This window comes from Nonomuraea sp. SBT364, from assembly GCF_001083785.1.
Taxonomy (GTDB): Bacteria; Actinomycetota; Actinomycetes; order Streptosporangiales; family Streptosporangiaceae; genus Nonomuraea.
Genome location: NZ_LAVL01000031.1, coordinates 1 through 53,993 on the forward strand (window position 1 = coordinate 1; position 53,993 = coordinate 53,993).

Below are 53,993 nucleotides of genomic sequence, written 5' to 3' on the forward strand. Positions count from 1 at the left end.
GAAGAGCTGGAAGATTCTTCGGAAGCTACGGTGCTGTCCTTCCAAGGCCGGGCACCTGTGCAAGGCCATCGCCGTCCTCCAGAACCACCGCGTTGCGCAGGCGGCATGAGGATGAAAAGCGTTCAGTGTATGACCGCGGTGAGAATGCTGCTTGAAACGTTCGTCCGCCAGGGCTGGGATGAAGCTATCCAGTTCGTCGAACGCCTAGAGGACATGTTTCGCTGAAGCGGTAACCGTCCCAGCATGCATCTCACTTACGTCGGCATGTCGCTGGCAAGTGGGGCGGTCGTCGCCGTCGGCCTGCTCGCGCCGCGACGTCGCTGAAGTCCCTGGCCTAGGTAATCCTGTCCGACCGACGCTATACGCAAGGAACTGCGACGTCAGACGAACCACAATGCCGATGTCGGCGAGTCCCATCAGGATCCTGAGCAGCGAGGTACTTCGGGCAGAAACTTTGCTTTGAGGCGTGCACCAACGCGCCGCGCCACGGCTAGCCGTCTTGCTAACGCGGATGCTAACAACCGCCCTGGACAACCCTGGATGCTCCTGGAGCGAGAACGCTCCAGGAGAGGCTCTAAGTAGGCGTCCATGATGGCGATGGACGTCGGTGGACAATCTCGAAGTCCCTTGTAAACAGAAGGTCAGGGGTTCGATTCCCCTCGTCGGCTCTGCAACCAGAAGGCCCCTGAACAGGCGTTATGCCGTCAGGGGCCTTTGGGTTTTCGATCTTCAAGCGGTGCCTTCGGCGTCTTTGGGAGCCACCGGGGGAGCCACCGGGGGCTGTTTCCCCAGGAGAGCGCTGGAGATGGCTTCGGTCGCTGCGCGGCGGTCGCCTTCCAGCAGGTGTCCGTAGACGTCCTTGGTGATCGCGATGCCGGCATGGCCAAGGACCTCGGACACCACATGCAGGGGAGTGCCCTGGGCGAGCATGAGCGACGCACCGGAGTGGCGTAGCTCGTGCGGGTGCCAGTGGCCGAGGCCGGCCTTTCTGGCCAGCCGGGAGAACGGAACGCGTGTACGCGGAGCATCTCGCTGCACCAGGAGGCGCGGCTGCGATGGTGTTCGCTGAGAGAACCAGATCATGCATATGCGGAGTCTGGCAGTCCCCTGTGACAACTGGTGGCCGAGAGTCGATACGTGGATCTCCACGGGAACAGGGTGGCGTCTCAATGGCTGCCCCGTGACACCTGCTCTTCTGCCGCCTCCAGCCAACGCCGATACCAACGCCCGACCCCGAGCGGATTTCCATCGTCGTCGCAGAGCGGCCAGAATCCACAGTCGCCGGCGGTGTCGTCAGCCCACATCCCGAAATCGGCGTTGACGTTTTCCGGCGGGAAGCCCCGGGCGCCACAAGGAGGCCACAATCAACCGATCTTGCTAACGGCGATGCTGACAAGGTCCATGGACTCCGACGCACACCCCTGAAAGGGGATCAAACTCGGGAAGGCGCGTCAGGGCTCGGTGATGGAGAAGGCGTTGCCGTCGGGGTCGCGGAAGGCGAACATCGGCGGCACGCCCGGCCATGCGAGGATCTCGTCCGTGTCGACGCCGGCGGCCGTGAGGGCGGTGTGCGCCGCCGCCGCGTCATCGGCGGTGAACCGGATCATGATGTGGCCGCGCGTGACGTCCGAGGTGACGTGGTCCAGCGTGACGACCACGTCGTCGCTGCCGGGTGCGAGCTCGATCCACCGCCCGGCCGGGATCGGACCGTCGCGTACGACGGTGAAGCCGAGCGTGTCGACGTAGAACCGCAGCGCCTGCTCCTGGTCGGTGACGGGCACGCTGACGGTGCGGATGCCGGTGATGACCTTTGCCGGCGCGGTCATCGTGCGATCCGGTCGTCGAGGGTGACGGTGACGGTGTCGCCGGCCTGCTTGCCGATGCGGGCGCGGGTGCCGGCGGTGAACGCGAGCTTGTGCGTGCCGTCGCCGAGCGCCATGAACGAGCCCCGGAACGGCTCGCCGTCGACGCGGCCCTGCACCTTCACCAGGCCGCGGGTGCCGAAGAACTCGGCCGAGCCGGGCATCACGACATAGGTCCAGCCGCCCTTGTTCGGGCTCTTGCGCAGCGTCGCGGTGAACGTCTTGTCCAGTTTCGCGCCGGGGGTGGTGTGTCGTGCGGTCATGATGGTTCTCCTCCGTACATGAGTGAGCCGGGGGTGGTGAGTTCCGTGCCGGTCTCCAGCCAGGTCTTGAGCCCGGAAAGGACCATCGGCCAGCCGCCGTAGAGGTGCTCGTCGGCGTCGACGGCGAGTTGGTCGTGCCTGACGACGAGCCGGCAACTGTCGCCGACCTGCTCGATCTGCCACGTCACCCGGCTGGTGCCCTGGGCGGCGATGTCGTCGTCCCAAATGGCGTGGTAGGTCTGCACGAGCCGCCAGGGCGGGTCGACCTCGAGGTTCTCGCCCTCGACCAAGCCGCCGGCCCTGTCGTGGGCGATCCGGTAGGCGGAGCCGGTGGTCCAGTCCGATTCCACGCGCGCGCCGAACTGGAACCGTGCCCGCGTCTTCGGATCGGTGATCGCCTGCCACAGCCGCTGCGGCGTGGTGCGGATGAAGATCTCGAACACCTTCTCCACGCGTGCCTCCAGATCTCGCTTCAGGTCGACGAGGCCGGCAGCCCACGTCTCGGTGTACTTGCTTACCCAGCGGTCGTGGATGAGGCGGATCGGCACGGGGTTCAGGAAGTGCAGCTTCTCCCTGCCCCGCCGCTCCGGCACGACCAGGCCGGCCTCCTCGAGCAGACGCAGGTGCTTGGCCACGGCGACCCTCGTCATCGCGAACCGGCTCGCCAACGCGTTGAGCGACTGCCCGTCCCGCCGGAACAGCTCGTCGAGCAGCTCCCGGCGGGTCGGATCGGCCAACGCCTTGAACGCCAGTTCCATGCGGCCAATATAGGAAACCATTTGGTTTCATGTCAACCGCTCCGGGACGGACGGCCAGGGGCCACGACCGGTCGCTCGCAGAAGGATCCGAGAGGGCAACCCGCGGTTCGCGGTCGTCCCGGCTCACGGCCGGGCGGCGGTCGAGGCTCGTGCGGCACAGCGCGTGGCAATGGCTCCGGTAGAGGAAATCGGCCTGTTGATCGATGGTGCGGAGATTCTGAGGAGTGCCCAGGCCGAGGTGGCCGTGGGCGCGGGGAGCTATGGGCAGGTCGTCCAGGTTCCGGAGGAGCGGTGGGGGATCCATGAGGGCGTCGCCGAGCTGGTGGACGGTGAGTTCGCCCGGCAGCTCGCCGAGCAGGAGGAATGGCCCGAGGTCACCGACTGCGACAGGCTGACGGCCGCCTTCCGCGACCTCGACGTGGCGGGCGTCAAGGGACGTGAGCAGCACCAGCCGCGCTGACGAAACGCGAAACCACCTGCACGTGGACGATTCGCGAACGGCTCGGGCAGACGGACGGGGTCCTGAGGAGAGGCAATCTCTGCAACCCGGCGATGGCCCAGCCCGGGGGCGTCGTCTCCCGTTGCGGTGAGCTGCGCGTCCGCGTCGACGACTTCGGCAGCCGCGACCGCCGCCGGGAGAGGAAGACCGTGTTCGCAGCTCGGGCCGAACGCTTCGCCGAGGACGGGCCCGTTCACCGCCTCACGGGCATCGGGACCGGGCGTTCGCGTTCGGCGACCAGGTGCACGTCCTGGCCGGCGGCTACATCGTCCTCCTCAGCTACGACGGCGCGAACATCGGCGGTGGCGTCCGCGACGCCCCCGGTTGTCAGGTGCCGGACCGGGACGAAGCCGCGCTGCGTAAGTCTCTCGTCCAGATCGCCGGGACTTTCGTGCCGGGCCTTTCCGTCGGTGATTGAAGTACCGACGCAGAAATTCATCGGCCCGCGTCGGCGGATGGAATGTCGGTGGGGGCGGATATCGTCACGCGGCATGAGTGTCCAATACGGATGGTCCGGCCTCTTCCCGCCTGAGGTAACGGCGGAGGAATGGCCTGATCACCCGCAGTTGGGTCCGGAGTACGGTCTCCACCCGCCGGCGAGTGAGGCGGCGGTCGGCCGGCTCGAAGAGCGGCTGGGCATGAGCCTGCCGCCGAGTTATCGCAGCTTCCTCCTGTTCGCCGACGGCTGGGGCGTCGACGAGTATTCACTGCGGCCGGTCGCGGAAGTCGGCCGGCTCCGTGACCTCGAACCCTGGATCGTGGAGTGCTGGTCAGCAGATGCGGGCTGGAGCGTGCCTGATGACCTCTACTTCGTCTATGGGAAGGAACAGGACTGCGTTCATCTGAGGGTTGAGTATCTGCCAGCCACCCTGCTGATCGGGCACTGGGACGACGGGGTATTCCTGCTCAACCCCGAGGTCATGACACCTGACGGCGAGTGGGAGGCCTGGTATCTCGCGCCTTGGCTGGCCGGTGCCGATCGCCACCGGTCCTTCTGGGAACTGATGAAAAGTCAGTTGAGTTAGCTCACGCTGACTGAGTTGGGCCGCGACGAGGACGTACGGCGTTGTTCTGAGAAAGGTGGAATACGATCAGGCCTCATTGTGCGCTTATATCGTTCGGCGGCTGCCGCCTCCTTCGTCATCACGCTCGGTGCGATCATTCTCAGCCTTGTGATCGGCACCGCGACACCCGCGTGGCTGGTCACCATGTGGTACCCGCCGAACGAGGTCGTCGGCGCGTCTCCGCTGGTGCCGGTGCTGGGCGGGCTGCTGCTGGTCGGGCTGGTGAACTCGTGGATGCTGTGGCAGGTGTTGCGTGGACCCGCGACCACGGACGTGCCGATGCGCCGGGCGGCCTCGTGGCTGCGGCTGGTGCTGTACGCCGACGTGGTGTGGCTGCTGATCCCCTCGTTCCTCCCCGGCCCGGTCGAGACGGTCGTCGGGCTGGCGCTCTGGGCGTCCGCGCTCGTTCTGCTCACGGTGGTGCTCACCGGGCCGGGCCGGCCCTTCCGGCTGGCGCTGCTCCTGCTCGGGCTGGCGGAACCGGTCAGGTCGCTGGTGACCGACCTGACGGATGGTTCGCAAATCCTGCGCTTCGTGGTGAGTCCGACCTACCAGGCGACCGCCGTGGCCGCGAGCGTGGCCGCGTCCGTCGCGATGGTGATGCTCCTGCTCGCCCAGCGGCGCGACGGACGCTGGAGCCGGGTGACGCTGCTCATCGGTGCGGGCACGTTCGCGAGCGCGTTCCTGGTGGAGCTGGTGGACAGCCTGACGCGAGGCAGCACGATCGAGTCCATCGCCGAGGCGATGGACGTGCTCCACTTCGTCTGGCTCGCGCGCACCGCGCACGAACTGAACCGTGAGCCGAGGCGGAAGACGCCGCTGCGGGTGCCCACTGCGGTCACCGCCGGGGCGGCGACGGTCCTTCTGCTGATCGTCGTCGGGCCCGACAACCCTCCACATCTCACCTACACCTGGCGGACGGATGCGTTCACGGGCTGTTTCGCGTGGTCGGCCCCGCCGCGCGTCGCGGACATCGCGGTTCATGAGCGCGATCGGGCCTATCTGTGCAGCGTGAACAAGTCGGATCACGAGATTTCGGACCAGGAACTGCTCGGCAAGGGCAATGTGGCGTGCGCCAGGTTCGCAGCCGGGAAGCCGGTCGGGGCTCGGCCGGCGCTGCTCGCGCTGCTCTGCCCGGAGGTCATTGGGCGGAAACATCCGGATCTGTTGGTGTCGTCCGCTCAGATAGCGCAGCAGGAGAAGGAGAAGGAGGACCTCGCGCGCGAACAGCGGGCTCGCGAGGCGCGGGAAGAGGACGCCCTGTGCCGCGACCCGTGGCCCGCGCTGCGTACGCGAGCCCAGGCGACCGCCTCCTACTACGACTGGGACACCCAGCCCTACGGCATCTACGACGCGGAAGCCGACACCTCGGCGGACGCGGAGACCATCTGGGATCTGAGATCGATCGACTCCCTCGAAGTCAGCGGCCAGCTGGCCCTGATCTTCACCCCCAGCCAGGACTGGGCGACCTGCGTCACGGTGAAGGCGCTGCGCTCGACCCCGCCACCTCTGCGACGCAAGGGCTGGGACGAGGTGGTCGAGGCGGACATCGTCAGCGAATCGGGCCGGCTGGTGATGCAGACGCTGTCGGCGAGCAGGGTGCGATTCCCCGATCTCGCGCGCAGCGGCCCCGGCCGTTACCGGCTGCGGCTGTATACGCGGCCGGGCGTGGATCTCATCCTCGTTTATCCGGCCAGGAGGGCCACGTAGTCAGTTCGCGCTGGTCGAGTGCCACCTCGCCTGGTGGCGGGACAGGAGGGCCCGGATGGCGGTGCGGATCGGCTCCGTGGGGGATTCGGGGACGCCGGTGGTCAGGGCGGTGAACATGATGCCCAGCACGCTCATTTCGAGCAGCAGGGCGTCGTCCTGGCTGAACTCGATCCCGGCGGCGTGGCCTTGACGGACGATGAGCCGGCACCGGTCACGCAGGGCGTCGGTCAGCAGCCGCCGCAGCCGTGGGTTGCGGCTGCTCTCCAGGTGCAGTTCGAACAGTGCCAGCGGATCGTGGCGGTCGTCGGCCAGCATCGTCGTCATGACCCCGACCAGCGCTTCTTCCAGGTCGGCCGGTGAGATCGGCCGGATGGTGTAGCCGTCCACGCGTTCGCCGAGCCGGCGGGTGATGCGTTCGACGACCCCGTTGAGCAGTGCGTCGCGGGTGCGGAAGTAGCGCGAGGTGGTGCCGGCCGGCACGGCGGCCGCGGTGTCGACCGCCCGGTGGGTCAGCCCGTGTGACCCCTGCTCGGCCAGCACGGCGATGGCCGCGTCCGCGAGGTGGTCGCGGCGCTGCGGATTAGGCGGTGGCATGGCGCCCCTCCGGGTCGGTGCGATGTGCCGGGCCACACCATTTCACCAGAGCCTGTTCGATGCCGTCGCGGTCACCGGCCCAGGCCACGTACCCGTCCGGGCGGATCAGCGCCGCCTCGGGGCCGGTGGCGCGAAGCGGTCTGGCCGGCCGTACCCGGTTCCGCCGGGAAAGGGGCACCTCCTGGTCGGACAGCAGGACGAACGTGCCCGCGCGCAGCACCTCGTACAGGCGGCCCCGATCCGTCGGGCCGTCCGCGGCGCGACGGCCGGTCAGCGGGTGGGCGCCCGGTCCGGCGGGCGGGTAGGCGAACTCCAGGCCCGACAGGCTGCCGAGGATGCGGCGGCGTCCCGGGCCGGTGTGCAGCAGGGCCGCCATGAAGCGCCGGTTGACCTCCAGGCGCAGGCGGGAGCCGCTCAGCACCAGCCCGGTGAGGTGGTCGGTCATGGCCAGGACGGCGGAGCCGACGGGGTGCCGTTCGGCGTGGTAGGTGTCGAGCAGCCAGGGCGGGGCCCAGCCGCGCAGGTCGGCGGCGAGCTTCCAGCCCAGGTTGACGGCGTCCTGGATGCCGGTGTTCATGCCCTGGCCGCCGATGGGCGAGTTCACGTGGGCGGCGTCGCCGACCAGGAAGACCCGTCCCGATCGGTAGCTGCGGGCCTGGCGGCGTTCGGCGGTGAAGCGGGAGAACCAGCGCGGCTCGCTCATGCCGTAGTCGGTGCCGGCGATCCGCCGGAACGCCTCGCGAATCCGGGCGAACTCCGCGTCGTCCCGCTCTTCGCGCAGCCACGCGCCCACCCGGAACCAGCCGTCACCGAACGGCAGCGTCACCACCACGCCCTCCGTGCCGACCTGGGTGATGGGTGGCGGCTCGGAGGCCGGGATGCGGACGTCGGCCAGGAGCATGGGCAGGCTGTACGCGTCACCGGCGAAGCCCACGTCCACCAGGTCGCGGACGGTGCTGTGGGCGCCGTCGGCGCCGACGACGTACTGGGCGGCCAGCTCCGTACCGTCTTCGAGCCTGAGGCGCACGGATTCGGCGTCCTGCGTGAGGTCGACGACGCGGGCGTGGTGGCGGATGTCCACGCCCAGGTCGGTGGCGCGTCGCCGGAGGAGCTTCTCGGTGCCGTTCTGGGGCACGAGGAGCAGCATCGGGTAGCGCGTGTCGAGCCGGCCGAAGTCCACCCGTGAGGCGTAGGCGGGATACACCGTTCTGAGAGGGTTGCCCCGGGCGACCAGTTCGTCGGCCATGCCCCTGGCGTCGAGCACCTCCAGGGCCCGGGCGTGCAGGCCGAAGGCTCGGGTGACGGTGGATTCGCCGCCGCGCCTGTCGACGACGGTGCAGGAGATTCCGGCCAACGCCAGCTCGCAGGCGGTCATGAGGCCGGCGGGGCCGGCTCCCACGATGATCACGTCGTTCATCGGCATACTCCGTTCGCTACATCTGTATCGCTACGTTTATAGCGTACGTGGCGCGGCCGAGGAGAAGGGGGACGCGATGCCGGGGATCAGCGCAGGTCTGGAAGGTAGGGGCTGAAGTGGTCGGCGACGATCTCCGCCATCGCGGCGGCGTCCCGCGAGCCGTCGACCTCGATCACGCGGATGCCGAGCCGGCGGGCGGCGCGGGAGGCGTCCTCCGCGACGAGGCGGTCCCGGGCGAGGCGGTTGGCCTGGGCGCGGGACGGATCGCTGAGGTGGTGCCCGAACGAGGAGGCTCGGGGCAGTTCCCGGACCTGGTGCAGGCGGAACTCCGGCGTGGGCACCATGACGACCATCCGGCGCGGTGAGTCGATGACGGGGGCGACGAGCTCGGGGCGCAGCCCCCAGCCCTCGGCGATGATCGGGTGGCCGGAGACGAGCGCGCGCAGGTCGTCCAGGGCCCATTCGAACCGGTGCGGGAATCCTGCCAGGGTCTCGGCGGCCATCTCTTCCGGGGGCGTGTGGACCCACACACTGTCCGGGTCGGGCTCGGTGGCGGGTTCGCCGAGGCCGACGCGGCGGGCGATCCGGCGATCGTTGTGACCGCGCGCGTCGTGGTAGTCGTAGTGATAGACGGTGACGCGGTATTGGACGGCCAGGAGCCGGGCCACGGTCGACTTCCCGGCCCACTGGCCGCCGCCGATCCACAGTGCGCGGTGCAACGTGCCGAAGGGATCCCAGACTTCGCTGGTCAACTTGCGTCCTCCTGCGATGAGATGCGGGCGGTCGTTGTACGGTGCGATGAAGGAGGCGACGCTCTATGGCGGACGAGCAGATCACGACCATCGGCGGATGTCACATGTGCAAGCGCACCTTCAGCTTCACCCCGGCGACGGTCATGACGTTCAGGATGGACCCCGAGACCAACCTCCCGCTGGGCATGACGGTGTCCGGCGCCTTCCGTGAGCCGACCCCGGAGGCCAGGGCCAGATCGGTCGAGCGACACCTCTGCCCTGACTGCGTGGACAGGGTCAAGCAGCTCAAACACTTCATGGATCAGCAGTCCACGACGAACTTCGACACCTGGCAACGGGGCGACTCCTAACCCGGGTCGCTGAGCGTGGCGGCGAGGGTGGCGCCGAGTTCCCAGCAGGATTCCAGGTCGTCCTTGCCCGGAGCGCCGATGACCGTCACCGGGCGGTGCGCCCGTTCCCAGCCGAGCCCGGTGGTGATCGACTCCACCGCGCGGACCGCTCCGGCCGTGTCGTTGTTGCCGTGCACGTACAGCGCGTACGGCAGGCGCCGGGTCTCCTCCAGGCAGGGGTAGTAGATCGTGTCGAAGAAGTGCTTGAGCGCTCCGCTCATGTAGCCGATGTTGACCGGTGTGCCGAGGACGATGCCGTCCGACCGGAACACGTCGACGGCGGTGGCGTGCAGCGCGGCGCGGGTGACCACCTCGACGCCCTCGATCTCGTCGGTGGTGGCGCCGCGCCGCACCGCCTCGAAGAGCTCCTGCAGCGCGGGCGAGGCGGTGTGGTGCACGATCAGCAGACGCCGGGCGGTTTGTGACACCCTGCCGATACTTTCATGAGGTCAGGGCCGGATGTTCTCGTTCAGGTGGAACACGTTGTCCGGGTCGTACGTGCGCTTCAGCTCCCTCAGCCGCGCCAGCTTCGCCGGCGTGTAGGCGCGGTGCACGCCCGAGGCTCCCTCGTCGGACAGCGCGTTCACGTACGCGCCGCTCGCGAAGGGCTCGACGCCCGCGGCGTACTTGCGGGCGGCGGTCATCCGCGCGTGGTCGTCGGCGGGGTCCGTCCAGCCCGCCGACGTGTTGAACTCGATCTGCGCGTCGCGGTGGCTGTACGCCGTGTCCTCGTCCGGCACGTCGCCGATCGCGCCGCCGTTCAGGGTCAGCCGCGCCGCCGGGTACGTGCCGTCGCCCCGGTCCAGGAACGCCTCGATCGCCTCGTCGGTCAGCCGGCGGAGGTAGTGGCCCTTCCAGTAGCGGCGGAAGGCATGGCCCTCGGCGTCGTCGCCGGCCGTCTGGAGGGCGAGGTAACTCAGCTCCCGTACGTGTTCCGCGACCGGCCTGCCGATCGACCTGTACGCGGAAAGCAGCTTCCGGCCTTCGGCGGGATCGCCCACCCAGACGAACCCGATCGTCGCCACCGGGCGGTTGTCGCGTTCGGTGACCCGCGCGACGGGTGTCGCCAGGCGGGGCGCCTCGGCCAGGAGGTCGCGCCAGCCGCGCAGCGCCTCGGCCGCGTCGTCGAGTTCGTGCACGAACTCGACCTCCAGCGCCCGGGTCCCCACCGGGTGCAGGCGGAACTCGAACTCGGTGACGACGCCGAAGTTCCCGCCGCCGCCGCACAGGCCCCAGAACAGCTCGGGGTGCTCGGTCCGGTCGGCCCTGACCAGCTCACCGGTGGCCGTGACGACCTCGTACGAGATGACGTTGTCGCAGGTCAGGCCGTATGCGCGGGCCAGCCAGCCGACGCCGCCGCCGAGTGTCAGGCCGCCGACGCCGGTGTGCGAGACGTTGCCCGCGGTGGTGGTCAGGCCGTAGCGCTGGGCCGCGACGTCGAGCGCGCCGAGCAGGGCGCCGCCGCCGACGCGCGCCCGGCGGGTTTCCGGGTCGACGCGGGCCGCGCCCATGGGCGCCAGGTCGATCAGCAGCCCGCCGTCGGTGACCGGCAGGCCGAGCACGCTGTGCCCGCCGCAGCGCACGCCGATCTCCAGCCCGGCGTCGCGCCCGTGCCGGATCGCCTCGATCACGTGCGCGGCCGTGGCGCATCGGATGATCAGGGCTGGTTTGCGGTCGACCATCGCGTTCCACACCATGCGTGCGGCGTCGTACCCGGGATCGCCTGGGCGAAGACTGCGTGTCATGATCACCTGCTTCTGTTCAGGGTCGTGAGGAAGCGTTCTTCGAAGGCGGCGGTGTCGGCGGCGACACCGTACCGGAGCAGGCGTCCGGCGGGCGACAGGATCGTGCGGCCGGCCGAAGGCCCGTCAGGCACCACGTCGACGCGGCCCGTGGCGAAGCGGACGTGACCCGGGTGGATGGCGCTCATCGCGGCGAGCGGGTCCCACCAGTAGAGCAGCCCGGCCGCGATCAGCGGCGCGACCTCGGGATGGGTGGCGATCTCCAGGACGGTGGCGGCCGCCGGGGTGCGGTGGTCGGCGCGCAGCCGGTCGAGGAAGGCGTCGGTGATGAGCACCGCGTTGGCGGCGTCCAGCGACACCATGCGCACGCCGCCCCGGCTGCGGGTGAGCGCGTGCCGCGCGGCGGCGGGGTCGAGCCAGTAGTTGAACTCCTGCGTCCCGTCGAACTCCGGCGGCGTGCCGCAGCACAGGTTCCCCGGCACGCGGACGGCGCCGCCCATCGTGGTCAGCCGGGAGGCGGAGGCGGGCAGGGCGGCGGCCACGTTGCCGAGCGGACCGGTGGCGATGATCTGGGTCGACGGGTCGGCGCGCAGCGTCTTCCTGATGAGCTGGGAGGCGCTCAGCCTGGCCGGGCTCTCGTCGCCGGCGCATCCGGGGGTGGCCGAGGTGAGCACCCGGTCGAAGAGCTGCCGCAGCTCGGCGGGGAAGGTGTTGGGCGCCGTCCCCGTCCGGTCGGCGATCTCGACGTCGGGCAGGCCCAGGCGCTCGGCCAGGCATCTGGCGTGCCGGATCGCCCTGCCGGGTAACCCGGCGCCGTCGTTGGTCACCGTGATGGCGCGTAGGTCGATGCGACCGGCTTTGTGCTCCTGTGAGAGGTAGGCGAGGGTGGCGGCGTCGTCGAAGTCCATGTCGGTGTCGAAGATGACCGAGGGCGTCCGGGCGCCGGCGGCGGACGGCAGGGCGGCCGGGACGGCCATGACCAGGAGAAGGGAAAGCAGGACTCGTTTCACCATGAAGTCACCATGAAGTCGATTCCGGGGCGAGACAGTGCTTTTGTCCCAGTCAACCTCAGACGTGCCGTCTTGTCCGCGCCTTCACACGGGCCGGAACCCGGCCGGCTTTCCGTGGCCGTGAGATTCCGCTCGGTCGGCCCGGGTAGCAGCGGTCGCATGTTGACTTCCGTCGTACGGTCAGGGCTGGCCGCCACCTTCGACCTCGCGGCGCGGCTGCGGCGGGGACGCCCGCTGCATCCCGCCGGGCTCGTCCTCGACGCGCGGCTGCGCCTGCACGGCACCGGCCGGGAGTGGGGGGCGGATTTCCTGGACCGGCGGATGGATCTGGCGGGGATCGCCCGGCTTTCCCGGTCCGTCGGGCTGCCGCCGCCGGTGCCCGACATCCTGGGGATCGCCCTCCGGTGGGAGCAGGCGGCCGCCACGCCCGAGCTGCTCCTGGCCGGCACCGGTCACACCGTGCTGGGCCGCCGCCTGCTCCGGCCGGCCACCGCGTGGGCGCCTGGGGTCTACGGCTCGCTGTTCCCGTACGAGGTGGGCGGCCGGCGGGTGCTGCTCGGGGCGCTGCCCCGGGCGGGACGGCGGCTCCCCGCCCGGTTCGACGTGCTGGCCGATGCCGTGGTGGGCGGGCCGCTGCTGTTCGATCTCCTGGTCGCGGCTCCGTCGGGGCCGTGGAGGGTGTTCGGGCAGGTCGAGCTGACCGGTCCGGCGCGGACGGACGCCGAGCGGCCGACGCGGTTCAACCCCGTCCGGCATCCCATTCCGGGTTTGCGCCCGGCGGGCTGGCTGAGCGACGTGCGGGGGGCCGCGTACGTGGGCGCGCAACGGGTGGCCGGCCAGCCCGCCGAGGAACGGCACCTGACCAGCCGCCATACGTGAATCGCTATCGGTCGATGCTGGATATCGCTATTAGACGCCGCCTGATCACATCTGCTTTGCTCCAGCTCTGACGGACGACACACGAGGATGTGACATGCGATACCTCCATGCCCGCCGCCTTGTGGCCGCACTGGCGATCTCCCTGGTGAGCGGCGGGGTCACGGGCACGGCCTCGGCGGAGACCGGCCAGGTGGCCAAGGAACTACGCAAGCTGGAGGTGTCCTTCAAGGGCCGCATCGGCGCGTACGCCATCGACACGGCCACCGGCAGGACGGTCACGTACCGGGCGCACGAGCGTTTCGCGATGCTGTCCACGTTCAAGGCGCCGCTCTGCGCGGCCGTGCTGCAGCGGGCGCGCACCTCACGGCCGGGGCTGATGGGCAAGGTCGTCAAGTGGACGGCCGCCGACATGAAGCCGAACTCGCCGGTCACCGAGAAGCACCTCAAGGACGGCCTGACCGTCTCCCAGCTCTGCGAGGCGGCCGTCACCCAGAGCGACGGCACCGCGTCCAACCTGCTGCTCAAGCAGATCGGCGGGCCCGCCGGGCTGACGCGGTACTTCCGCGCGCTGAAGGACTCGGTCTCCAGGATGGACCGCCGGCACCCCGAGCTGAACGACTGGACCCCCAAGGAGAAGCGCGACACCACGACACCCGCGGCCATCGCCGCAGACCTGCGCGCGCTCACGACGGGCAACGCGCTGCACGCCAAGGACCGGGACCAGCTCAACGCCTGGCTGCTGGCCAGCAAGACCGGCGCCGAGCGCATCCGGGCGGGACTGCCCAGGAATTGGACGATCGGCGACAAGACCGGCACCAACTCCGACGGGTTCGGCGGCGGGAACGACATCGCCGTCATCTGGCCCGGCAAGGGGGCGGCCCCCATCGTCATGGCGATCTACACGAACCGGACGCCGGGCCTCGCCACCGACAACCGGACCATCGCGAGGACGGCCACCGCCCTGGCCCGCGCGCTCGGCAAGCTCTGACGCCCCCCGGCACTGTCGGGGACCGCCGCTCGTCCGTACGATGGCGGGGTGCGTCGTTCCGTGTGGGACGAGCCGCGTCCTGTCGACCCGCCGCGGCGGGTGTGGCGGGACTGGGTGCTCGTGGGGGTGCTCGCGCCGGTCGCGCTGCTCGAAGGGCTGCTGCGGCCGGACCTGCAATGGCGGGCCGTGTCGGTCGTGGTCACGATCGGGCTGGTGCTGACGCTGCTGTGGCGGCGGACCCGGCCGCTGCTGATGCTGGTGATCGCGTTCGGTGTCACCGGGCTGGCGCCGCTGGTGGTCGGTGGCGATCCGTCCCTGTACACGATGGCCTGTCTGCTGCTGCTGCCGTACGCGCTGGTGCGGTGGGGGTCCGGGCGGGAGGCCGCGGCGGGGCTGGTGGTGATGCTGGTGTCGATCGGGTTCTCGACGGTGCCGGCGCGGACGCCGGTCGCCGACGCGGTGGGGGCGTTCTCACTGATGCTGGCGGCAGTGGCGCTCGGCGTGGCCTTCCGCTACCGGGCGGTGGTGCGCGTGCGTGAGCTCGACCGGGTGAAGCTGCTCGAACGGGAGCGGCTGGCCCGCGACCTGCACGACACCGTCGCCCATCACGTGTCGGCCATGGCGATCAGGGCGCAGGCGGGCCTGGCGACGGGCACGCCGGACGCGGCGGCCGAATCGCTGCGGGTGATCGAGGCGGAGGCGTCGCGGACGCTCCAGGAGATGCGCGCCATGGTCCGGGTCCTGCGCCGGGACGAGTCAGGCGAGGCGCAGCCCACCGGCCATCTTGCCGACCTCGAACGGCTGGCCGGAGACGTACGGAGCGGGGCGCGCGTGGAAGTGGAGCTGATGGGCGATCTCGACGACCTGCACCCGTCCACCACGGCGGCGATCTACCGGATCGCCCAGGAATCGGTCACCAACGCCCGGCGGCACGCCAGGAACGCCTCCAGGATCACGATCCGGGTCACCGGCGAGAACACGTCGGTGCGCCTGTGGGTGAACGACGACGGTGACGCGGGGCCGGCGGCGACACCCGGCTACGGGCTGCTCGGCATGATGGAACGCGCCGAACTGCTCGGCGGAGGCTTCCAGGCGGGGCCGGGTGAGGGCGGCTGGACGGTGTCGGCGGTGCTGCCGCGTACCGGGGCGGCCACGTGAGCATCCGGGTGCTGGTCGCCGACGACCAGGAGATCACTCGCACCGGGCTCCGCATGATCCTCGACGCCCAGCCCGGCATCGAGGTCGTCGGCGAGGCGGCCGACGGGCGGCGGGCCGTGGAGCTGGCGCGGCGGCTGCGGCCCGACGTGTGCCTGTTCGACATCCGGATGCCCTACCTCGACGGCATCGAGGCGACCCGCTCGCTCGCCGGGCCGGACGTCGCCGACCCGCTCGCCGTCGTCGTCATCACCACGTTCGACCTGGACGAGTACGTGCACGCCGCGCTCAGGGCGGGCGCGCGGGGCTTCCTGCTCAAGGACGCGGGGACCGAGCTGCTCACGCAGGCCGTCCGGGCGGCGGCGGGCGGCGACGCGCTCATCGCGCCGAGCGTCACCGTGCGACTGCTGGCCGCCTTCGCCGGCGCGGCCCGGCCGGCGCCGCCCGCCGAGCCGCTCACCGACAGGGAGGAGGAGATCCTGGCCGCCGTGGCGCGCGGGCGCACCAACAGCGAGATCGCCGACGAGATGCGCATCTCGCTCAGCACGGTGAAGAGCCATGTCGCGCACCTGATGATCAAGCTCGGGGTGCGCAACCGCGTCGAGATCGCCATGTGGGCGTACGAGACCAACCGGGCGGGAAACCGGCCGATCGGCTGACGAACCCGTCGTTCTTTCGGCCGTTGAGCGGCCTCGCGGCCCCCGCGCACACTGTGGGACATGAAGGCATACGTCTTACGCTCGTACGGATCGCCCGACGCCCTGGAGCTGACCGAGCTCCCCACCCCGGTGCCGGGTAACGGAGAAGTGCTGGTCCGGGTGCGCGCCACCTCCGTCCAGCCCTACGACTGGCACCTCATGCGCGGGGAGCCGTACATCTCCCGGCTCATGCCCGGCCCCCTGGGGCTGCGCGGACCGAAGATCACAGTGCTCGGCGCCGACGTGGCCGGGCAGGTCGAGGCGATCGGCCCCGGCGTGACCGGCTTCCGGCCCGGCGACGACGTGTTCGCGATGCCCAAGCAGGGCGGCTTCGGCGAGTACGTGTGCGTACCGGAGAACGAGCTCGCGCCGATGCCCCGCGGGCTGTCGTACGAGGAGGCGGCGGCGCTGCCGCTGGCCGCCGGGACCGCGCTGCTGGCCTTGCGCGACGTCGGCCGCGTGCGGGCGGGCCAGCGGGTGCTGGTCAACGGCGCGTCGGGCGGCGTGGGCACGTTCGCGGTGCAGCTCGCCAAGGCGTACGGCGCGCACGTCACCGGCGTGTGCGGGCCGCGGAACCTGGAGCTGGTCCGGTCGCTCGGCGCGGACGAGGTCCTCGACCGCACCAAGGAGGACTTCACCGGCCACGAGGGACGCTACGACCTGCTGGTGGACAACGCGGGCGGCCGGACCGGCGCCGAGTGCCGCAGGGCGCTGACCCGCAAGGGGATCCACGCGCTGGTCGGCGGGCCGGGCGGGCGGTGGGTGCAGCCGGCCGGGCGCATGTTCGCGCTGCTGGCGGTGGCGCCGTTCGTCTCGCAGCGGGTGGCGCTCGTGGACGTGGTCGGATGCCGGGAGATGGGCGCGAACCTGCGGACGCTGGCCGGGTTCGTCGAGAGCGGCGAGCTCAGAGTGGTGATCGACCGGCGCTTCCGGTTCGAGGAGATCCCGGAGGCGGTCAGGTATCAGGAGCAGGGACGCGCCGCGGGCAAGGTCGTCGCCGGTGGATTGTCGGAGCCGTAGGACATGCTGGGCGGCATGACTGACGTGCTGCTGTTCCATCACGCGCTCGGGCTGACGCCGGGGGTGCTCGCCTTCGCCGGCGTGCTGCGGGAGGCCGGGCACACCGTGCACGTGCCCGACCTGTACGAGGGGCGCGTCTTCGACGACCTGGAGGAGGGCGCCGGTCACGCGCAGGAGATCGGGTTCGGCACGCTCGTGGAGCGCGGGCGGGCCGCCGCCGAGGGGTTGACCGGACAGCTGGTCTATGCCGGGTTCTCCCTGGGGGTGGTGCCGGCGCAGACGCTGGCCCGGACCCGGCCGGGGGCGCAGGGCGCGCTGCTGTTCGAAGCCTGCCTGCCGGGCGACGGGTGGCCCGGCGAGGTGCCGGTCCAGGTGCACGGGATGGACGCCGACCCGTTCTTCGCGGGCGAGGGCGACCTCGACGCGGCCAAGGCGCTCGGGGCGGAGCTGTTCCTCTACCCGGGCGACCGGCACCTGTTCGCCGACAGCGGCCTGCCCTCCTACGACGCCGACGCGACAGCGCTGCTCACCGAGCGGGTGCTCGCGTTCCTGCGACGAAAGATGTAGGCCGATCTCCTCAGCCCGCAGGAAGCCCGCGGGCCGGGGAGTCCATAGCGTGGGAGACCTCATCTGGAATGATCGAAATGAGGCTGTCATGGCACCCGGCCGCAAGAACCTGTTCACCGGCCTCGCCGTCTTCGCCGGTGGGCTGCTGCTGTGGCAGTTCGGGCTCGACGTCGAGATCGTGGTGTTCACCCCGTCGAAGATCGGCGTGGTGATGATGGTGCTCGGGGCGGCGGAGGCACTGTGGGGCCTCTACCGGATGCGCACCGGCTCCTCAGCCGTCGATCCCGGCCCGGAGGGGCGGCGCTTGCTGCCGAAGGAGAAGTAGGCGCTCGGGCCGGCGAGGTTGACGAGCGCCACCGAGCGCCACCGAGCGCCACCGAGCGCCACCGAGCGCCAGACGATCACGCTACCGAATGGCGCAGAGCAGGCGGTTGTTGCCGCGCTGCCACAGGGTGCCGGTCTCGCTGAAGCCGGCCTCGCGCAGCGCCGTCACGTGGTGGGTGAGCAGGTTGGACTCCGAGCCGTCGTGCCCCGCTCCGGCGGTGGTCCGCTCGGCGTTGAGCGCGCTCAGGTCGGGGTCGGCGGCGACCGCGTCCCACCAGGTGCGCCAGTCCTCGGGATGGCCGCCGGCGAAGACGCGCTCGGTCTGCTTGTCGTGGATGGCGCGTTCGAGGCGGGCCAGGCCGGGGGTGGCGTCGTCGGAGTCCAGGTGGTCGCCGTTGAGCAGGAGGCCGCCTGGCCGCAGCACGCCCGCCAGCTCGGCGTACATGGCGCTCAGCTCCGGCGGGGCGATCCAGTGCAGTGCGGTGGTGCTCACCGCCGCGTCGGCGGGGCGGTCCAGGCCGAGCGTGGCCGTCCAGCCGGGCGTGCGCAGGTCGGTGGCCACGAACGTCAGGTGCGGGTACGCGGCGCGGCCGAGCCCGAGCAGCAGCGGGTCGGCGTCCACCGCGACCACCCGGGCCTTGGGCAGCCGTTCGAGCAGCCGGGCGGCCAGCGAACCCGGGCCGCAACCGAGGTCGATCACCAGCGGGTCGGGCCTGTCCAGCGCCTCCACCGCGTCGATCAGCGCGGTGAACCGCTCTTCACGGTCGGGCAGGTAGCCCTCCTGCTGGCGGTCCCAGCGCGCGAGCCAGGCGAGTGCGGCATCGTGGGTGAGCACAGTAGGTCTCCCTTGTGACTGTCGTTTATGCTTTCAGCAGTCACAGACTAGAGCGTAAAGGTGTAACTGGTCAATTGAACTTCAACAGTCACACGGACGGAGTCGTCCGGGTCGCCGTCGGGCTGGTCAACAGCCTGACCCCCGGCGAGCGGCGTGGCCGGCCCGCGCCGCCGCCCGCCGACACGGCCGCCGCGGCCACCGAGGGGCTGCGCGACGGCTATCCGAGCCACCGCCCCGCGACCGAGGCCGAGGCGGCCGAGCTGGTCACGGTCGCGCTGCGGCTGCGGGAGGTCTTCGAGGCCGTCGCGACGGGCGACGTGGACGCGGCGGCGCTGCGCGTCAACGACCTGCTGGAGGAGACGCGGGCCAGGCCGATGCTCCAGCGGCACGACGGGGAGCCGTGGCACCTGCACTTCCACGGCCCCGGCGGGACGATGGCGGGCGACTGGGCGGCGAGCTGCGCGACCGGGCTGGCGCTGGTGCTGGGGAGCGAGTTCCACGACCGGCTGGGGGTGTGCACGGCGCCGCACTGCGACCGGGTCTACGTGGACGTCTCGCGCAACGGGACCCGCCGGTTCTGCTCCACTCCTTGCCAGAACCGAGTGAAGACCGCGGCGTTCAGAGCTCGCAGCAAGACTTCCTAGCCCGACACATCGTGAAATATCCGCCCGGCCTGGAGTGCCAGCCGGGAAAGTGGATGCGAATAAGGCTCGTGCGCCCCTCTGACGTGCCAGAATGGCGCCACTGTGACCCCCTCCCCATCATTTCCCGTGAACCTCGTCGGCATGTCCAACGGCGATGTGCTGATGCTGCCCGCCGTGTGGCCGGTGCGCCTCACGCCCGAGCAGCGGCGTCAGCTCGTGGAGCGGCTGCTCGACACCGAGACCGAATGGCCGGACCTCGATCCGTGACGGATCCCCCTGCTCCAGCTCCCCGGGGGCGGCCCGGGGAGCTGGAGCCCGTTCATTCGGCGGCGAGCCGCTCTGCCTCGTCGTGCAGCGCCGCGATCACCATGAGCTCCAGCCGGAACTCGTCCAGATCGAGCGTCGCGAGGTCGTCAAGGACGCGCATGGCGGGCCTCCTTGAACTATGGACGCCCCCCAAGTCACAAAGGTTCACACAAGTCTATAAATGGATATCTCTGACGAGAAATCAGGCGGCGCCCGACAAGTCCGCGTGCCTGTCGCGTTCTATCTGCGCCTGAAGGATCTCCTGACGCTCGTCGCTGATCCTGCGCGACAGGATCATGTACGCGTTCAGCACCTTGGCGTAGGAGCGCCGTGCCTCTTCGAGTTGTTCGCCGAGCCGCTGCGCCCGGCCGGTGTCGCCCTCGCGTAGCGCCTCGGCCAGCAGTTCGCCGGCCTCCTCGACGATCTGCTCGGCCCGCTGCCGGGTCCGGCGCAGCAGTGCGGAGCACTCGAAGAGCTCGCCCAGCCGCGCTGAGGAAACGATGAACTCGGCCGTGTGCACGGCCGACCCGTTGCTCGCCGTCCGCCGGAGATCTGTTTCCATACCCGCCACCTCCACCGTCAAAGGTTGCCTCACTGTAGACGCGCAACCGCGATCCGTGGATCACCGAGGGATTTCGGAGGTACGGGTGTGTGTCCCCGGTGGACTTCTCTTCTCCCGAGGGGGATAACAGCTTCCCTGAAGCCGATTCGGTGGGGGTTGAATACGACGCTTAGTCGTCTTACCTGGGTTTATTGAGGAAATGCGATGTATCACCCAGCTCACCAAATCCGGCGGACCAAGACCGCTGATCCGCCACGCCGCCCGGCACGGTCGTCACATACTGATGCGTGACGGGTGCGGACGGTGATACCCCGGGTGTGGGCGGGCGGTGGCCATGAAGGACGACACGGCGGACGACACGGTGGACGTGAGCGTGGACGTGAGCATCGTGATCCCTGCCCGGGACTGCCGGACCTATCTGGACCGGTGTCTCACCTCGGCGCTCGTCCAGCGGGTCGTCACGGAGATCGTGGTCGTCGACGACGGATCCACCGACGGCACCACCGAGCTCCTCGGCCTCTACGCCGAATACCACCGCGACTGCGTCAAGGTGATCCGCCTGGAAGGCTCGGGCGGCCCCGGCCGGCCGCGCAACGTCGGGCTCGACCACGCGGGCGGCCGTTACGTGTTCTTCCTCGACGCCGACGACTACCTCGGCCCCGAGGCGCTGGAGCGCATGGTGGCCGTGGCCGACGCGAACGGCTCCGACATCGTGCTCGGCAAGATCGTCGGGCACGGGCGGCGGGCCCCCGCGTCGATGTTCCACCACAACGCCGACCGGGCCGAGCTGGGCGCCAGCGCCGTCTACAACAGCTTGAGCTGCTTCAAGCTGTTCCGCAGGGAGATGCTGGAGCATCACCACATCAGGTTCCCCGAGGAGCGGCTGGTCGGCGAGGACATCTACTTCACCGTGCACGCCTACTGCCACGCGGCCACGATCTCGGTGGTCGCCGACTACGACTGCTACCACCTGGTCGCCAGGGCCGACGGCAGCAGCATCATGCAGCAGCCCGACAGCCGCGATCCGGTCGCCTGGCTGTACATGGTCCGCGACCCGATCCGGCTCATGACCGGGCACGTCCCGCCGGGGCCGCTGCGTGACCACCTGCTGCTGCGGCACTTCAAGATCGATGTGTTCCCCCAGCTCGGCGCGCCCTTCCTGGAGGCGGGGGAGGTGCGGCGCAAGGAGATCGCGCAGGCCGTGGCCGCGCTCTGCGATCAGTGGCTCACACCCGGCGTCCACCGGGGGCTGACCGGCACCGACCGGCAGCGGCTGGCGGCGCTCGGCGACGTGGACCGGCTGGCGCGGCTGGCCGACATCGAGTGCGCCACCGTCCTGCGGCGGCTGACCGGGCTGTGCTGGGACGGCGAGCGGCTGGCGATCACGGTGGCGGTCGAGCTGGAGGGCATCGGCGTCCCCGACGCCGTGTCGCTGGTCCTGCGCACCCGGGACGACCCCAGGCGCGAACTCGTTGTCCGGGCGGAGCTGGTCGAGCCCGGCGAGCCGGTCGTCGCCGAGCCGGTGGCCGGTCACGAGGTCGAGCCGGCCGGTCACCGCTACACCGCCCGGGTCGACGTGGCGGCGCTCGGCTCCGGGATCTGGGACGTGCGGGTGTCGGCCGAGCGCGAGGGCGTCCTGCGCACCGGCCGGCTGGGCGCGGACCGCGACGGCGACCTGACGCTCCCGGCGCCCCGGCTGGTCGGAGGGGCGGCCGTGCTGCCGTACTTCACCCGGGACAACGGCAACCTCAGCGTGGACGTCGGCGGATACGTGGTCGGGGTGCCCGGCAGCGTGCGCATCACCAGGACCAGGTGGTCGCTCGGGCGGCGGCTGCTGATCGACGGCGAGATCGCGGTCGCCGGCGGCGTGCCGCCGGAGCCGGCCGTGCGGCGGCTGGTGTGGCGGGAGCGCGGCAGCGGCCGCGAGCGCGCCGAACCGGTGACCGTGCTGCCCGGCGGCGGGTTCGCGGCCGGCCCGGCGGTGGGCAGGCTGCCGCCCGGCACCTGGGATGCCTACCTGGAGCTGGACCTGGGCGGGCCGCCGGCCAGGTTCAGGATCGAGACCGACGCCGCCGCGATCGCCGCGCCGCGCCGCTGGCTCGGCGGGATCGTGCTCCTGAGCGTCCGCCCGTACGCGACCTCCGGGAAGGGACGGCTCAGCACGGTGGTGCGGCAGCTCACGGCGCGGGCGGTGATCCGAAGAATGATGCGCTAATGCCATCCATATGCAGGTGCAAGACGATGACCTAAAGTAGGTACGTTTGTTCTCCTGCATCCGGAGGCTGGGTCGTGCACGTTCCCGATGGCTTCTTCAACGCAGCCGTTTCCGTATCGGCCGGGGTGGTGGCCGCGGCCGGGGTCGCGGTCTGCCTGCGCGGCGCCCGGCGCGAGCTGGACGACCGCACCGCGCCCATGGCCGGACTGGTGGCCGCCTTCATCTTCGCCGTGCAGATGCTCAACTTCCCGGTCGCGGCCGGGACCAGCGGGCACCTGCTCGGCGGGGCGCTGGCGGCGATACTCGTCGGACCCTATACAGGGGTGCTCTGCATGGCCGTGGTCCTGCTCGTGCAGGGGCTGTTCTTCGCCGACGGCGGGCTCACGGCGCTGGGCGTCAACATCACGCTCATGGGCCTGGTGACCGTGCTCGTCGGCTGGGGCCTGTTCCGGGCGATCACCAGGGTCGCGCCGGGCCGGGGCGGGGTGACCGCCGCCGCGTTCGTCGCCTCGCTGGTCTCGGTGCCCGCCTCCGCGCTGGTTTTCACCGTGCTGTTCTGGGTCGGCGGCACCGCGCCGATCGACCTCGGCACGGTCGCGGCGGCGATGGGCGGCGTGCACGTGCTCATCGGGATCGGCGAGGGCCTGATCACCGCGCTCACCGTCGGCGCCGTGCTGGCCGTCCGGCCCGACCTCGTCTACGGCGCGCGCGGTCTGGCCAGGCCGCTGGAGCTGCGCGGCGCGGACGGCACGACCGTCATCACCCAGGAGCCCGAGCGGCCCGCGCCCGCGAAGGGCGGCACGCCGTTCGTGCTCGGCGCGCTCGGCGTCACGCTGGTGCTGGCCGGGCTGGTGTCGTCCTACGCCTCGGCGGATCCCGACGGCCTGGAGTCGGTGGCCGACGACAAGGGCTTCCTCGGGCAGGCGGGCGAGCACCTGTTCGGCACCTGGGCGCTGGCCGACTACGGTGAGGTGGGCGGCATCCCCGTGGGCATCGCGGGGATCATCGGCGTCGGCATCACCCTGCTCGTCGCCGGCGTCGTGGCCTACGCCGCCCGCGGCCGCGACCGCACACGGGTCTGAAGCGGAAGGCGGTGAGAGCCGGTGGGATCCGGGCACGCGCATCGGCTCTACCTGCCTGGCGGCTCGCCGGTGCACCGGCTGCCCGCGCAGTGCAAGCTGCTCGCCGTCGTGGGCTTCGCCCTGGTGGTGGTGGCCACGCCGCGCGAGCGCCTCTGGGCCTTCGCGGCGTACGCGCTGCTGCTGGCCGGGGTGGCGGCCGCGGCCAGGATCCCTCCGGCGTTCGTGCCGAGGCGCATGGTGGTAGAGCTGCCGTTCATGCTGTTCGCGTTCCTGATCCCGGTCATCGGGCTGGGGGAGCGGACCGTGGTGCTCGGGGTGTCGCTGAGCGTGCCGGGGCTCTGGGCGGCCTGGAACATCCTGGCCAAGGCGACGCTAGGGGTGGTCGCCTCGATCCTGCTCGCGGCGACGACCGAGCCCCGGGCGGTGCTGCTCGGGGCCCAGCGGCTGCGGGTGCCGGGGCTGCTGGTGCAGATCGCCATGTTCATGCTGCGCTACCTGGACGTGATCATGGACGAGATGCGGCGGATGCGGATCGCCCGGGAGTCGCGGGGGTTCCAGGCGCGTGACCTCCGGCACCTCCCGGTGATCGCGCGCTCGGCCGGGGCGCTGTTCATCCGCTCGTACGAGCGCGGCGAGCGGGTGCACCTGGCGATGCTCAGCCGCGGCTACAGCGGCCAGATGCCGATAATTGACGATATTTCGGCAACTGCCGCGCAATGGGCGGTCGCGCTCGCCCTGCCCGCCGCGGCCCTGGCAGTTCTGGGGCTCTCCCTGTGACGGAACAGATGCTCAACTCCCTCGAAGTCAGCCGCCTCGCCTACGCCTACCCCGACGGGACTCAGGCCCTGTTCGGCGTGGACCTGACGATCGGGCGCGGCGAGCGGGTGGCGCTGCTCGGGCCCAACGGCGCCGGCAAGACCACGCTCGTCATGCACCTCAACGGCATCCTGACGGCCGGGCACGGCACGGTGACGGTGGCCGGCACGCCGGTGCGCCGCGACACGCTCAAGGAGATCAGGCAGCGCGTCGGCCTGGTCTTCCAGGACCCCGACGACCAGCTCTTCATGCCCACCGTGCGCGACGACGTGGCGTTCGGCCCGGCCAACTCCGGGCTGCGCGGCGAGGAGCTGGAGGCCGTGGTCAAGAGCGCGCTGGAGCGCGTGGGCATGCTGGAGGCAGCCGACCGGCCGCCGCACCACCTGTCGTTCGGCCAGCGCCGCCGGGTCGCGGTGGCGACCGTGCTGGCGATGGAGCCGGAGATCCTGGTGCTCGACGAGCCGTCGTCCAACCTCGACCCGGCGGCCCGCAGGGAGCTGGCCGAGATCCTGCGCTCGCTCGACGTGACCGTGCTCATGGTCACCCACGACCTGCCGTACGCGCTGGAACTGTGCGAGCGCTCGCTCATCCTGTCGGACGGGGTGATCGCCGCCGACGGGCCCACCCGGGACCTGCTGGCCGACGCCGAGCTGCTCGCCCGCCACCGGCTGGAGCTGCCGTACGGGTTCGCTATACCGGCTGCGCAGGAACGTGGATGAGCACCAGCCGGTCGCCCGCCCGCAGCTCGGAGACCTGCGGATCGGTGTAGTTCAGCATCCGGCCGTCGCGCACCACGGCCACCACGATCTCCTCGCCGCGCGCCGGCGGGCCGCCGACCTCGTCCGCGCGCACCGGCCGCTCGTACAGGTCCAGGCCCTTGCCGTAGACGAGCAGGTCCTCGATGAGCGCGCTGACCGCCGGGCTCTGGGTGGCGACGCCGAGCATGCGGCCGGCCGCCTCCGAGGAGGTGATCACCACGTCGGCGCCGCTCTGCCGTACCAGAGGGTCGTTCTCGGCCTCGCGGACGGCGGCGACGATCGTCGCGCCCGGGTTGAGGCTGCGGGCGGTGAGCGTGACCAGGGCGGTGGTGTCGTCGCGCCGGGTGGCGATGATGACCTCGCGCGCCTGCTTGATCGCGGCGCGTTCGAGCACGTAGCTGCGGCTGCCGTCGCCGGTGACGCCGGTGAACCCGTGGGCCGAGGCCTCGGCGACGACGGCCGGGTCGGGGTCGACCACGACGATGGACTCCTTGGCGCAGCCGTTCTCCAGCAGGGTGCGGCTCGCGGCCCTTCCCTTGGTGCCGTAGCCGACGATCACCGTGTGGTCGCGCAACCTGGCCCTCCAGCGTTCGATGAGTATGGCCTCGCGGGTGCGCCGGGTGAGCACCTCCAGCGTGGTGCCCACCAGCACGACCAGGAAGGCGATGCGCAGCGGCGTGACGGCGACGATGTTGACGATCCTGGCCGCCGGCGTGACGGGGGTGATGTCACCGTAGCCGGTCGTGGAGATCGACACGGTCACGTAGTAGAGCGCGTCCAGCAGCGAGACCTCCCCGTCGGCCGAGTCGCGGTAGCCGTCGAGGTCCAGCGCCACCAGCACGAACATGCCCAGCAGCATCGCCAGCGCGATCGCCATCCGGCGCAGCACGGCTCGCAGCGGGCTGAGGCGGGCCTCGGGCAGTCGCACGCCCAGTGCCGACTCATCCTCATGCATACGGGTGATCGTAGTTTGTGCGTGCCCGGTATCAGGGCAAGGGGAAGTACAGTGGCTCATCGAGGAGGGGCCAAATGAAGCTGCGGCTTGCGCGACACGCCCTCGGTGACGCCGTGGTGGTGGCCGTTGCGGGGGAGCTCGACCTGTTCACCGCCCCGTTCCTCCGCGACGAGGTGCGCGACGCGATCAAGCAGGACAGCGCCAGGCTCGTGCTCGACCTCCAGCAGCTGTCGTTCATGGACTCCAGCGGGCTGTCGGTGCTCATCGAGGCCTGGCGGCTGGCCACCGGCGAGGGCGGCGGGGTGTCGCTGGCCGCGCCCCAGGCGCCCGTGGCGCGCATCCTGCGCACGACCGGGCTCGACCGGCGGATCAAGGTCTATTCGGACGTGGACAGCGCCGTGGGGGGAATTTAACCGCCCCCGAGTAGAACTTCATTCGGTTGCCAGGTTAGGGTCCGTGCTATGGACGTGAACGGATCCGCAGCAATCATCTCCGGCGGTGCCAGTGGCCTCGGCGAGGCCACCGCCCGCGAGCTGGCCGGCGCCGGCGCCACCGTGGTCATCGCCGACCTCAACGAGGAGCGCGGCAAGGCCCTGGCCGACGAGCTCGGCGGGGTCTTCGTGAAGACCGACGTGTCGGACGACGAGCAGGTGCAGGCCGCCGTGGACGCGGCCGTGGCCACCGGCAAGCCGCTGCGCGTGCTGGTCAACAGCGCCGGCATCGGCTGGGCCGAGCGCACCGTCAACCGCAACGGCGAGCCGCACAACCCGGCGACCTACCGCAAGGTCATCGAGGTCAACCTGATCGGCACGTTCAACCTCATGCGCATCGGCGCGGCGGCGATCTCGAAGACCGAGCCGGTCGACGAGGACGGGCAGCGCGGCGTGGTGATCAACACCGCGTCGGTGGCCGCGCTGGAGGGGCAGACCGGTCAGCTCGCCTACAGCGCCTCCAAGGGCGGCATCGTCGGCATGACCGTGCCGGCGGCCCGTGACCTGGCGGCCATCGGCGTACGGGTGAACACGATCTGCCCGGGCATCATCGACACCCCCATCTACGGCTTCTCGGCCAATGCCGACGACTTCAAGGCCAAGCTGGTGGCGCCGGTCGTGTTCCCCAAGCGCATGGGCCGCGCCGGTGAGTTCGCCCACCTGGTGCGCTCGCTGGTGGAGAACGACTACATGAACGCCGAGGTCGTCCGCTTCGACGGCGGCATCCGCTTCCAGCCCAAGTAGGAGGGCCCGTGTCCGACGAAGTGCTCGTCGAGGAGTCCGGCGGCGTCGCCGTGCTCACCATCAACCGTCCCAAGGCGCGCAACGCGGTCAACGGGGCGGTCGCGCGGGGCATCGCGGAGGCGCTGGACGCGCTCGACGCCCGTCCCGAGATCTCCGCGTACGTCCTGACCGGCGCGGGCGGCACCTTCTGTGCGGGAATGGACTTGAAGGGGTTCCTGACGGGTGACCTCCCGGTCGTGGAAGGGCGCGGATTCGGCGGCCTGACCGAGGCGCCGCCGAAGAAGCCGCTGGTCGCGGCCGTCGAGGGCTACGCGCTGGCGGGCGGCTTCGAGATGGCCCTGTCGTGCGACGTGATCGTGGCCTCGTCGGAGTCCACGTTCGGCCTGCCGGAGCCCAAGCGCGGCCTGGTCGCCGGGGCGGGCGGCGTCATGCGCCTGCCGAGGCGGATCCCGTACCACGTGGCCATGGAGATGGCGCTGACCGGTGACCACTACCCGGCCTCGCGGCTGTACGAGCTGGGGCTGGTCAACCGGGTCACCGAGCCGGGACAGGCGCTGGAAGGCGCGCTGGAGCTGGCTCGCAAGATCGCCGCGAACGCGCCGCTCGCGCTCGCCGCGACCAAGAAGGTGATCATCGAGTCGCAGGACTGGACGCTGGAGGAGATGTTCAAGCGCCAGGGCGCGATCATCAACCCGGTGTTCGGGTCCAAGGACGCCATGGAGGGCGCGGCGGCCTTCGCCGAGAAGCGCGCCCCCCGCTGGAAGGGCGAGTAAGGCGGCCCCCTCCCGAGCAGGGAGGGGGCTTTTCACGCACTCGGGCTGGTTCGTACGTACGGTAAAAAGGGAGACGACCACCTGGGAGAGCGCATGAGCGACTATTCGAGGTCCCCGTTCGAGTCCGCCAAGCGTGGCGCGGGGGCGCTGCTGTCCGGCGCGCTGGCCGCGTTCCTGCTGATGGTGGGCGTGCTCGCGGTGATGTGGGCAGTGGAGATCGTCGACTACGTCATGCTCGGCGCCCTGGACGGGTTCGGCATCGTCGGCTGGGAGCCGTCGGGGCTGATGGGCATCTTCTTCGCGCCGTTCCTGCACATCGGCTTCGGCCACCTGATCGCCAACTCGCTGCCGCTGCTGATCCTCGGCTTCCTGGCGGCGCTGCGCGGTCTCGGCAAGTTCTTCCTGGCCAGCCTGCTGATCATCGTCATCGGCGGCGTGGGCACCTGGTTCACCAGCCCCGGAGTGATCACCGTGGGCGCCAGCGGGCTGGTGTTCGGCTACTTCGGCTACATCCTGGCCCGGGGGCTGTTCGACCGGCTGGTGCTCGACATCGTCATCGGCATCGGGGTCGGCATCGCCTACTGGTCGATCCTGGCGGGCGTGCTGCCCAACCAGCCGGGCATCTCCTGGCAGGGGCACCTGTTCGGGCTCATCGGCGGCGTGGTCGCGGCCTGGGTGCTGCGCAGGCAGCAGCCCAAGCCCCTCGTCTGACCGGTTTCGTCGCGGACCCCGGGAGGCGCCCGGGGTCCGCGGTGTGCGCTAGAGGCGCTCGACCACGTGGTCGATGCAGGCGGTCAGCGCCTCGACGTCGGCCGGGTCGACGGCCGGGAACATGGCCACCCGCAGCTGGTTGCGGCCCAGCTTGCGGTAGGGCTCGGTGTCGACGATGCCGTTGGCGCGCAGCACCTTGGCCACCTCGGCCGCGTCGACGCTCTCGGCGAAGTCGATGGTGCCGACCACCTGGGAGCGGAACTCGGGGGCGGCGAACGGCGTGGCGAAGGAGGACTTGTCGGCCCACGTGTAGAGGCGCTGGGCCGAGTCGGCCGTGCGGGCCGTGGTCCAGGCCAGGCCGCCGTTGCCGTTCATCCAGTCGAGCTGGTCGGCCAGCAGGAACAGGGTGGCCACGGCCGGGGTGTTGTAGGTCTGGTCCTTGGCCGAGTTGTCGACGGCGACGGGCAGGCTGAAGAACTCCGGCACGTAGCGGCCCGAGCCCGCGATCTCCTCGACCCTGGCCAGGGCGCGCGGCGACATGAGCGCGATCCACAGGCCGCCGTCGGAGGCGAAGCTCTTCTGCGGGGCGAAGTAGTAGACGTCGGTCTCCGACACGTCGACGGGCAGGCCGCCGGCGCCGGAGGTGGCGTCGACCAGCACGAGCGCGTCGTCGCCGCCGACCCGCCGGATCGGCATGGCCACACCGGTGGAGGTCTCGTTGTGGGTGAGGGCGTAGACGTCGATCCCGTCCTCGGCGACGGCCTCGGGGTGGGTGCCGACCTCGGACTTGATCACCGAGGGCTCGCCCAGCCACGGGGCCTTCTTGGCCACGGTCGCGAACTTCGAGGAGAACTCGCCGAACGACAGGTGCTGCGACCGGTCGCGGATCAGCCCGAAGGCGGCGATGTCCCAGAAGGCGGTGGTGCCGCCGTTGCCGAGCACGACCTGGTAGCCCTCGGGCAGCGAGAACAGGTCGGCCAGGCCGGAGCGCACGCGGCCGACCAGGTTCTTGACCGGCTTCTGGCGGTGCGAGGTGCCCATGAGGCTCGCGCCGGAGGCGGCGAGCGCGGCCAGTTGCTCGGTGCGAACCTTCGAGGGCCCGCAGCCGAAGCGGCCGTCGGCGGGCTTGATGTCAGCGGGAATCACGATGTCAGCCACCAGACAAGGGTATCCAGCCGCCGAGATTGCCTGGTCCCGGGTCCGGATGGTGAGAAAGGATGAAACGATCGCACTCTCGGGGCGGATGACGGGTGCGGTACGGGCGAGAGACACAGGCGTGGGCACGGCTGGAGGAGCGTCCAGGTGGCCGATGTGCGAAGCGTTGTCGAGGGGCTGATCCGCCGGCCGGCGTTCTGGCGCGCGGACCCGCCGCTGCCCATCGTGCTCGTGACCGGTCCGGAGGCGTTCGCCACGGTCGAGGCGCTCGCCGAGCCGTTCCACGGCTGCGTGCCGTCGGCCAAGGTGCGCGAGGGCGCCCACGGGTCGATCCTGGAGCTGGTGCGCGCGCTGGCGGGGGAGCAGGGCGACCTCGGCATGCCGCGCGGCGGGTCGCTGCTGCCGCCGCCGCGGTTCCCGCTGGCCCAGTTCGTGGTGTGGGCGAGGGAGCAGCGTGATCTGGAGCAGAAGGGCGCCGCCGGCTGGCCGCCCGACCCGCAGACGCACACCGGCTATCAGGAGTTCAAGAAGCGGCTGAAGGAGTGGCGCAGGGGCAGGCGCGGCGGCGATCGCGGTGTGCGTACGTCGGCCGACTTCCTGGCGCGGGCCGCGACGACGTGGGTGCCCGTCGGGACGCTGGCCGTGTGGTGGGCCGGTGGCTCCACCGATCTGGTCGGCGTCCTCCCGTGGCTGCTGGGCGCCCTGGTGGCGCTGGCCGGCACCGCCGCGCAGGGCGCGCTGTCGATCAGGGGTTCGCTCTTCACCGGCTGGTTCGGCAAGCAGCCGTACGTGCGCAGGAACCGGTTCGAACGGTTGCCGCAGTACGCGCTGCGGCTGGCGGCCGCCGAACCGGAGGAGATCGAACAGCTGCTGGTCCACGCGTTGATGCGGGACCTGCGGGAGGCGTACAAGAAGTGGATCATTCCGTGGCCGAGCTGGGGGCGGGGCCAGTACGCGCTGCTGGCGCTGGAGGCGGCCGATCCGGCGGGGTGCAACGCGCGCTTCCTGCGGCTCGTGGAGGAGACCACGGAGGAGACGGGGCTGCTGCCGCCGATGGTGGTGCTGGCGGCGGTGCCCGCCGTGCCGGCCAGGCAGCAGGAGCGCGCCGCGAAGCTGGACGCGCTGCCCGGGGCGGTCGAGCAGTGGCGGCAGGCGACCCGGCTGCGCGTCCCGGACCTGCGGCTGACCGTGCGCGCCGAGGCGGGGCCGCCGGGCGGCAAGTACGGGCCGGTGCAGCCGCGCCGCCGGCGGGCCACCGGTTACTGGACGGCGATCGGGCTGCTGGTGGCCCTGCCGCTGGCCTGGGCCGTCTGGAGCCAGGTGGACAGGGACGCGCACTGCGGCGGCCTGCGCTGGGCGGAACGGGCCGGGAACGAGTGCGTGGGCATCGTCAACGCCACCGGCGACACGCCTGAGCACCTGTTCGAGGGCGAGGTGCGGGAACTCGTCAGGAAGATCGACCAGAACAACGCGTACGCCACCGCGTCGGGGCTCTATGTCAGCGTCGTCCTGTTCGGCGAGTTCACGATCAGGAAGGCGTGGTCGGACGACACCCGGCTGGCGGCGGCGGTGTCCGAGCTCGCGGCGGTCGAGGAGTATCAGCGGACCGTGTCGAGCACGCCCCGGCTGCGCGTGCTCATCGCGAACGCCGGCGACGACTTCGGGCACGGCCGCAGGACGGCGCGGCTGATCACCGAGCTGGTCGGCCAGGACCCGCACGTGATGGGCGTCGTCGGCATGCCCCGCAGCGTGGAGGGCGTCAGCCAGGCGATCGAGGAACTGCACGCGGCCAAGATCCCCATGGTGGCGAGCACGGCCACCGCCGACAGCCTCGGCCACATCGGCGACCCCGCCGAACCGGGCGGGCCCGGCGACCCGTCGCCGTACTACTTCCACGTGGCCCCGACGAACTTCCGCGAGGCGGCCCTCGGCGCGCGGTTCGTCCGGGACGAGCTGCTCGCGAAGGCGAAGAAGCCGTCCGCGATCATCGTCCAGGACGGCTCGCCCGCCGACCAGTACACGAACAACCTGGCCGACGACTTCGGGACGGCGCTGACCGGGCACGGCGTCGAGGTCCTCGACCGGGTCTCCTACACCGTCCGGGCGGGCGGCATCTCCTCGGCGGCGATCAAGGCGTGCCGGCTCAAACCGGGCGTCCTGGTCTACGCGGGGCGCGCGGCGGAGTTCCGCGACTTCCTCAAGGACGTCGAGGGCAAGGCGTGCGGCGAGGTGAAGGTGCTGGCCGGCGACGACGTCGTCAAGGTGGTGGCCGACCACGGCCGCGAGATCGCCGGGATGCGGCAGGTGCAGGTTCACTACATGGCGCTGGCGCACCGGACGCTGTGGGCGCACGCCGGGGCCGAGCCGACCGCGTTCGTCAGCAGGCTGGTCGGCGGCGCGCATCCGGACGCCGCCGACGACAACCTCATCCTCAGCTACGACGCGATCAGCGTGATCTACCAGGCGGCGGCCACCGCCTACCGGGCCGCCGGGGTGGAGGGGACACCGGAGCCGGGCGGGCTGCCCAGCCGGGGCGACATCCTCTACCGGCTCTCCCGCACGGCCGGGGAGAGCGCGTGGGAGGGGTCCGGCGGGGTCGTCGACTTCGGCGCCATGGATCGGCACGCGCCGATCGGCAAGGTCATCGCGATCATGAAGGTGGGCGGCGGGAGGAGCCACAGCGAGCCCGTCGTCATCTGCGGGACGCTGGACGCCGCCCGCGGCCCCGCCAAGGAGCCGCTGTGCCCGGGACTGCCGGACGTGCCACCCTCGGGCGGGCCGATGGGCCCGTGAGATTTGCGGCACTATGTCAGCAAAGTAGGCGAACGTCGGGGGGCTAGCGCCAGGGGGGCGACGCATGGCCGATGTCCGCACGTTCTTGCAGCACCTGTTCGCCAGGCTCATCCGGCGACCGGCCCCGTGGCGGCACGACCGGTCGCTGCCCCAGGTGTCGGTGTTCCTGAAGGGCCAGGGCGACCTGGAGCCGCTGATCGTGCCGGACGACCAGCCGGTGCCGTACTTCTCGCCGGTCACCTGCTCAAGCGTCCCCGACCTGGTGCGGCAGGCGGCGGGCAAGCTCGGCGAGCGGACCGGCCCGCGGGGGCTGCCCAGGATCAGGTTCCAGCTCACCGGCTTCGTGCTGCTGGTGTTACGGCAGCGCGAGCTCGGCGAGGTCGCCATCCCCGACATGGAGCGGGCGCTGGCCGAGGACCGGCCGGGCCGGGGCGGCCCCGCCGATGACCGCCCGCGCGCGGTCATGCTCGACTACCTGGGCAGGTCGCTGACCGGCTGGATCCCGGCGGCCTCGGTGATCGGCACCTGGCTCGGCCAGGCGACGACGTTGCTGGCCTGGGGGCTGACCGTCGCGGCCGGCGCCGTGGTGGCCGCCGGGCACGCCGCCGTGCTGGCCCGCACCCACGTCCGCAGCGCCTGGTTCCGCAACCAGGAGGCGCAGCAGCGCACCCCGTGGGAGCGGCTGCCCGCGTACGCGAGCAGGCTGGCCGCCAGGGCGACGGACGAGGAGCTGGAGCGTCTGCTGGTCGGCGCCTTCCTGGAGGACCTCAGGCAGGCTTACAGGCGCCGCAGGCTGTTCCTGTGGCCCGCCTGGGCGCGGGCCTACCACTGCGTCGTCTACCTGAGGGACGTCACCGCCGCCGACGCGGCCGTCCTGGCCTTCCTCGGCTGCCTGCACGCGGTGCGCGAGCGGAGCGCGCAGTGGGACCCGTTGCTCGTGGTCACCTCCGGCCCCGACTCGCCCGCGCTGGTGCGCGACGTGCGCACGGTGCGGCTGCCTGGCGGCCCCGGCGAGGAGCACGCCGGCGAGCACGTCCACCACGAGTGGCTGCGCCTGGTGAGTCACCGGCACGGGCCGGCGTACCTGGTCATCGAGGACGTCGACCTCACGGCGGGCAACCAGCGCGTGGTGACGCCGGCGCCGGCGGCGGGGCACAAGCGGGTGCGGGCCTACTGGACGATCATGGTGGCGCTGCTCGTCGTGCCGCTGATCGCGTCCGGCCTGTACGTGTGGAACGCCACCAGGACCTACTGCGAGGCCCCCGACGTGCTGCGGGACGAGATCGGCGAGTGCGTCGGCATCAGCGACGGCGGCTACGTCTTCCACAGCCGGCTGACCGCCCCCATCGCCCGCATCCAGGCGGAGAACGTCAAGGCCGTCGAGAGCGGACGCTATGTGGAGATCGTCTACATCGGCCCGATGACGGGCGGGCCGGACGCCCTGCTGGCCGGCTCGCAGGGCGAGTTGTACGGGATCGCCGCCTACCAGCAGGACTACAACGCCGTGAGCGGTTCCCGGCCCAAGATGCGCGTGCTGCTCGGCAACCCGGGAAAGGCGTTCAGGAAGTCCGTGGAGCTCGCCCGGCAGGTGGTGGACCGGCTGGAGGCGGGCGCGCCGATCGTCGGCGTGATCGGCATGGCGCAGAGCCGGGCGGTCAACCAGGAGGCCATCGCGGTGCTGAACACCGCCGGGCTGCCCGTCATGGTCACCGTCGGCACCGCGGACCAGCTCGGCTCACACAAGCGGGTGCCGGCGCCGTACTTCTTCCGGCTGGCCGCCAACAACGAGCGCCAGGCCAGGGCGTCGGCGGCGTGGGTCAGGGCGGGCACCGGCGAGCTGCCCGCCGCCACGAACGTGACGCTGCTGGAGGACGTCACCGAGGGCGACCTCTACAGCGCCAACCTGGCCGCCGGCTTCCGCGCCGCCTTCGGCGCCGAAGGCGTCACGAGCCTGCCGTACTCGGGGGGCGAGCAGCTCAAGGCTCAGGTGAAGAAGGCCTGCGCGGGCGAGCCCCAGCTCATCTACTACACGGGCAGAGGCGATGACTTCGTCACCTTCGTCCAGGGCATCGACGAAGGGTGCAGCCAGTCCCGCATCCACCGGGTGCTGGCCTCCGACGACGTGACCAAGTACGTCCAGGACAACCACCAGCGGCTCAAGGACCACCCCAACCTGCGCCTGCACTACGTCACGCTGGCCTGGGAGAAGGTCTGGGACTCCATCTCCGCGGGCGAGGGCCGGGGCGGCAAGGCCCAGATCAGCCGCATCCTCAGGCTGATCGGCGCCGATGCGCAGCCGTCGCGGCTGCACGCGATGCTCGCCCACGACGCCGCGCTCGCCCTCGGGCTCGCGATCGGCTCCGCCCCCGGCCCGCTGCCGGACAAGGGCACGGTCCTGTACGGCCTGAGCACGATGGGCACGCAGTACGGGACCACCGGGGTGATCGAGTTCACCGGAGGCAGGGACCCGCACGAGTCGGCCGACAAGCCGGTGATGCTCGTCCAGGTGGGCGAGGAGCTGACACTCGCCGGGATGTGCGGCAGGCTCACCGAGGTCGAGCCGGGCCGGGCCGTCTGCCCGGACGCCGGGCTGCGCGCCGCCCGCTGACGACGAACGGCCCGCCGGTCGTGCCGGCGAGCCGTCCGGGAAGGACGTCAGATGGTGCCGACGACCTCGGTGGCTCCGGGGACGTCGCTGAGCGGACGCGACGCCGGGCCGATGTAGTTGGCGCTCGGGCGCACCAGCCTGCCCGTGAGCTTCTGCTCCAGGATGTGCGCGGCCCAGCCGGCCGTGCGCGCGCAGGTGAACATCGAGGTGAACATGTGCGAGGGCACCTCGGCGAAGTCCAGGACCACCGCGGCCCAGTATTCGACGTTGGTGGCCAGCACCCGGTCGGGCTTGCGGGCGTGCAGCTCCTCCAGCGCCGCCTGCTCAAGGGCCGCGGCGACCTCGTAACGAGGCGCGTCGAGCTCCTTGGCGGTGCGGCGCAGCACGCGGGCCCGAGGGTCTTCGGCGCGGTAGACGCGGTGGCCGAAGCCCATCAGCCTGTTGCCCTTGTCGAGCTCGCTCTGCACGTACTTCTTGGCGTCGCCGAGCTGCTCCACGCCTTCGATCATGTGGAGCACGCGCGCCGGGGCGCCGCCGTGCAGCGGGCCCGACATGGCGCCGACCGCTCCGGACAGCGCCGCGGCCACGTCGGCGCCGGTGGAGGCGATGACGCGGGCGGTGAAGGTGGAGGCGTTCATGCCGTGCTCGGCGGCGGAGGTCCAGTAAGCGTCGATGGCCTTGACATGCTTGGGGTCAGGCTCACCGCGCCAGCGGACCATGAAACGCTCGACGATGGTCTTGGCCTCGTCGACCCGGCTCTGCGGGACCATCGGCAGGCCGAGGCCGCGCGCCGACTGGGCCACGAAGGACAGGGCCATCACGGAGGCACGGGCGAGCTGATCGCGCGCCTCCTGGTCGCTGATGTCGAGCAGCGGCTTGAAGCCGTAGGCGGGGGCCAGCATGGCCAGCGCGCTCTGCACGTCGACTCGGATGTCACCGGAATGGACAGGGATGGGGTACGGCTCCGCCGGGGGCAGGCCCGGCTGGAACTTGTTGTCGACCAGCAGGCCCCAGACATGCCCGAAGGGCACGCGGCCGACCAACTCCTCGATGTCGACGCCCCGGTATCGAAGGGCGCCCCCTTCTTTGTCCGGTTCCGCGATCTCGGTCTCGAAAGCCACTACGCCTTCGAGGCCGGGTTTGAAGTCGGACATTCTCGGCCGCCTCCCTTTCTTGCCATGTTCCGGCAATGCCTTGATGTCGAGATACCGGCCAGTCAATTTAACCCCCTCCCAGCTCGTGCTCGGTCTCGGGACCCGCCGGTAGGCCATAACCGCTGGTAGGGGGCGCTGTGTGGGATCTGCCACCAAGCACGCGAGAATACCGTCTCGTGGATGCCACCTCGCGCCCGCCCTCCTTGGCGGGGCTTCGCCGGACCTATGAGGGCGAACCGCTGCTCGAAGCCGCCGTCGCGGCTGATCCGATCGCGCAATTCACCGTCTGGTTCCAGGACGCGCTCGACGCCGGCCTGCCCGAACCCAACGCCATGGTGCTCGCCACCGCCTCCGCCGGAGGCCGGCCGAGCGCCAGGACCGTCCTGCTCAAGGGCTACGACGAACGCGGGTTCGTCTTCTACACCAACTACGAGTCCCGCAAGGGCCGCGACCTGGCCGAGAACCCGCGGGCCTCGCTGCTGTTCCCCTGGCACCCGCTGCGCCGTCAGGTGCGGGTGGAGGGCTCGGTGACGAAACTGGGGCACGAGGAGTCGGCCGCCTATTTCAACGCCAGGCCGTACGGCTCGCGCATCGGGGCGTGGGCGTCGCGGCAGTCCGCGGTCGTGCGCTCCAGGGAGGAGCTGGACGAGCGCTACGAGGAACTGGCGGCGCGCTGGCCGGAGGAGCCGCCGGTGCCCGACTTCTGGGGCGGCTTCCGGGTGACGCCGGTGGAGATGGAGTTCTGGCAGGGACAGCTCGACCGGATGCACGACCGGCTGCGTTACCGGCGGACCCGGCCGGGGTGGGAGCTGGAGAGACTTGCCCCTTAATGTGCCTTAAGTGACATTCGGGGATTTCGTCAAGCGTCACCTGGTGGACACCCGTCCGCTGTCCGTGCCCGCCTACCGGCGGCTCTGGATCGGCCAGGCCGTCTCGCACGTCGGCCTGGGCGCCACCGTCGTGGCGGTCAGCCAGCAGGTCTACGACCTGACCGGCTCGTCGTTCTGGGTCGGCATGCTGGGCCTGGCGAACCTCGTCCCGCTGGTGATCTTCGGACTGTGGGGCGGGGCCGTCGCCGACGCCGTCGACCGGCGCAAGCTGCTCGTCGCCGGCTCCGCGGTCGCCTGGTCGAGCACCATGCTCATCCTGCTGCAGGCGCTGGCCGGGGTGCCGAACGTGTACGTGCTGCTGGCGACCGTGGCCGTGGGCGCGGCCGGCTTCGCGATCAGCTCGTCCACCAGGGGCGCGATCATCCCCAGGCTGCTCCCGGCCGAGCTGGTGCCCTCGGCCAACGCGCTCAACTCCCTCGTCTACAGCATCGGGGCCGTCGCCGGACCGATGATCGGCGGCATCCTGCTCACCAACGGCGGCTACGCGGCCGCCTACGCGGTCGACGCCCTGCTGTTCACCGCCAGCCTCTACGCCGCCTTCCGGCTGCCCGCGCTGGCCCCGCAGGGGGAGGTGTCCCGGCCGGGCTGGCGGTCGGTGGCCGAGGGGCTGCGCTTCATCGTGACCAGCCCGGTGCTGCTGATGTCGTTCGTCGTCGACATCATCGCCATGGTGTTCGCGCTGCCCAGGGCGCTCTTCCCGGAGCTGGTCGACCTGCGGTTCGGCGGCGACCTCAACGTGCTGGGCTGGCTGGTGGCGTCCATGGCCGCCGGGTCGGTGATCGGCGGGCTGTTCTCCGGCTGGGTCACCCGCGTCACCCGGCAGGGCCTGGCGCTCACGTTCGTCATCGCCGTGTGGGGGCTGGCGGTCGCCGCCGCCGGGCTCGCCCAGCAGCTCTGGCTCGTGCTGCTGTTCATGGCCGTCGGGGGAGCGGCCGACGTCGTCTCCTCGGTGTGGCGGCAGTCCATCCTGCAGCTGTACGCGCCGGACGAGATGCGGGGGCGGATGCAGGGCGTCTTCATGGTCGTGGTCGCCGGTGGCCCCCGGCTGGGCGACGTCCGCGCCGGAGCCACGGCCACCGCCTTCGGCCTCACCACCGCCTGGGTGGGCGGCGGCCTCGCCTGCGCGCTGGCCGTACTCGTCGTCGGCCTGTCGGTGGCGAGCTTCAGAACCTACCGCTCCCGCTGAGGGGCGGCCGCTTCGAGGTGCTACCGCTCCCGCTGAAGGGCAGCCACATCGAGGTGCTACCGCTCCCGCTGAAGGGCGGCCACCTTGAGGTCGGCGAGGAAGCCTTCGTACGCCGAGTCCCGGTCGGGCGCGCGCAGGACGGCCGACGGATGGATGGTCGCCACCGCCGTAGCCCCGCCCAGGGGCACCGGCTCCCCCCGCTGCCGCGTCACCCGGAACGCCCGCCCGAGCAGCGCCCGCGCCGCCGTCGCCCCCAGCACCACGACCACCTCAGGCTCCACCACGGCGAGCTCGGCGTCCAGCCACGGATGGCAGGCCCCGATCTCGGCCGCCGTCGGCTTCTGGTGGATGCGCCGCTTGCCCCGCGGCGTGAACGAGAAGTGCTTGACCGCGTTCGTCAGATAGACGTCGTCCCGCTCGATCCCGGCCTCCTCCAGCCCCCGGTCCAGCACCCGTCCGGCCGGCCCGACGAACGGGTGCCCCTTCAGGTCCTCCTGGTCGCCGGGCTGCTCGCCGACGAGCATGAACGCGGCCCCGGCCGGCCCCTCGCCGAACACCGTCCGCGTCGCGTCGCGGTAGAGGTCGCACCCCTCGCAGCGGGCCGCCGCCTCCCGCAGCGACGTCAGATCCAGGTGACCGGGAAGGAACCGGGCCGCTGAGTTGTTGCCGTCCTTTGACATCGTCGGTCGTTTCTCCCCATAGGCTTTGCCTCTGACTCCTGTGCCCGAAGCGGACGGGCTCAGTCCCGCTACGACCGGCGTAGCATGCAGTTGGGAGGAGCCTTGACCGCACACGGCCTGATCGACACGACGGAGATGTATCTCCGTACGATTTACGAGCTCGAGGAGGAGGGCATCGTCCCCCTCCGGGCGCGCATCGCCGAGCGCCTGCAGCAGAGTGGCCCCACCGTGAGCCAGACCGTCGCCCGGATGGAGCGCGACGGCCTCGTCCGCGTCGAGGGCGACCGCCACCTGTCCATGACCGAGCTCGGCCGCACCCTGGCCACCAGGGTGATGCGCAAGCACCGGCTCGCCGAATGCCTGCTGACCGACGTCATCGGGCTGCCCTGGGAGGAGGTGCACATCGAGGCGTGCCGCTGGGAGCACGTGATGTCGGAGTCGGTCGAGACCCGCCTGGTCAAGCTGCTCGACAACCCCACGGTGTGCCCGCACGGCAACCCCATCCCGGGCCTGGCCGAGCTGGGCGCGCAGGAGTCCGCCGAGCCATCGGGGAGCATGCTCCCGACCATGACGGAGGTGGCAGGGGCTCAAGGAGTCCCCGTGGTGGTGCGGCGAATTAGCGAACAAGTGCAAAGTGATCCCGCTCTGATGCTTAAACTCAAGCAAGTTGGGATACAACCCGGACGCGAGGTGACGCTCGCGGCGAGCGACGACGGTGTGCGGGTGACAGGTGACGGTGACGCGAACGACCCTCTCGCGGAGATCCCGCGTGACGTTGCCGCGCACGTTTTCGTCACCAGGCGCTGACGCACGCGCGGCTGCTTGGTTGAATCCCATCAGGGAGCCCCTCCACTCCCCCCCGGCCAAGACTGTTGCAGGAGCGCCCGTGGTTCGCTTTTCGCGCATGCGTCCCCTAGGAGTGGTCTCCGGATGAAGCGATGGGGGGACGTGTCACCCGACGCCGATCACCTGGCCGCGTCGTCCGTGCTCGACCATGCCGAGATGGCGGTGGTCGTCACGGACAGGTTCAGCAATCTCCTTTACTGGAACCCGTTCGCCGAGCGCCTGTTCGGCCGCCCCCGGGCGTCGGGCCGCGACCCCTCGGCCCAGTCGTTCGGGATCATGGAGAAGGACCACCCGCAGGCCATCGAGCTGGCCAAGCACGTGCTCAAGGGCGGCGTCTGGGAGGGCACGTTCGACGTGCGGCGCGCCGACGGGACCATCCTGTACGTGCGCGCCCAGGCGGTGCCGTTGCGCCACACCTCCGGCTCGGTGACGGGCATCGTCATCACCGCCCGCGAGGCGCTGCGCAGCAATGAGCGGGAGAAGGACCGGTTCGGGCTCCTCGAACGCATCGGCGAGCGGCTGGCGGGCTCGCTCTACGTCGAGGAGACGCTCAAGCGCGTCGCCGAGATGCTGGTGCCGCAGTTCGCCGACCACTGCTTCATCGAGCTGATGGAGGGCGACCGGCTGGTGCGCCGGGTCTCCCAGCACGTGCAGGGCTGGTCACCGCCGCCCGGCACCTGGAAGCCGGTCGGCGCCGAGATCCGCTACCCGGCCGGCCACTACGCCGACGCGGCCATGCGCCGCCAGGAGACGATCCTGGTCGACGACTTCGCCGGCAACAGCTTCCCGGCGCCCTCGGAGGGCAGCGCCCGGCTGTGCGGCGAGGTCGGCATGAACTCCGCGATCGTCGCCCCGCTGTGCGTGCGCGGCGAGACGCTCGGGCTGATGTACCTCGGGCTGTCCAACCTGACCGACCGCCGCAGCCCCCACTACGACGCCTTCGACCGCGACTTCGTCGGCGCCATCGCCACCCGGGTCGCGCTCGCCATCGACAACGCGCTGCTGTTCGAGGAGGAGCGGCACACCGCCGAGTCCTTCCAGAAGCATCTGCTGCCCAGGGCGCTGCCGCAGCTCGACGGCCTGCAGATCGCCGTGCGCTACTACCCGGCCGCCCCGCTCGCCTCGCACGGCCAGGGCATCCAGACCCAGGTGGGCGGCGACTGGTACGACGTGATCCCGCTGTCGGCCGGCCGGGTCGGCATCGTCATCGGCGACGTGGAGGGCCGGGGCGCCAAGGCCGCGGCCATCATGGGCCAGCTCAGAGCCGCGCTGCGGGCCTTCGCCCAGGACGACAAGTCGCCCGCCGACATCCTGGCCAGGCTCGACGAGTGGACCCGCATCATCGCCACTCCCGAGCGCGACGACAACGGCGCCGACGTGAGCATCCCGCCCATCGTCACCTGCCAATACCTGGTCTACGACGCCTGGTCGCGGCAGTTGTCCTTCGCCAACGCCGGTCACGCCCCGCCGCTGCTGCTGCACGACGGCCAGTGCGTCGAGCTCGACATCGAGGAGGTCGGCCAGCCGCTGGGCGTGCGCGCCAAGGGCCTGCACGCCGACCTGGTCTACAAGGAGGAGACGCGCACGCTGCCGCCCGGCGCGGCGCTGCTCCTCTACACCGACGGCCTGGTCGACCGCCGCCCGGCGCGGCTCGGCGAGATGCCCACCGAGGCCGAGACGCTCGGGGTGCTCTGCGAGAAGCTCGCCAAGATGGCCGACGCCGAGGTCGAGCGCATCGCCGACGCCGCCACCGTCGCGGTGCCCGGCGAGATCGACGACGACATGGCGATCCTCGTGGTCCGCTCCAGCGACGCCGACCTCGACGTCGAGGAGCGTACGTTCCCGGCTCAGCCGATCATGGTCGGCGAGGCCCGCCGGATGGCCTCGGAGGCCTTCGAAGGCTGGAACGTGCCTGAGGAGCGGGCCGAGCTGGCCTGCCTGCTGGTCTCCGAAGTGGTCACCAACGTCGTGCTGCACGCCTCCACGGCCAGCGTGCCGCGCCGCGAGCTGGTCGTCGAAGGGCCGCCGCTGCCGTTCGAGGAGTCCTGGGACATGCCGGGCTTCGAGGACGAGGTGGTCGGCGACAAGGAGTTCACGCTGCGGCTGCGGCGCGGCGGCGAGTCGGTCTGGGTCGAGGTCTTCGACCAGGACCTGCGCCTGCCGCGGATCCGCAGCGCGGGCGAGAACGACGAGGGCGGCCGCGGCCTCTACCTGGTCGACCAGCTCGCCAAGCGGTGGGGGTCCCGGCCCACCAGGGAAGGCAAAGCGGTCTGGTTCGAGATTCCCACGCGCAGCCGCTGATGGTTCACTTACGCGCATGGAGCTGGCCTTCGAGCGCCGGGGTTCCGGCGAGCCGCTGATCCTGATCCACGGCATCGGGCACCACTGGCAGGCCTGGTTGCCGGTCATGGACCGGCTGGCCGCCGACCGCACCGTGATCGCCGTCGACCTGCCCGGGTTCGGGCGTTCGCCGGGGTTGCCCGACGGCGTCCCCTACACCGCCGAGTCGCTCGCCGACGCCGTCGAGTCCTTCTGCGCGCTGCTCGGCGTACGGGAGCCGCACGTGGCGGGCAACTCGCTGGGCGGCTACATCGCGCTGGAGCTGGCCTCGCGCGGCACGGCCCGCAGCGCCACCGCGCTGTCGCCCGCCGGGTTCTGGTCCCGGGCCGAGCTGCTCTACTGCCAGGCGGTGCTGCGCGCGACCCGCGCCTCGGCCCGCGCGCTGCCGCCGGAGCAGGCGGGCCGGGCGGCCGAGAGCGCGCTCGGCCGCACGCTGTCGGCCGGGCTCCTGGTGGCGCATCCGTCGCGGCTGACGCCGACCGCCCTGACCGCCGCGTCGCAGGCGCTCGCCGACTCCGCCGGGTTCGACGAGACGCTGGCCTCGTTCCTCGGCCTGATGCCGCCCGCGCCGCCCAAGTCGCCCATCACGATCGCCTGGGGCGAGCACGACCGGCTGCTGCCGCGCCGCCAGGCCGTGCGCGCCGCCCGCTGGTCGGGGCAGCGGGTCAAGCTGCTCAAGGGGTGCGGGCACGTACCCATGAGTGACGACCCGGCGCTGGTGGCGCGGGTGCTGCTGGAGGCTAGCGGAACGTCTGACCCCACAGCAGCAGCATGACGAGCACGAAGACGATCATGATGCCGGCGTAGCCCACCGCGCCGAGCCTGAACGCCCGGCGCACCCGGTTGAGGCCCCAGGCGAACAGCAAAGCCAGAAAAACCAGGAGGATCAGGCCGCTGTCCATGGTTCCCAGTATGCGTCGCCGGCGGGCTAAAAGCCGAAGGAGCGGCCGATGATCTCCTTCATGATCTCGGTGGTGCCGCCGTAGATCGTCTGCACGCGGCTGTCGAGCCACGCCTTGGCCACCGGATACTCGGTCATGTAGCCGTAGCCGCCGTGCAACTGCAGGCAGCGGTCGATGAGCTTGGTCTGCAGCTCGGTGGTCCACCACTTGGCCTTGGCCGCGTCGACCACCGTGAGCTCGCCGGCGTTGAGCGCCACGATGCACTTGTCCACGTAGTGGCGGGCGATCTCGGTCTCGGTGGCCAGCTCCGCCAGGACGAACCGGGTGTTCTGGAAGGAGCCGATGTTCCGCCCGAACGCCTGGCGGCCCTTGCAGTACTCGATCGTCTGCTCCAGCACGGTCTCCGCCGCCGCCACCGCCGCCACCGCGATCGACAGGCGCTCCTGCGGCAGGTTGTTCATGAGCTGGAAGAAGCCCTGGCCATCCTCCGGGCCGAGCCGGTTGGCGACAGGCACCCGGACGTTCTCGAAGAACAGCTCCGCCGTGTCCTGCGCCTTCATGCCGACCTTGTCCAGGTTGCGGCCGTGCCCGAACCCCTCGGCGCCGCGCTCGACCACCAGCAGCGTCGTCCCTCTGGCCCCGGCCGCCGGGTCGGTCTTGGCGACCACGACGACGAGATCGGCGTTGACGCCGTTCGTGATGAACGTCTTCTGCCCGTTCAGCACGTAGTGGTCGCCCTGGCGGACCGCCGTCGTCCTGATCCCCTGCAGGTCGCTGCCGGCGCCCGGCTCGGTCATCGCGATCGCCGTGATCAGCTCGCCGCTCGCGAAGCCGGGCAGCCAGCGCCGCTTCTGCTCCTCGTCGGTCAGGTCCACCAGGTACGGGGCCACGACGTCGTTGTGGAGCGAGAAGCCCAGGCCGGAGGCGCCGTTGCGGATGATCTCCTCGACGATCACCGCGTTGTAGCGGAAGTCGGTGATGCCCGCGCCGCCGTACTCCTCGGGCACCGAGAAGCCGAACATGCCGACCTCCCCGGCCTTCTTCCAGACCTCGCGGGGCACGATGCCGTCCTTCTCCCAGCGGGCGTGATGGGGCACGACCACGCGGGCCATGAACTCCCGCACGGTCTCCCGGAAAAGCAGGTGCTCCTCGTCGAAGAGGTCTCGCCGCATGTCGCCTCCAAGCAGGGGGTGTGGTGCGTTCCAGAATACGATTCTGGCGGGCGGACACGGGTTCATCACAAGTGAAGGCAGATGGGCGTGTTGTGGGGGGTGGCGGCTCTAAGATCTACCTTCGGTTTACTGTGCGATCGGAGTTAGCCGTGAGTCGGTGGCGCAATGCGTGGATCGCCGCATCGATCGGAATAGCGGCCTCGTCCGCCTTCGTCGCGATACCCGCGAAGGCGAGTACGTTCAGCCTCGTCGTCGACTACACGTGCACCGGCGGCATCGCCGGTTCGGCCGAGGTCAAGCTGAAAGCCCGGGTCCAGATCCCGACGGCGGTCCAGGTCGGCAGCATGCTCAAGCTCGGCTGGTCGGTCGAGCACGTGGGCGCGCCGAGGTTCAAGTCGCCCGACTACTACGCCGAGGGCGCCCGGGTCTCGCTCGTGGGCAACGTCAAGCTCGACGGCGCCTGGAACGGCACCCTCGAAGCCCACGGCAGCGAGGACCAGGCGGCTCTCAAGCCGAACCAGCCGCTCGTCGCCCCCGAAGGACTGTCCTCCGAGGCGCACATGACCGAAGAGGGCGTCATCAAGCTCACGCCGCAGGGCATGACGGTCGACTTCGTCCCGCCCGCTGGTGAGATCACCGTCAACAACGACGACCCCCGGGTGAAGTACGACGCCGGGTGGCATTCGAGCGGCCTCACGCCTCCCGAGTACGGCGACCACCTCAGGGACGTCCACACCACCTCCACCCGCACGGACGAAGCGGTCATCCGCTTCCGGGGCACGGGCTTCGAGTACATCGGCCGCGAGATGCCGGGCGTGGGCCGGGCCAGGGTGATCGTCGACGACGACGCCTCGGCGATCGTGGACCCGACCAAGGACCCCAACGGCAACCCGACCAACGCGACCAAGGGCAACATCTCCCTCTGGGAGCGCAAGGACCTTCCCTACGGGGAGCACGTGGTCCGGGTCAGGGCCATCGACGAGGGCAAGGACGTCCACCTGGACGCCTTCAAGCTGCACACGCGCGAGATGATCGACCCGCCGACCGAGCACAAGTCCACCTGCGCGGTCACCAACAACCCGGGCACGGTCGAGATCACCGTGGGCGGCGGCACGTCGTCGCCCGATCCTTCGGAGACGCCCCCGAACAGCCCGGACCCCACGCCGACGAACACCAACACGGGCGACCCCGACCCCACGGCCACGACGACGCCGCCGAACCGGCATGTCCCCTGGCCGAGCGGCAGTCACGTGGGCGTCGTGGTCCCGGGCAGCAGCAAGACCCCGACCCCCACGGCCACGGCCTCGGCCGGCCCCACTGCCACCAACTACAAGGCCGCCCAGGTGGACACCACCCCGCTGGGCGGCGTGGACACCGGTGAAGCGCCCGACCAGGGCACGGGCTCGTACGCGCTGATCGCGGGCGGCTCGCTGCTGCTGATGGGCAGCGCCGCCGGGGGGCTCCTGGTACGGCGGCGCCGCGCCGGACACGCCGGAGGAACGGACCGATGAGCGAGCTGAAGTCGCAGATGTCCAAGGCCACCCCGGCGCTGCTGATCGCCGGGTCGCTGGCCGGGGTGGGCGCCATCATGGTCGGCCTGCTGTCGCTGGCCCCGCCGGTGGACGACGGCTCGGGCCCGGTCCCGATGGCCGCCCAGCAGGGCGGTGACCCGGCGACGCTGCAGTATCAGAACGCGGGCGCGTTCGAGCTACCCCGCGGCGTCGGCCCCGGCGGCGAGAACGTCCCCCTCACCCCGGCCCGCCTCGACGCGCCCCCGCCCCTGCCCGCGGAGGTGGTCGTCCCGGCCATCAAGCCGGCCAAGACCAAGACCAAGACCACCAAGGTCAGGCCGACCCGCATCCGCATCCCGGACATCAAGGTCAACGCCCCGATCAACACGGTCGGCCTCACCAAGCAGGGCGCCCTCGCCACCCCGCCGCTCAGCAAGCCCAACCTGACGGGCTGGTACGGCAAGAGCCCGCTGCCCGGCGAGCTCGGCCCATCGGTGATCAACGGGCACGTCGCCACGAAAAAGGGCGCCGCTGTTTTCAAGCGTCTGAGCGAGCTGTCCAAGGGCGACCACATCTACGTCTACCGCTCCGACGGCAAGGTGACGCGCTTCACAGTGAGCGGCATCGAGCAGGTCGGCAAGAAGACGTTCCCCACCAAGCGCGTGTACGGCGACACGAAGAACGCCCAGCTCAGGCTCATCACGTGCGGCGGGATCTACAACAAGGCGGCCCACAGCTACACGGACAACATCATCGTGTACGCCACCCTGTCCAAGAAGAAGGGCTGATACGGTCTTTTTGGACTTTTACAGGAGATTGACAGGATTAGTCCGTATGATCTCAACCCAACCGTAACCCGCGGCTGGAATCGTGGGACGCCCTGTAGTGACTGTGCTGAAACGGAGAAGGACAGTGCTGACGTCCAAGGCGCGGCGCCGCCTCGCCCTCAAAGTCTCCGCCTCGGGGATCGTAGGCACGTTAGTCGTCTTCGCCGGGGCAGCCCTCACGTTGTCGTCCCCCGCGTCAGCGGCCGCGGACAAGACGCTGAGCATCGTCTACACGTGCTCGGGCGGGCCTTTCACCAACACCTCGCTTACGGTGCCCGTGACGGTGCCGGACACCGCGAGCGGAACCTTCGAGGCGAAGTGGGCCATCCCCGCCTTGACGCTGAAGACGAGCCCGAACGCCGCCGATCAGGTGAAGGTGGGCGGAAAGCTCACTGTTGAGGGCGGCACGCACGCCGACCTGGCCAAGAACGGCGGGACCGTAACCTCGGGTTCGACCGCCGTGCCCACGTTCCAGGTCACCAGCAGCGTCACAGTGACGGCCACTACCGGCGGCAAGGTGACGCTGAAGCCCACCCTCGGGGCGGGCAGCCTGACGCTGGCCTTGGCGAGCAGCACGAACACCGCAGACGTGACCACGTGCCAAACGACGAGCACCACAAGCGTGGACGTCACTGTCGGCACGGACGGCGGTGGCACGGGGACGGACATCATCGAGTACGACTGCACCCTGTCGACCACTGGCGGGACGGACGCCGCTTACCCGGCGACCGTCGACATCAAGGTCACGCCGACCATGCCGACCGGGGCCAAGGCCAATCAGGACGCCTCCATCACCTGGACCGGCACCGTACAGACGACCGGTGACCCGCTGAAGGTGCCCGCCGCCGGCTTCCCCGCGAACAGCAAGATCTTCGCCAGCCTGAAGGCCAGCGGTGCGGGAACGCCGACCACCCCGGTGATCGGCGAGGCGGCGCTGACCGCGACGGCGGGCCAGAGCCTCACGACGCTGCCCACCGTAACCGTCAAGGTGAAGCCCACCACGACCGGTACCGTCACGATCACCCCGGGGGACATCGTCTTCGGCACGAGCGCGACGGCTCCCACGGTGAAGTGCACGGCACCCACCACCGGCCTCAAGACGTACACGTTCACCGTCGCTGCGGCGACCAGCACTCCCACGTCGACGCCGACGACCACCTCCACGCCGACCCCGACCAAGACCACCACGGTGTACCAGACCGTGACTCCGACCAGCAGCCCCAGCAAGACCACCAGTTCGCCGCGCAGTTCGGAGACGCCCAAGGAAGGGGCGGACACCGGGGCCGGGGGGACGATGGGGCCTGATGGGCGGATGTTCCTGGCTGTCGGGTCGGTGCTGATCGTGGCGGCCGGGGCCGGGGGGCTGCTGATTCGGCGCCGCGGCGTAACCAAGGGATGATGGACCCGTGGCGAACCAGTACCCCTACGGCAGCCCGCCCCCGCAGGACCACGGCAGCAAGGTCCTGAGGACCACGCTGCTGCTCGCCGCGGTGGCGGGAGTGGTGACGGTGGTGGCGGGGATGCTGATCGTGCTGGGCTCGCCCGAGGAGTACGGCCTGGCGAGCGAGCGCGACTCGCTGAGCCTGACGGCGCAGCCGTCGGGGCAGCCGGAGCAGGCGATGTTCCAGGCGGGGCCCGACGCGCCGCCGCCGCTGCCGCGGATCCAGGCGGCTCCGGCGATGCTGCCGTCCACGCCCGAGCGGATCGTGATCAAGAAGCTGGGCGTGAACGCGCCGATCAGGTCCGTGGGCCTGGCCAAGGACGGCACGATCCAGGTGCCGCCGGCCGACAACCACAACCTGGCCGGCTGGTACCGGAACATGTCGACCCCCGGCGAGGCGGGCCCGGCGGTGCTGCTGGGCCACAAGGACACGCGGACGCGGCCCGCGGTGTTCAACCGCCTGCCCGAGCTCCGCCACGGCGACGTCATCGAGGTCAAGCGCCAGGACGGCATCACGGCGGTGTTCACCGTCGGCGGCATCGAGCAGGCGAGCAAGAAGACGTTCCCCTCCGAGCGTGTCTACGGCCCGCAGGAGAACGCCCAGCTCCACCTCATCACCTGTGGCGGCGTCTACAACCGCAACACGGGTCACTACACCGACAACGTCATCGTCTACGCGACGATGACGAGCTCCTATCGAAGCTGATCGCGGAGGCGCGCTATGGGCTGGATGGCGAAGCGGAGACTGCGTACTGGCCCCACGGCGGCACTGCCCGCCAAGCCTGAGCGCGCCGAGCTGCTGAGGCTGGTGCGGCTGGCCGACCCGGGTGCGCGCGAGGACGGCGACGACATCGTGGCGGTGGACGTACGGGTGCACGCCCCGGTGGAGGCGGAGCCGGAGCTGGTCGGCGGGGAGCTGGAGCGGGTCTGGGCGTGCCGGGTGTCGGCGGAGGGCCCGCTGCCGTTCGACTACTTCGACCGGTTCCTGGCCGAGGGGCTGGCGTTCCGGCTGGGCGGGCTGGCGGTGTGCCGGGGCGAGGTGGACGATCCGGCCGACGACTCGCGGCCCGGCGGCCCGGCGGTGATCCTGCCGGCGAGGCCGGCGGCGGAGGAGCTGATCGACCTGCTGGAGGGCGAGGTCGAGCAGGAGGAGGAGTTCGTCTTCACGGCCGGCGGGGTGCGGGCGCTGGTGGTGCCGCAGAAGGGTCAGCCGCCCGCCGTGCAGGAGCTGCTGCCGTTCGCCACCGAGCTGACGGCGATCGAGTTGCGCGGTGACGACCAGCTGAAGCTCGGCTCGCTGGCGATGTCGCTGTCGGAGTCGCTGAACGGGCTGGTCGTGGACCGGTGGCGGTTCCGGATCGATCGGGCGGAGGAATTGCTACCCCCGGCGAGGGCAGAAACCGAGTGACGTTCTGTTGTACCCTCTGCCTAAGAACCGAATATTGCTCGGTTTACAGGAGGCACTGTGGCAGAGGCGTACATCGTCGGGGCGGTCCGCACCCCGGTCGGCAAGAAGAAGGGCGGCCTGTCCACCGTCCACCCCACTGACCTGGCGGCGCACACGCTGAAGGCGCTGATCGACCGCACCGGCGTGGACCCGGCGGCGGTCGAGGACGTCATCATGGGATGCGTCATGCAGTTCGGCCCCCAGAGCATGGACATCGCGCGCAACGCCTGGCTGTCGGCGGGGCTGCCGGAGACCACGGCCGGTGTCACGATCGACCGGCAGTGCGGCTCGTCCCAGCAGTCGATCCACTTCGCGGCCCAGGGCGTCCTGTCGGGCACCCAGGATCTCGTCGTGGCGGCCGGCGTCGAGTCGATGAGCATCGTGCCGATGGGCTCGTCGATCACCGCCGCGCTGGAGAAGGGCATGCCGTTCCCGTTCGGCGACAAGTGGGTCGAGCGTTACGGCAAGCAGGAGATCTCGCAGTTCCGCGGCGCCGAGCTGATGTGCGAGAAGTGGGGGCTCAAGCGCGACGAGCTGGAGCGCTTCGCCTACGAGTCGCACCAGCGGGCCGCCAAGGCCATCGCCAACGGCTACTTCAAGGACCAGATCGCGCCGATCAACGGCGTCGAGGACGACGAGGGCCCGCGCCCCGACTCCACGCTGGAGAAGCTGGCCGGGCTGAAGACCCTCAAGGAGGGCGGCCAGATCACCGCCGCCACGTCGTCGCAGATCTCCGACGGCTCCGGCGCGCTGCTGATCGCCTCCGAGCAGGCCGTCAAGGACCACGGGCTCACCCCGCGCGCCCGCATCCACCAGCTCGCGCTGATGGGCGACGACCCGGTCTACATGCTGACCGCGCCCATTCCGGCCACGCGGAAGGCGCTGGCCAAGTCCGGGCTGTCGATCGGCGACATCGACGTGACGGAGATCAACGAGGCGTTCGCGCCGGTGCCGCTGGCCTGGATCAAGGAGCTCGGCGCCGACCCGGCCAAGGTCAACCCGAACGGCGGCGCCATCGCCCTGGGCCACCCGCTGGGCGGCACGGGCGCGATCCTGATGACCAAGCTGCTGCACGAGCTGGAGCGCACCGGCGGCCGCTACGGCCTGCAGACGATGTGCGAGGGCGGCGGCCAGGCCAACGTCACCATCATCGAGCGGCTCTGAGGTGAACCAGGCGCCCCGGCCCGATCAGGCCGGGGCGGCCTCGTCGTAGTAGACGGTCATGAACGGCCACGAGTCGCCGTCGTCGTCCATGTCGTTGTGGAAGACGACGTCGCGGATCTCGATCGCGCCCATCTCCTCCAGGGTGCCGGCCAGCCGGCGCAGCAGCGTCGGCACGTCGCCCTGGTCCTCGCCCGCCGGGTTGTTCAGCGAGAAGTGCCGTGTCTGAAGCTCGGCCATCTACTTCTTTCTTCCCCTCTTCTGCTTGTTGCGGTCCCCGGAGAACTTCTCGGCCTGGCGCTCCTTGGCCTTGGCCCTGTTGAAGATGCTCCGGTCGTACGGCTGGCCGGAGTCCTTCGCGTTGACCGCCGCCTGCTCCTCGGGGCTCAGGTTGGCCTCGCTGTCACTGCGGCCACGTCCGCCTTTGCGGCCGCCGCCGCGCTGGAGGATGCCGGGGGAGCTGTCGAACAGGTTGCCCTGCGGCCGCAGCGGCATCCGGCCGGGCCCGGCCCCCGCCAGCGCCGTGCCGCCCGGACCGCCGGGGCGGCGCAGGTTGTCCAGGATACGGCGCATCGGATCGGTGACCCGGCGGGCCAGGCCGGGCGCCAGCACCCGGCCGGTGCCTTCGGCGGCCTCGCGGTAGATCTTCATGCCCGCCTTCCGGGTGGCGAGCAGTGACGCCGTCGCGGTGAAGCCGGCGAACGGGCCGCCGCTCAGCAGGGCCATCGCGAGCCGGACGGTGCCGACCGCGGCGACCGTGCCCACGGCGATCTTGGTGGCGGTCACCACCGTGGCCATGCCGTCCAGCGCGACGGGCGCCATCCTGGTCGCCGCCGCTGCCTGCGCGAGATGCCCGGAGCTGTTGCCGGTCTCCTGCCAGAGACTCTGCAGTTCGGTGGCCGAGCCACCCTGGTAGACGGCCGCCGAGCCCACCACCGCGGCGTCGGCCTCGGCGCCCGACTGGGCGGCGTGCGCCTGCACCACGCGGGCCGCGTCGGCGTCGAGGCGGACCTCGTCCTCGTCGATGTTGGGGAACGGCAGCCCGGCCAGCTCCAGGACGCCGTGCAGCTCGGGCGGCAGGACTATGCCCATGGGTCCAGCTCCGGCAGCGCGCTGGCCTGTTCGGCGGCCTCGACGTTGTCGGGCACCAGGGCCATGCCGTCACCCACGCCGCCGATCGTCCCCGACAGGGCGGGCACGGTGGTCAGCATGGTGTGGCGGCACTCCACCCAGGCTTTCTCGAACTCGCCGAACAGCCCGTTGTCGCCCCATCCACCGGTCCTGGCGCGCAGCCGCTCCACCGCGGCCTCGTACTCTTCCCCGTGGACGCGCACCCGGGTCGCCTGCTGCCGCAGCGAACCCTTCGCGATATCCATCCCCGTAGTCATGAAGCCGACATTAGCGGTTCATTTGTGACGGATGTAGCCAGTGTGAGTAATGTCGCCAGTCAGTCAAGAAGGCTCCCGAGCCGTTCACGTACGGCGACCGGATCGAGGGCGCGGCCGGGAAAGGCCTGCTCGAACGCGGACCGCAGCAGGTCGTCCGCCTGTCGTTGCGCGTCCTGCCGGGCCTGGCGCACGGCCAGCAGGATTTCCTCGGCGAGCGCCTGACTGCCGTCGCGTACCGCGCGCGCGTCGAGCGTGACCTTCAGCACCCGCCCGTCGGCCGCCGCCGTGGCGCGTACCCGGTCGCCGCCCGCGCCGACGATCTCGCCGAGCCGTTCCTCGCCCTCGGCCAGCAGTTCCTGGACCCGTGCGTCCTGCTCGTCGATCCGGTCCACATCCTGGGGACGGATGTCGCCGGGGTTGAGGTCGAACCCGAACATCACAGTTCCCCCGCATACAGCTCGCGGGCCGCCGACTCCACCCGATCGCGGACGAACCGCTCGTCCAGCGGCTCGGGCAGCGCCCCTGCCACGCCGGCGGCGTCGGCCAGGATGTCGCCGGTGCGCCGCGCGGCGTCATCCTGCGCCGCCTGGATCGCGGCGGTCACCTCGGCGCCCAGCCTGGCCACGTCGAGCCGCAGGGCGCGCGGGTTGAGCTCGACGCTGGTCAGCGCGCCGCGCCCGTCGGCCACGGCCTTGATCATGCCCTGGGCCGCCTCGCCGGTGCCCTCGACGGCGGCGATCTGCCGCTGGGCCTCGCGCAGGTGCCGCATCGCCGTCCGCGTCTGCTCGGCGACCTGGTCCAGATACAGGCGATCCTCAGTGGGGTTTGGCATATGATCATCCCCTTTGTCCGGCTGATGAGTGCTCAACATCTTGACATGCCGACGCCCCGCCCCTCGGTCGAGGGGCGGGGCGTCATGGATTTCTAGCGGCCCTTGGACGGGATGCGCCGCGGCGGCGCGATCGGCCGCTGCGGCAGCTTCGGCATCGGCCGGGGCTGCGGATGACCTGGGACGTTCTTCTTGCCAGAGGAACGAACGCGCATGAGATGGCTCCTTTACGTGATGGCGACGCGGCCGAAGCCGGTTCGCGAGCTCAGCTGCCGCGTCTGCGTGGGCGGATGGGCTGAGTGGCCGGGGCCGGGCGGCCCGGGCGCTGTCACAGGTAAAGGCGCATGTCCCCAAGGTAGAAGCCGCAGCGGCGGGGACGCAACCGATTATCTCCGCACTTTCCATGACGGAAAGTATGTGGTTGACTTTCCATCATGGAAAGTGACTCCGCTCGCATCGCCCTGGAAGGCGTCGCCGAGGTCCGCGCCCGCGTGGCCGACCGGATCGTCAGCCCGTGGTGGTATCACTACGGGTTCGCCGCCGCCATCCTGCTCGCCTACGTCTCGATCAGCTTCAGGTTCGCCTCGTACGGAGTCCCGTTCCTGACCATCGCCGCCGTCGGGCTCACGGTGGCGCTCAAGCGCACGACCGGGATCGAGCCGCGTGCCCCGCGCGCCACCCGCGCGGTCGTGGCCTGGAGCCTCGTGGCGCTGGCGCTGACAGTGGTGGCGATGGCGCTGGAGTGGGGCGGCGGCGTGAAGGGCGCGGTCGCGGTGGCGGGAGTGGCCGTGGCCGCGATCGCCGTGGTCGCTGGTCACCGAACCGACCGGGCGCTGCGCCGCGAGCTGCGGGACGGTCATGACCCCGCCGGCCTTTGACGAGACCATCCACGCGCCGATCCGGCTGCAGATCTGCGCGATGCTCGCCGCCGTGGAGTCGGCCGAGTTCTCCGTCGTCCGCGACAGTCTCGGCATCAGCGACTCCGTGCTGAGCAAGCATGCCAAGGTGCTCCAGACGGCCGGTTACCTCCATCTGGCCAAGGCGCACCGCACCACCTGGCTCTCCCTGACGGCACCCGGC

Annotated in this window: 61 protein-coding genes (1 of these 61 running past the window's edge); 38 read left to right on the plus strand and 23 right to left on the minus strand. The window is 70.8% G+C overall.

The window, feature by feature from the left end; genetic code table 11:
• Positions 1-225 (plus strand): hypothetical protein (locus ADY59_RS52575; RefSeq protein WP_231618752.1); only part of this gene is annotated, 225 nt, incomplete at its 5' end.
• Between the two features lie 504 nt (positions 226-729).
• Here the strand turns inward: ADY59_RS52575 and ADY59_RS48760 are convergent.
• The 4 genes from ADY59_RS48760 to ADY59_RS16810 form a co-directional block, all read right to left on the minus strand.
• Positions 730-1,083: a tyrosine-type recombinase/integrase gene (locus ADY59_RS48760; RefSeq protein WP_082310163.1), complete on the minus strand. Its 354-nt coding sequence runs from the start codon at positions 1,081-1,083 to the stop codon at positions 730-732.
• 368 nt (positions 1,084-1,451) lie between these two features.
• Complete coding sequence (locus ADY59_RS16800; RefSeq protein ID WP_049563169.1) at positions 1,452-1,826, minus strand: VOC family protein; 375 nt, start codon at positions 1,824-1,826, stop codon at positions 1,452-1,454.
• Complete coding sequence (locus ADY59_RS16805; RefSeq protein WP_049563171.1) at positions 1,823-2,125, minus strand: DUF1905 domain-containing protein; 303 nt, start codon at positions 2,123-2,125, stop codon at positions 1,823-1,825. The genes ADY59_RS16800 and ADY59_RS16805 overlap by 4 nt, the downstream gene beginning before the upstream one ends.
• Entirely contained in the window at positions 2,122-2,883 is a 762-nt protein-coding gene (locus tag ADY59_RS16810) for an ArsR/SmtB family transcription factor (protein ID WP_049563173.1), read from the minus strand. The genes ADY59_RS16805 and ADY59_RS16810 overlap by 4 nt, the downstream gene beginning before the upstream one ends.
• A gap of 196 nt (positions 2,884-3,079) precedes the next feature.
• Here ADY59_RS16810 and ADY59_RS16815 point away from each other — a divergent pair, with 196 nt between their 5' ends.
• The 4 genes from ADY59_RS16815 to ADY59_RS16825 all read left to right on the plus strand — a co-directional run bounded on the left by ADY59_RS16815 (position 3,080) and on the right by ADY59_RS16825 (position 6,156).
• Positions 3,080-3,343 carry a DUF6891 domain-containing protein gene (locus ADY59_RS16815; protein WP_156325549.1) on the plus strand — a complete coding sequence of 88 codons (264 nt, stop codon included), beginning with the start codon at positions 3,080-3,082 and terminating at the stop codon, positions 3,341-3,343.
• A gap of 280 nt (positions 3,344-3,623) precedes the next feature.
• Positions 3,624-3,800, plus strand: a complete 177-nt coding sequence (locus ADY59_RS50040; protein ID WP_156325550.1) for a hypothetical protein — start codon at positions 3,624-3,626, stop codon at positions 3,798-3,800.
• Between the two features lie 73 nt (positions 3,801-3,873).
• Positions 3,874-4,407, plus strand: coding sequence for an SMI1/KNR4 family protein (locus tag ADY59_RS16820; RefSeq protein ID WP_053174836.1), 534 nt, complete (start codon positions 3,874-3,876; stop codon positions 4,405-4,407).
• Positions 4,408-4,422: 15 nt separating this feature from the next.
• Positions 4,423-6,156 carry a hypothetical protein gene (locus ADY59_RS16825; RefSeq protein WP_156325551.1) on the plus strand — a complete coding sequence of 578 codons (1,734 nt, stop codon included), beginning with the start codon at positions 4,423-4,425 and terminating at the stop codon, positions 6,154-6,156.
• Here the strand turns inward: ADY59_RS16825 and ADY59_RS16830 are convergent, their stop codons facing one another.
• From ADY59_RS16830 to ADY59_RS16840, 3 genes are all read right to left on the minus strand, one after another.
• Positions 6,157-6,750 carry a TetR/AcrR family transcriptional regulator gene (locus ADY59_RS16830; RefSeq protein ID WP_063780691.1) on the minus strand — a complete coding sequence of 198 codons (594 nt, stop codon included), beginning with the start codon at positions 6,748-6,750 and terminating at the stop codon, positions 6,157-6,159.
• Positions 6,737-8,167 carry an FAD-dependent oxidoreductase gene (locus ADY59_RS16835; RefSeq protein WP_197093698.1) on the minus strand — a complete coding sequence of 477 codons (1,431 nt, stop codon included), beginning with the start codon at positions 8,165-8,167 and terminating at the stop codon, positions 6,737-6,739. Before ADY59_RS16835 ends, ADY59_RS16830 begins: the two co-directional genes overlap by 14 nt.
• Positions 8,168-8,253: 86 nt before the next feature.
• Positions 8,254-8,919 (minus strand): hypothetical protein, encoded by a 666-nt coding sequence (locus ADY59_RS16840; protein WP_049563181.1) that lies wholly within the window; start codon positions 8,917-8,919, stop codon positions 8,254-8,256.
• A 65-nt stretch (positions 8,920-8,984) separates the two neighbouring features.
• On the opposite strand from ADY59_RS16840, the gene ADY59_RS16845 reads away from it, so the two are divergent.
• A complete protein-coding gene (locus ADY59_RS16845; protein WP_049563183.1) occupies positions 8,985-9,269 on the plus strand; it encodes a hypothetical protein in 285 nt (94 codons plus the stop codon).
• Here the strand turns inward: ADY59_RS16845 and ADY59_RS16850 are convergent.
• Genes ADY59_RS16850 through ADY59_RS16860 form a run of 3 tightly spaced genes read right to left on the minus strand, consistent with a single transcriptional unit; the run spans position 9,266 to position 12,063 of the window.
• Positions 9,266-9,736 (minus strand): flavodoxin family protein, encoded by a 471-nt coding sequence (locus ADY59_RS16850; protein ID WP_049563185.1) that lies wholly within the window; start codon positions 9,734-9,736, stop codon positions 9,266-9,268. The genes ADY59_RS16845 and ADY59_RS16850 overlap by 4 nt on opposite strands.
• A 21-nt stretch (positions 9,737-9,757) precedes the next feature.
• Complete coding sequence (locus ADY59_RS16855) at positions 9,758-11,053, minus strand: FAD-binding oxidoreductase (protein ID WP_053174844.1); 1,296 nt, start codon at positions 11,051-11,053, stop codon at positions 9,758-9,760.
• A gap of 2 nt (positions 11,054-11,055) precedes the next feature.
• Positions 11,056-12,063, minus strand: a complete 1,008-nt coding sequence (locus tag ADY59_RS16860) for a nucleoside hydrolase (RefSeq protein ID WP_063780689.1) — start codon at positions 12,061-12,063, stop codon at positions 11,056-11,058.
• 156 nt (positions 12,064-12,219) lie between these two features.
• Between ADY59_RS16860 and ADY59_RS16865 the strand changes: the two genes are divergently transcribed.
• From ADY59_RS16865 to ADY59_RS16895, 7 genes are all read left to right on the plus strand, one after another.
• On the plus strand, positions 12,220-12,939 hold the full coding sequence (locus ADY59_RS16865; RefSeq protein ID WP_049563192.1) for a hypothetical protein: 720 nt from the start codon (positions 12,220-12,222) through the stop codon (positions 12,937-12,939).
• Between the two features lie 94 nt (positions 12,940-13,033).
• Positions 13,034-13,927, plus strand: coding sequence for a class A beta-lactamase (gene bla / locus ADY59_RS16870; protein WP_049563194.1), 894 nt, complete (start codon positions 13,034-13,036; stop codon positions 13,925-13,927).
• 48 nt (positions 13,928-13,975) lie between these two features.
• A complete protein-coding gene (locus tag ADY59_RS16875; RefSeq protein WP_231618749.1) occupies positions 13,976-15,085 on the plus strand; it encodes a sensor histidine kinase in 1,110 nt (369 codons plus the stop codon).
• Positions 15,082-15,741, plus strand: a complete 660-nt coding sequence (locus ADY59_RS16880; RefSeq protein WP_049563197.1) for a response regulator — start codon at positions 15,082-15,084, stop codon at positions 15,739-15,741. Before ADY59_RS16875 ends, ADY59_RS16880 begins: the two co-directional genes overlap by 4 nt.
• 60 nt (positions 15,742-15,801) lie before the next feature.
• The gene (locus ADY59_RS16885; protein WP_049563198.1) at positions 15,802-16,800 is read left to right on the plus strand and encodes an NAD(P)-dependent alcohol dehydrogenase; all 999 of its coding nucleotides are present in this window, start codon (positions 15,802-15,804) and stop codon (positions 16,798-16,800) included.
• A 15-nt stretch (positions 16,801-16,815) separates the two neighbouring features.
• Positions 16,816-17,367 (plus strand): dienelactone hydrolase family protein, encoded by a 552-nt coding sequence (locus tag ADY59_RS16890; RefSeq protein WP_049563280.1) that lies wholly within the window; start codon positions 16,816-16,818, stop codon positions 17,365-17,367.
• Positions 17,368-17,455: 88 nt separating this feature from the next.
• Positions 17,456-17,692, plus strand: a complete 237-nt coding sequence (locus tag ADY59_RS16895; RefSeq protein WP_049563199.1) for a DUF5708 family protein — start codon at positions 17,456-17,458, stop codon at positions 17,690-17,692.
• An 81-nt stretch (positions 17,693-17,773) separates the two neighbouring features.
• Here ADY59_RS16895 and ADY59_RS16900 read toward each other — a convergent pair whose 3' ends face one another.
• Positions 17,774-18,526 (minus strand): class I SAM-dependent methyltransferase, encoded by a 753-nt coding sequence (locus ADY59_RS16900; protein WP_049563201.1) that lies wholly within the window; start codon positions 18,524-18,526, stop codon positions 17,774-17,776.
• Positions 18,527-18,600: 74 nt separating this feature from the next.
• Between ADY59_RS16900 and ADY59_RS16905 the strand changes: the two genes are divergently transcribed.
• Both ADY59_RS16905 and ADY59_RS53380 read left to right on the plus strand, forming a co-directional pair.
• Entirely contained in the window at positions 18,601-19,170 is a 570-nt protein-coding gene (locus tag ADY59_RS16905; protein WP_049563203.1) for a CGNR zinc finger domain-containing protein, read from the plus strand.
• Positions 19,171-19,311: 141 nt separating this feature from the next.
• Entirely contained in the window at positions 19,312-19,437 is a 126-nt protein-coding gene (locus ADY59_RS53380; protein ID WP_269433610.1) for a hypothetical protein, read from the plus strand.
• A gap of 241 nt (positions 19,438-19,678) precedes the next feature.
• Here the strand turns inward: ADY59_RS53380 and ADY59_RS16910 are convergent, their stop codons facing one another.
• On the minus strand, positions 19,679-20,038 hold the full coding sequence (locus tag ADY59_RS16910; RefSeq protein WP_049563204.1) for a hypothetical protein: 360 nt from the start codon (positions 20,036-20,038) through the stop codon (positions 19,679-19,681).
• 334 nt (positions 20,039-20,372) lie between these two features.
• Here ADY59_RS16910 and ADY59_RS16915 point away from each other — a divergent pair, with 334 nt between their 5' ends.
• The 4 genes from ADY59_RS16915 (at position 20,373) to ADY59_RS16930 (ending at position 24,870) form a co-directional block, all read left to right on the plus strand.
• Complete coding sequence (locus tag ADY59_RS16915) at positions 20,373-22,253, plus strand: glycosyltransferase family 2 protein (RefSeq protein ID WP_049563206.1); 1,881 nt, start codon at positions 20,373-20,375, stop codon at positions 22,251-22,253.
• Positions 22,254-22,327: 74 nt separating this feature from the next.
• Entirely contained in the window at positions 22,328-23,335 is a 1,008-nt protein-coding gene (locus tag ADY59_RS16920; RefSeq protein ID WP_049563208.1) for an energy-coupling factor ABC transporter permease, read from the plus strand.
• A gap of 21 nt (positions 23,336-23,356) precedes the next feature.
• A complete protein-coding gene (gene cbiQ / locus ADY59_RS16925) occupies positions 23,357-24,112 on the plus strand; it encodes a cobalt ECF transporter T component CbiQ (RefSeq protein WP_049563209.1) in 756 nt (251 codons plus the stop codon).
• Between the two features lie 8 nt (positions 24,113-24,120).
• On the plus strand, positions 24,121-24,870 hold the full coding sequence (locus tag ADY59_RS16930; RefSeq protein ID WP_049563211.1) for an energy-coupling factor ABC transporter ATP-binding protein: 750 nt from the start codon (positions 24,121-24,123) through the stop codon (positions 24,868-24,870).
• Here the strand turns inward: ADY59_RS16930 and ADY59_RS16935 are convergent.
• Positions 24,842-25,864, minus strand: coding sequence for a potassium channel family protein (locus ADY59_RS16935; RefSeq protein ID WP_049563212.1), 1,023 nt, complete (start codon positions 25,862-25,864; stop codon positions 24,842-24,844). The genes ADY59_RS16930 and ADY59_RS16935 overlap by 29 nt on opposite strands.
• Before the next feature lie 74 nt (positions 25,865-25,938).
• Between ADY59_RS16935 and ADY59_RS16940 the strand changes: the two genes are divergently transcribed.
• The 4 genes from ADY59_RS16940 (at position 25,939) to ADY59_RS16955 (ending at position 28,583) form a co-directional block, all read left to right on the plus strand.
• On the plus strand, positions 25,939-26,277 hold the full coding sequence (locus ADY59_RS16940; RefSeq protein ID WP_049563214.1) for an STAS domain-containing protein: 339 nt from the start codon (positions 25,939-25,941) through the stop codon (positions 26,275-26,277).
• A 48-nt stretch (positions 26,278-26,325) separates the two neighbouring features.
• Entirely contained in the window at positions 26,326-27,099 is a 774-nt protein-coding gene (locus ADY59_RS16945) for an SDR family NAD(P)-dependent oxidoreductase (protein ID WP_049563215.1), read from the plus strand.
• Positions 27,100-27,107: 8 nt separating this feature from the next.
• Positions 27,108-27,872, plus strand: coding sequence for a crotonase/enoyl-CoA hydratase family protein (locus ADY59_RS16950; protein ID WP_049563217.1), 765 nt, complete (start codon positions 27,108-27,110; stop codon positions 27,870-27,872).
• A gap of 93 nt (positions 27,873-27,965) precedes the next feature.
• The gene (locus tag ADY59_RS16955; RefSeq protein WP_049563218.1) at positions 27,966-28,583 is read left to right on the plus strand and encodes a rhomboid family intramembrane serine protease; all 618 of its coding nucleotides are present in this window, start codon (positions 27,966-27,968) and stop codon (positions 28,581-28,583) included.
• 48 nt (positions 28,584-28,631) lie between these two features.
• Here the strand turns inward: ADY59_RS16955 and serC are convergent, their stop codons facing one another.
• Complete coding sequence (serC, locus tag ADY59_RS16960; RefSeq protein ID WP_049563220.1) at positions 28,632-29,741, minus strand: phosphoserine transaminase; 1,110 nt, start codon at positions 29,739-29,741, stop codon at positions 28,632-28,634.
• A gap of 153 nt (positions 29,742-29,894) precedes the next feature.
• On the opposite strand from serC, the gene ADY59_RS16965 reads away from it, so the two are divergent.
• Positions 29,895-32,531, plus strand: coding sequence for an ABC transporter substrate-binding protein (locus ADY59_RS16965; protein ID WP_156325552.1), 2,637 nt, complete (start codon positions 29,895-29,897; stop codon positions 32,529-32,531).
• A gap of 64 nt (positions 32,532-32,595) precedes the next feature.
• Positions 32,596-35,139, plus strand: coding sequence for a hypothetical protein (locus ADY59_RS16970; protein WP_049563223.1), 2,544 nt, complete (start codon positions 32,596-32,598; stop codon positions 35,137-35,139).
• Positions 35,140-35,186: 47 nt separating this feature from the next.
• Here the strand turns inward: ADY59_RS16970 and ADY59_RS16975 are convergent, their stop codons facing one another.
• Positions 35,187-36,293 (minus strand): citrate synthase 2, encoded by a 1,107-nt coding sequence (locus tag ADY59_RS16975; RefSeq protein ID WP_049563225.1) that lies wholly within the window; start codon positions 36,291-36,293, stop codon positions 35,187-35,189.
• A 176-nt stretch (positions 36,294-36,469) separates the two neighbouring features.
• On the opposite strand from ADY59_RS16975, the gene pdxH reads away from it, so the two are divergent.
• Entirely contained in the window at positions 36,470-37,123 is a 654-nt protein-coding gene (pdxH, locus tag ADY59_RS16980; RefSeq protein WP_049563227.1) for a pyridoxamine 5'-phosphate oxidase, read from the plus strand.
• Positions 37,124-37,133: 10 nt separating this feature from the next.
• Positions 37,134-38,369: an MFS transporter gene (locus ADY59_RS16985; protein WP_049563228.1), complete on the plus strand. Its 1,236-nt coding sequence runs from the start codon at positions 37,134-37,136 to the stop codon at positions 38,367-38,369.
• 56 nt (positions 38,370-38,425) lie between these two features.
• On the opposite strand, the gene ADY59_RS16990 is transcribed toward ADY59_RS16985, so the two are convergent.
• On the minus strand, positions 38,426-39,049 hold the full coding sequence (locus tag ADY59_RS16990; protein WP_049563230.1) for a UdgX family uracil-DNA binding protein: 624 nt from the start codon (positions 39,047-39,049) through the stop codon (positions 38,426-38,428).
• Between the two features lie 102 nt (positions 39,050-39,151).
• On the opposite strand from ADY59_RS16990, the gene ADY59_RS16995 reads away from it, so the two are divergent.
• From ADY59_RS16995 to ADY59_RS17005, 3 genes are all read left to right on the plus strand, one after another.
• The gene (locus ADY59_RS16995) at positions 39,152-39,856 is read left to right on the plus strand and encodes a metal-dependent transcriptional regulator (protein ID WP_049563232.1); all 705 of its coding nucleotides are present in this window, start codon (positions 39,152-39,154) and stop codon (positions 39,854-39,856) included.
• 123 nt (positions 39,857-39,979) lie between these two features.
• The gene (locus ADY59_RS17000) at positions 39,980-42,196 is read left to right on the plus strand and encodes an ATP-binding SpoIIE family protein phosphatase (protein WP_049563234.1); all 2,217 of its coding nucleotides are present in this window, start codon (positions 39,980-39,982) and stop codon (positions 42,194-42,196) included.
• A gap of 16 nt (positions 42,197-42,212) precedes the next feature.
• Entirely contained in the window at positions 42,213-43,010 is a 798-nt protein-coding gene (locus ADY59_RS17005) for an alpha/beta fold hydrolase (RefSeq protein WP_049563236.1), read from the plus strand.
• Here the strand turns inward: ADY59_RS17005 and ADY59_RS51460 are convergent.
• Both ADY59_RS51460 and ADY59_RS17010 read right to left on the minus strand, forming a co-directional pair.
• Positions 42,976-43,137: a hypothetical protein gene (locus ADY59_RS51460; protein WP_197093700.1), complete on the minus strand. Its 162-nt coding sequence runs from the start codon at positions 43,135-43,137 to the stop codon at positions 42,976-42,978. The genes ADY59_RS17005 and ADY59_RS51460 overlap by 35 nt on opposite strands.
• A gap of 26 nt (positions 43,138-43,163) precedes the next feature.
• Positions 43,164-44,309, minus strand: a complete 1,146-nt coding sequence (locus ADY59_RS17010) for an acyl-CoA dehydrogenase family protein (RefSeq protein WP_049563238.1) — start codon at positions 44,307-44,309, stop codon at positions 43,164-43,166.
• A gap of 149 nt (positions 44,310-44,458) precedes the next feature.
• On the opposite strand from ADY59_RS17010, the gene ADY59_RS17015 reads away from it, so the two are divergent.
• From ADY59_RS17015 to ADY59_RS17040, 6 genes are all read left to right on the plus strand, one after another.
• A complete protein-coding gene (locus ADY59_RS17015) occupies positions 44,459-45,820 on the plus strand; it encodes a hypothetical protein (protein ID WP_049563239.1) in 1,362 nt (453 codons plus the stop codon).
• A complete protein-coding gene (locus ADY59_RS47555) occupies positions 45,817-46,608 on the plus strand; it encodes a class F sortase (RefSeq protein ID WP_053174839.1) in 792 nt (263 codons plus the stop codon). The genes ADY59_RS17015 and ADY59_RS47555 overlap by 4 nt, the downstream gene beginning before the upstream one ends.
• A 124-nt stretch (positions 46,609-46,732) precedes the next feature.
• Positions 46,733-48,046 (plus strand): hypothetical protein, encoded by a 1,314-nt coding sequence (locus tag ADY59_RS17025; protein ID WP_049563241.1) that lies wholly within the window; start codon positions 46,733-46,735, stop codon positions 48,044-48,046.
• A 7-nt stretch (positions 48,047-48,053) separates the two neighbouring features.
• Entirely contained in the window at positions 48,054-48,794 is a 741-nt protein-coding gene (locus ADY59_RS17030; RefSeq protein WP_049563242.1) for a class F sortase, read from the plus strand.
• Positions 48,795-48,818: 24 nt separating this feature from the next.
• Complete coding sequence (locus tag ADY59_RS17035; RefSeq protein ID WP_156325553.1) at positions 48,819-49,496, plus strand: hypothetical protein; 678 nt, start codon at positions 48,819-48,821, stop codon at positions 49,494-49,496.
• A gap of 57 nt (positions 49,497-49,553) precedes the next feature.
• Entirely contained in the window at positions 49,554-50,699 is a 1,146-nt protein-coding gene (locus tag ADY59_RS17040; RefSeq protein ID WP_049563246.1) for an acetyl-CoA C-acetyltransferase, read from the plus strand.
• A 24-nt stretch (positions 50,700-50,723) separates the two neighbouring features.
• On the opposite strand, the gene ADY59_RS17045 is transcribed toward ADY59_RS17040, so the two are convergent.
• The 5 genes from ADY59_RS17045 to ADY59_RS50045 form a co-directional block, all read right to left on the minus strand.
• Positions 50,724-50,936: a hypothetical protein gene (locus ADY59_RS17045; protein WP_049563247.1), complete on the minus strand. Its 213-nt coding sequence runs from the start codon at positions 50,934-50,936 to the stop codon at positions 50,724-50,726.
• On the minus strand, positions 50,937-51,788 hold the full coding sequence (locus tag ADY59_RS17050; RefSeq protein ID WP_049563249.1) for a hypothetical protein: 852 nt from the start codon (positions 51,786-51,788) through the stop codon (positions 50,937-50,939). It abuts the gene before it with no gap.
• The gene (locus ADY59_RS17055) at positions 51,779-52,072 is read right to left on the minus strand and encodes a hypothetical protein (RefSeq protein ID WP_049563250.1); all 294 of its coding nucleotides are present in this window, start codon (positions 52,070-52,072) and stop codon (positions 51,779-51,781) included. The genes ADY59_RS17050 and ADY59_RS17055 overlap by 10 nt, the downstream gene beginning before the upstream one ends.
• A 71-nt stretch (positions 52,073-52,143) precedes the next feature.
• Entirely contained in the window at positions 52,144-52,521 is a 378-nt protein-coding gene (locus ADY59_RS17060; RefSeq protein ID WP_049563252.1) for a YbaB/EbfC family nucleoid-associated protein, read from the minus strand.
• Complete coding sequence (locus tag ADY59_RS50045; RefSeq protein ID WP_053174841.1) at positions 52,521-52,916, minus strand: YbaB/EbfC family nucleoid-associated protein; 396 nt, start codon at positions 52,914-52,916, stop codon at positions 52,521-52,523. The genes ADY59_RS17060 and ADY59_RS50045 overlap by 1 nt, the downstream gene beginning before the upstream one ends.
• 431 nt (positions 52,917-53,347) lie before the next feature.
• Here ADY59_RS50045 and ADY59_RS17070 point away from each other — a divergent pair, with 431 nt between their 5' ends.
• Both ADY59_RS17070 and ADY59_RS17075 read left to right on the plus strand, forming a co-directional pair.
• Complete coding sequence (locus ADY59_RS17070; RefSeq protein ID WP_049563253.1) at positions 53,348-53,791, plus strand: hypothetical protein; 444 nt, start codon at positions 53,348-53,350, stop codon at positions 53,789-53,791.
• A protein-coding gene (locus ADY59_RS17075; RefSeq protein ID WP_049563255.1) for a transcriptional regulator crosses the window boundary here: on the plus strand, positions 53,772-53,993 show its 5' portion. Its footprint extends 69 nt past the window's final position; only the first 222 of its 291 coding nucleotides appear in the window; it begins with the start codon at positions 53,772-53,774; its stop codon lies off the right edge, out of view. Before ADY59_RS17070 ends, ADY59_RS17075 begins: the two co-directional genes overlap by 20 nt.

Bases quoted from the DNA above. Each gene is read 5' to 3' on its own strand.
- ADY59_RS50045 (WP_053174841.1), bottom strand. From the start codon at position 52,916: ATGCCAAACCCCACTGAGGATCGCCTGTATCTGGACCAGGTCGCCGAG.
- ADY59_RS16935 (WP_049563212.1), bottom strand. From the start codon at position 25,864: ATGCATGAGGATGAGTCGGCACTGGGCGTGCGACTGCCCGAGGCCCGC.
- ADY59_RS16975 (WP_049563225.1), bottom strand. From the start codon at position 36,293: ATGTCCGACTTCAAACCCGGCCTCGAAGGCGTAGTGGCTTTCGAGACC.
- bla (WP_049563194.1), top strand. From the start codon at position 13,034: ATGCGATACCTCCATGCCCGCCGCCTTGTGGCCGCACTGGCGATCTCC.
- ADY59_RS16940 (WP_049563214.1), top strand. From the start codon at position 25,939: ATGAAGCTGCGGCTTGCGCGACACGCCCTCGGTGACGCCGTGGTGGTG.
- ADY59_RS51460 (WP_197093700.1), bottom strand. From the start codon at position 43,137: ATGGACAGCGGCCTGATCCTCCTGGTTTTTCTGGCTTTGCTGTTCGCC.
- ADY59_RS17050 (WP_049563249.1), bottom strand. From the start codon at position 51,788: ATGGGCATAGTCCTGCCGCCCGAGCTGCACGGCGTCCTGGAGCTGGCC.
- ADY59_RS16865 (WP_049563192.1), top strand. From the start codon at position 12,220: ATGTTGACTTCCGTCGTACGGTCAGGGCTGGCCGCCACCTTCGACCTC.
- ADY59_RS17010 (WP_049563238.1), bottom strand. From the start codon at position 44,309: ATGCGGCGAGACCTCTTCGACGAGGAGCACCTGCTTTTCCGGGAGACC.
- ADY59_RS16915 (WP_049563206.1), top strand. From the start codon at position 20,373: ATGAAGGACGACACGGCGGACGACACGGTGGACGTGAGCGTGGACGTG.
- ADY59_RS16930 (WP_049563211.1), top strand. From the start codon at position 24,121: ATGCTCAACTCCCTCGAAGTCAGCCGCCTCGCCTACGCCTACCCCGAC.
- ADY59_RS16810 (WP_049563173.1), bottom strand. From the start codon at position 2,883: ATGGAACTGGCGTTCAAGGCGTTGGCCGATCCGACCCGCCGGGAGCTG.
- ADY59_RS16845 (WP_049563183.1), top strand. From the start codon at position 8,985: ATGGCGGACGAGCAGATCACGACCATCGGCGGATGTCACATGTGCAAG.
- ADY59_RS16895 (WP_049563199.1), top strand. From the start codon at position 17,456: ATGGCACCCGGCCGCAAGAACCTGTTCACCGGCCTCGCCGTCTTCGCC.
- ADY59_RS17035 (WP_156325553.1), top strand. From the start codon at position 48,819: ATGGCGAAGCGGAGACTGCGTACTGGCCCCACGGCGGCACTGCCCGCC.
- ADY59_RS16800 (WP_049563169.1), bottom strand. From the start codon at position 1,826: ATGACCGCGCCGGCAAAGGTCATCACCGGCATCCGCACCGTCAGCGTG.
- ADY59_RS53380 (WP_269433610.1), top strand. From the start codon at position 19,312: ATGTCCAACGGCGATGTGCTGATGCTGCCCGCCGTGTGGCCGGTGCGC.
- ADY59_RS16805 (WP_049563171.1), bottom strand. From the start codon at position 2,125: ATGACCGCACGACACACCACCCCCGGCGCGAAACTGGACAAGACGTTC.
- ADY59_RS17000 (WP_049563234.1), top strand. From the start codon at position 39,980: ATGAAGCGATGGGGGGACGTGTCACCCGACGCCGATCACCTGGCCGCG.
- ADY59_RS16820 (WP_053174836.1), top strand. From the start codon at position 3,874: ATGAGTGTCCAATACGGATGGTCCGGCCTCTTCCCGCCTGAGGTAACG.
- ADY59_RS16970 (WP_049563223.1), top strand. From the start codon at position 32,596: ATGGCCGATGTCCGCACGTTCTTGCAGCACCTGTTCGCCAGGCTCATC.
- ADY59_RS17005 (WP_049563236.1), top strand. From the start codon at position 42,213: ATGGAGCTGGCCTTCGAGCGCCGGGGTTCCGGCGAGCCGCTGATCCTG.
- ADY59_RS16835 (WP_197093698.1), bottom strand. From the start codon at position 8,167: ATGAACGACGTGATCATCGTGGGAGCCGGCCCCGCCGGCCTCATGACC.
- ADY59_RS47555 (WP_053174839.1), top strand. From the start codon at position 45,817: ATGAGCGAGCTGAAGTCGCAGATGTCCAAGGCCACCCCGGCGCTGCTG.
- ADY59_RS16910 (WP_049563204.1), bottom strand. From the start codon at position 20,038: ATGGAAACAGATCTCCGGCGGACGGCGAGCAACGGGTCGGCCGTGCAC.
- ADY59_RS17070 (WP_049563253.1), top strand. From the start codon at position 53,348: ATGGAAAGTGACTCCGCTCGCATCGCCCTGGAAGGCGTCGCCGAGGTC.
- ADY59_RS48760 (WP_082310163.1), bottom strand. From the start codon at position 1,083: ATGATCTGGTTCTCTCAGCGAACACCATCGCAGCCGCGCCTCCTGGTG.
- ADY59_RS16945 (WP_049563215.1), top strand. From the start codon at position 26,326: ATGGACGTGAACGGATCCGCAGCAATCATCTCCGGCGGTGCCAGTGGC.
- ADY59_RS17055 (WP_049563250.1), bottom strand. From the start codon at position 52,072: ATGGATATCGCGAAGGGTTCGCTGCGGCAGCAGGCGACCCGGGTGCGC.
- ADY59_RS16855 (WP_053174844.1), bottom strand. From the start codon at position 11,053: ATGACACGCAGTCTTCGCCCAGGCGATCCCGGGTACGACGCCGCACGC.
- ADY59_RS16830 (WP_063780691.1), bottom strand. From the start codon at position 6,750: ATGCCACCGCCTAATCCGCAGCGCCGCGACCACCTCGCGGACGCGGCC.
- ADY59_RS17045 (WP_049563247.1), bottom strand. From the start codon at position 50,936: ATGGCCGAGCTTCAGACACGGCACTTCTCGCTGAACAACCCGGCGGGC.
- ADY59_RS16860 (WP_063780689.1), bottom strand. From the start codon at position 12,063: ATGGTGAAACGAGTCCTGCTTTCCCTTCTCCTGGTCATGGCCGTCCCG.
- ADY59_RS16885 (WP_049563198.1), top strand. From the start codon at position 15,802: ATGAAGGCATACGTCTTACGCTCGTACGGATCGCCCGACGCCCTGGAG.
- ADY59_RS17060 (WP_049563252.1), bottom strand. From the start codon at position 52,521: ATGTTCGGGTTCGACCTCAACCCCGGCGACATCCGTCCCCAGGATGTG.
- ADY59_RS16890 (WP_049563280.1), top strand. From the start codon at position 16,816: ATGACTGACGTGCTGCTGTTCCATCACGCGCTCGGGCTGACGCCGGGG.
- ADY59_RS16990 (WP_049563230.1), bottom strand. From the start codon at position 39,049: ATGTCAAAGGACGGCAACAACTCAGCGGCCCGGTTCCTTCCCGGTCAC.
- ADY59_RS16955 (WP_049563218.1), top strand. From the start codon at position 27,966: ATGAGCGACTATTCGAGGTCCCCGTTCGAGTCCGCCAAGCGTGGCGCG.